The organism is Parviterribacter kavangonensis (assembly GCF_056863335.1).
Genome location: NZ_JBXPJA010000001.1, coordinates 55,980 through 111,053, shown reverse-complemented (window position 1 = coordinate 111,053; position 55,074 = coordinate 55,980). Strand labels below are relative to the sequence as shown.

Below are 55,074 nucleotides of genomic sequence, written 5' to 3'. Positions count from 1 at the left end.
GCTCCTCGTTGCCGTCGTAGGTCTCCTCCGCGGAGTCGAGCGTCTCCGCGTACGTCCGCTGGACCTTCTTCGGCGAGCGCTGCAGCGTGCTCGGAAGATCGTCCTTCTTCAGTGGCATGAGGGGGTCATGCCCGCTGTTCAGAGCTCCGACACGACCTCCACGCCGAGGAGCGCGAAGCCGCTCTCGAGCAGCCCGGCCGACGCCTCGCAGAGCTGGAGCCGAACGGGGTCGTAGACGTCGCCGTCGATGACGCGGTGCCCCTCGTAGAAGCGGTTGAAGGCCTGGCAGAGCCCGAAGAGGAACTCGGCGACGTAGTTGGGAGCGGAGTTCGCGATGGCGGCCGCGACCGCGTCCTGGAACCCCGCGAGATGGAGGGTCAGGGCGCGCTCCTCGGCGGAGAGAGCCCGATCGCCGGCCGGAGCGGCGGTCGCGTTGGCGGCGGCTTCGACGATGCCTGCGATGCGCGCGTACACGTACAAGAGGTACGGAGCGGTGTTCCCGTGCAGGGAGACCATCTTGTCCAGCGAGAAGACGTAGTCGGTCATGCGGTTGTGCGACAGCTCGGCGTACCGCAGCGATGAGATGCCGAGGATGTGGCCGACGCGCTCGGGTGGAGCGCTGCCGCGTGCCCCGCGCGCCGTTTCGGCGCGCTCCCTGACGAAGACCGTCGCGCGCGAGACCGCGGCGTCGACGAGGTCGCGTAGCTTCGGCGTCTCCCCCGACCGGGTCCGCAGCCGCTTGCCGTCCTCGCCCAGCACGAGGCCGAACGGCACGTGCTCGAAGTGCACGTCGTCCGGGATCCAGCCCGCCCGCCGGGCCGTCTCGAAGACCATCTGGAAGTGCTGCGACTGCCCCGCGTCGACGACGTAGAGGACGCGCTTGACGCCCGTCCGGACACGGTGGCGGACCGCGGCGAGGTCGGTCGTCGCGTAGTTGAACCCGCCGTCGGACTTCCGCACGATCAGCGGCAGGGGCTCGCCCGACTTGTTCGTGAACTCGTCGAGGAAGACGACCAGCGCTCCGTCGTCCTCCACGAGCAGGCCGGCCTCCGAGAGGTCGTCGACGACCTGCTGCAGCATCGGCTGGTAGAACGACTCGCCCCGCTCCTCGACCCGCACATCGAGGAGGTCGTACAGGTGCTGGTTGGCCTCGTGCGACTGGGCGCAGAGGATGTCCCAGGCCCGCCGCGCCTCGTCGTCGCCGCCCTGGAGCAGCACGACGGCCTCCCGCGCGCGACCGCGGAACGCCTCGTCGGTGTCGAACCGCTCCTTCGCCTCCTTGTAGAAGCGATCGAGGTCTCCTAGCTGCACGTCCTGCAGATCGCCCGGCTGCTCGCGGAGGTGCTCGATGAGCATGCCGAACTGCGTGCCCCAGTCTCCGAGGTGGCTGATCCGCTCGACCTCGTGACCGAGTGCCTCGTGCATCCGCGCGAGCGCATCGCCGATGATCGTCGTCCGGAGGTGCCCGACGTGCATCTCCTTCGCGACGTTCGGGCTCGAGAAGTCGATCAGCACGTGCTCCGGCTGGTCGGCGGCAGGGAGAGCGGTGGACCGGGCCCGGTCGAGCAGCCACGGGTCCGACAGCGTGATGTTCACGAAGCCCGGACCGGCCGCCTCGGCGTGCGCGACCGGGCCGCCGAGCTCGTTCAGCTTCTCGGCGATCCCCGCCGCGACGTCGCGCGGCGGGCGCTTGAGCTGCTTGGCGAGCTGGAACGCCGCGTTGAGCTGGTAGTCCGCCGGCACGTCCTCCCTGGACTTCGCGAGCGTGCGGGCGACATCGAGGTCCTCGACGTCGTGGAGAGCGGAGATGGCGTCGGCGCACAGCCGCGCCAGCTCGTCGAGGAGGGTCAAAGGAGCGTCGGTCTCAGTAGTGGTAGGGCTCGTTCGCCAGGATCTTGTGAGCACGATAGAGCTGCTCGAGCAGGACGACCCGCGCGAGCTGGTGGGGCAACGTCATCTTCCCCAGCGACAGGCGGGCGTCGACGCGCTCCAGCTCCGGCAGCCCGAACGCGCCGCCGATCACGAACACGACGTCGCGGCCGTCCTGGCGGCGCTCCTCCATCCACGCCGCGAACGCCTCGCTGTCGTACTGCCGGCCCGGGGCGTCGAGGACGACGACGTAGGACCGCTCGGGGATGCGCCCCGGGACCTGCTCGTCCTCGCGCACCTCGACCAGCTCGAGCTTGACCGACCGCGACAGCAGCTTCGCGTAGTGCTCCACGTCGTCGACGTAGGGCGGGCGCAGCCGTCCGACGGCGAGGACCGTGCACTTCACGCTGTGCGATGCTACGGCGCCCATGGCCGGAGACCCCGAAGGCGCCGGCGGGCGTCACATCAACATCCACTTCTCGCCGGAGATCATGGCGGGCGTCTACGCGAACTTCGCGAACGTCAGCCACTCCGAGTACGAGTTCACGATCACGTTCGCACGCGTCGACCACGAGGTCGAGGAGGACGAGGTCCCCGGCGTCGTCGTGTCGCGGGTGAACCTGAGCCCCCGCTTCATGCGCGAGCTGATCGACGCCATGGAGGACAACTTCTCCAAGTGGCAGACGCGCGAGGGCATCCGCAACCTGCCCGAGGGCGGGCCGCCCGGCCCCGGGCCGGATTCGCCGACGGTCTGACCGAAAGCGAGCGCTCCGGCGCCATCGGGCACGGACTGTCGGACCGTCCGCGCCGATGAGGGACGTTCCTGCGACCGGAAGGTGAACTTCTGGCGATTTCACTTGACTCGCATGAGCGGGGGGCGCAGAGTCGCCCCTCATGGCCGCACCGATGGGCATCCTGCGGGACCGCGTCGCCGAGGCGATCGACGAGGGTGCGACGCTGCGTGAGATCGAGGACGAGGTGATCTCGGACGCCCCGCTCCCCGACGACCTGCGCGACTCGCTGTGGCTGTACGCGTGGGGGCTGACCGAGGAGCGGGCCGACGCGCTCATCCCCGCCGGTCCTCACCTCGCGCCGCGCTGATACGCCACCGCGATCCCGATCCGGTCGAGCGTCGGCGGATGCGTGGCGAGCAGCCACGTGCGCCAGGCGGGCGGGTCGGGGTCGCTGACGTTCCGGTCCGCGATGCGGCGCTCGAAGCCGATGAACGGCTCGGGCGCGTCCGTCAGGCGCAGCGAGTAGCTGTCGGCGCGGGCCTCGACCCGGCGCGAGAGCTGGTTCGACACGGTCGTGATCACCGGCACGACGATCGCCAGCGACAGCGCGAGCGCGGGGATCGCCCGCTGCGGCGGCGTCCCCTCCCCCGCGAACCGCTCGGTCAGGCGGGCGGCGGCGAGCATCCCGAACGGCGCGGCGAGCGCCAGCCAGAGGAGCCCGCGCGGGACGTCGCGGTAGTGCACGTGCCCGAGCTCGTGCGCGACGACCAGCCGGATCTCGTCGCGGGTGAAGCCCTCGCCCGCCGCCTCCCCGGCCGCGCGCGGCCGCTCCGGCGGCCGCAGGAGCGTGTCGTACAGCACGACCCTCTTCGTGTGTCCCAGGCCGGTGACGTACGCGTTCGCGGCGGTGGTGCGGCGCGAGGCGTCGACCTCGTAGACCTCGCCGACATCCACGCCGGCCTCCTTCGCGAGCGCGAGGACGTCGTCGCGGGTCTGGCCTGCGGGCAGCGGCTTGAACGTGTTGAAGAGCGGATCGAGGACGACCGGGCCGGCGTAGACGGTCGCGGCGGCGAACAGCAGCACCACGACGCTGCCGGGCGCCCACCAGCGGCGGCCGAACCGGCGCATCAGCACGACGACGAGCGCCCCGCCGGCGCCCGCGACCAGCGCGCCGATCCCCCAGCTCTTCGCGAGGTCGCCCGCGTAGCCGAGCCAGTCCTGGGTGACGAGGCCCACGTCCTTCGCCCGCTCCCGCATGACGGCGGCGACGGGCAGCTCGGCGACGCTCGTCAGGAGGCTGAGCGCGGCCGCCGCGCCCGCGCCCGCCAGCCACGGCCGACGGCCGGCGGCGAGCCACTTCGGCGGGCGCCGGACCACCAGCACGAGGACGCCGAGGCCGACGGCCACGCGGAGCCCGTAGAGGGCGACCTGCGGGTCCCGGAACGCCTCCGCCCGGGCCAGCTGCCCCGGCGCGAAGTACTCTGAGGCGCTCACCTCGGCGGGGTCGATGACCCCCTCGCGCGGGCGCAGCAGCAGGACGGCGGCCTCCGCCACCACCACCGCCGCCGCGAGCGTCAGAGGGAGCTTCAGCCGGTGCACGTCGCCATCGTCTCGGACATCCACGGTAATCGACACGCCTTCGAGGCCGTCCTCGCCGACGCCGCAGAGGCGGGCGCCGAGGAGATCTGGTGCCTCGGCGACCTGGTCGGCTACGGCGCCGAGCCGGACGCCTGCGTCGAGCTCGCCCGCGACCGCGCCGCGATCTGCCTGGCCGGCAACCACGACCTCGCCGTGACCGGCGCGCTGTCGATCGAGGACTTCTCCCGCGGCGCCGCGATCAGCGCCCGCTGGACGCAGGAGACGATCGCCGCCGACAACCTCGACTTCCTGCGCCGGCTCGAGCCGGCCGGCGTCGAGGAGCAGTTCGGCCTCTACCACGCGAGCCCGCGCGACCCGATCTGGGAGTACGTGCTGTCCGAGGCGCTCGCCGAGCGCTGCTTCGACGAGGCCGAGCAGCGCGTCTGCTTCATCGGCCACTCGCACGTCGCGCTCGCCTTCATGCGCGAGGGCGACGGCAGCCCGACCCGTGGCGCGGTGCGCGAGCCCGGGCAGACCGCCGATCTGCGCGAGGGCGCGTGGCTGCTCAACCCCGGATCCGTCGGCCAGCCGCGCGACGGCGATCCCCGCGCGGCGTGGCTGCTGCTCGACACCGTCGCGGCCCGCGCGGAGTGGCGCCGCACCCGGTACGACATCGAGGGCGCGGCCTCGGCGATCCGCGCCGCGGGGCTGCCGGATTCGCTTGCCGACCGCCTGGGGTACGGTCAGTGAGCGTGCGACCCCGCATCACGGCACTCCTCCTGGCGGTCGTCCTCGGCGTCCTGGCCGCCTACGCGGCGGCCTGCGGCGAGGAGGACAAGAGCCTCATCGCCTCCTCGCGCGCGGAGAGCATCAAGGCCTCGCTCGACGACCTCGACGAGTTCGTCGCCGCCGGCCGCTGCGAGCGCGCCGCGGCGACCCTGCGCGACCTGCAGGAGAAGATCTCGGCGCTGCCGCAGCGCACGGACGCGAAGCTGCGCCGCCGCCTCCAGCAGGGCGCCGAGAACCTCGCGCAGGTCGCCCCCGGCGACTGCCGTGACAAGGCGCAGACCGAGACGACGCCCACGACGACGGAGACCGTCCCGACTACGACCGAGACGGTTCCGCCGACGACCACCGAGACGACACCCACGGCGACCGAGACGACGCCCACCCAGACGACGCCGACGACGACCACCTCGACGACGCCGACCACCACCACGCCGACCACGCCGACGACGCCGGACGGGACGGGCGGCGGCACCGAGGCGCCGCCCGGAGGGACCGGATGAGCCCCGCCGAGCAGCTCATCGCCAAGCGCTACGAGGTCGGCGACCGGCTCGGCTTCGGCGGCATGTCGACGGTCCAGCTCGCGTTCGACCGCCGGCTCGAGCGGCAGGTCGCCGTCAAGCTGCTCGCCGAGCACCTCGCCGACGACCAGCAGTTCGTCTCGCGCTTCCGCCGCGAGGCGCTGGCCGCCGCGCGGCTCGTGCACCCGAACATCGTGCAGGTCTTCGACTTCGGCCTCGACGAGGCCAGCGGGCGCCACTTCATCGTCATGGAGTACATCCGCGGCAAGTCGGGCGCGGAGCTGCTGCGCGAGCGCGGCCGGCTCACCCCGGACGAGGCGATCTTCATCGTCGACCAGGCCTGCCGCGGGCTCGAGCACGCCCACCGCCACGGCGTCGTGCACCGCGACGTCAAGCCCGGCAACCTCCTGCGCAGCGACGAGGGCCAGGTCAAGCTCGCCGACTTCGGCATCGCCAAGGCGGGCGACTCGGTCAGCCGGATCACGCAGGTCGGCTCCGTCCTCGGGACCGCCGCCTACCTGTCGCCGGAGCAGGCCGCCGGCGAGGAGGCCACCGCCCGGTCGGACATCTACTCGCTCGGCGTCGTCACCTACCAGTTCCTCGCGGGCCGGCTGCCCTACGAGGCGCAGTCCCTGACCGAGCTCGCCCTCAAGCAGCAGCGCGAGCACCCGCCGCGCCTCGACGAGATCGACGGCGACATCCCGGTCGGGGTGGCGCAGACGGTCGAGCGGGCGCTCGAGCTCGAGCCCGAGCTGCGCTTCGCCAGCGCCACCGAGTACCGCGAGGCGCTCGCGGCCGGCATGCGCGGCCAGCAGTTCGACGACGAGCGGACGGCCGCGACCTCGTACATGAGCGCCCCCGATCCGACCTCGCAGACCCGGATCGCGTCCGGGACGGCGGCGCAGCCCGCACGCCCGCGGCGCCTGCAGCCCCAGCCCGGTGCCGTGCCCGCGGCAGCGGCGGCGACGCGCGCGCCGGTGGCCGAGCGCCCCGAACGCCGCCGCGGCGCCCGCAACGCGCTGACGACGTTCCTGCTCCTCCTCATCCTCGCCGGCGCCGCGATCGGGCTCTACCTCGCCCTCGCGACGGGCGACGACGGCGTCCAGCTCCGCCGCGTCGACTACGACAAGACGTCGCAGTCGGTCGACGCGATGAAGGAGCTGATCGACGAGAACACCCGCTAGCGCGGGGCGCTAGGCGGGCTGCGGCTCGGGGCGGTCGGTCTCGAACCGCCAGTCCGTCGCCGCGGTGCGCAGCTGGTCCTTGCCGGCGCGCTTGCCGGCGAGCAGGGCCTGGTCGGCCTTGGCGAGCAGCTCGGCCGGCGTCTCGGGGTCGGCCCACTCCGCGAGGCCGAGCGACGCGCTGATGGGCCGGCGGCCCTCGTCGGTGACGACGTGGATGTCGCGCAGGCGCCGCAGCGCGCGGCGGGCGGCGATCTCGGCGCGGGGACCCATCGCGTGCGGGAGGACGACCACGAACTCGTCGCCGCCGTAGCGGGCGACCTGGTCGTGCGAGCGGAACTCCGTCCGCAGGAGCGTGGCGACCTGGCGCAGCACCGAGTCGCCCGTTGCGTGGCCCCAGCGGTCGTTGATCATCTTGAAGTCGTCGAGGTCGATGATCAGGCAGGCGAGGCCCATCCGGTAGCGCTGCGCGCGGTGGATCTCCTCCTCGAGGCGGGACAGCATGGCGCCGTGGTTCAGCGCGCCGGTGAGCGAGTCCACGCGGGCCGCCTGGCGGGCCTCCTGCAGGGCGAGCACGGCAGCAGCCGCCTCGATCAGCGCGGCGCCGATCTCGATCTCCTCGTCCGACAGCCGCGTCGGCGCGTGGGTCACGAAGACGAGCACGCCGCGCCGGCGGCCGTCCACGATCAGCGGCAGCGACGGCCAGGTCTCGTCGACGTGGACCTGGAAGCGCACCTCCTCCACCTCGAGCGCGTAGGCCAGCTCGTAGCGGAGGGCACGGAGCACCGTGTCCTCGTCTCGCGCGCTGTGTGCCAGCGCAGCCAGGCGGCGCACGCCGCCCATCAGCTGTGCAGTAGATACTGCCCCGTTCATCGATGTACCCGCCGCTCCTGGACGCCTTCCGTGACGCCCGCCTTCGCGGCGGGAGCACGACTCTAGTCAGATGCCCCCCGACCCACCAGTAGGAAACCTGTCGAGAGCGGTCGACCGGTAGCGTCCAACGAATGGCCAGGGAGCACTACGACGTCCGAGGGCGGACGGCGCTGATAACGGGGGCGGCTCGGGGCATCGGCCTCGAGACCGCGAAGCGGCTGCACGGGCTGGGCGCGAACGTCGCGCTCGTGGGGCTCGAGCCGGACGAGCTGGAGCGCCAGGCGAGCGCGCTGGGCGACCGCGCGGCCTGGTTCGAGGCCGACGTCACGGACCTCGAGCAGCTCGAGGCGGCGGTCGCCGGGACGGTCGAGCGCTTCGGCGGCGTCGACGTCGTCGTGGCGAACGCGGGCGTGGCGCCGCACGGTTCGGTCGCCTCGGTCGACCCGGCCGCGTTCGAGCGGACGATCGACGTGAACCTGCTCGGCGTCTTCCGCACGGTGCGCGCCGCGCACGCGGAGGTCGTCAAGCGCCGCGGCTACTTCCTCATCATCTCGTCGGCCAGCGCGCTCGTGCACACGCCGCTCATGGCCGCCTACACGGCGAGCAAGGCGGGCGTCGAGGCGTTCGGCGACTCGCTGCGTGTCGAGGTCGCCCACACGGGCGCGAAGGTCGGCGTCGCCTACTTCTCGTTCATCGACACCGACATGGTCCGCCAGAGCTTCGACCGCCCGTCGGTGAAGGCGATGCGCGAGCGCGATCGCCGGGTGCTCGGCAACCCGATCCCGCTGCCTCAGGCGATCGACGCGATCGAGGCGGGCATCACGACCCGCGCGCGGCACGTCTGGGCGCCGAAGAGCGTGCGGCCGCTGATCTGGCTGCGCAGCTTCGTCCAGCCGCTCGCCGAGCGTCAGGCCAAGCGGTCGGGCATCGAGCAGACGCTCAAGATGGCCGAGCAGGAGGAGTCGACGCTCACGACGCCGCAGCCGGTGAAGGCGCCCGCGGGTCGCTGAGCGGCGCGACCGGGTCGGTCGACGGCGGCTCTCCCGCGCGGAGGGCCGCCGCCTTCGCGTCCAGGGTCCCGGTCTCGATCGCCTCGCGCAGGTCGCGCATCAGGCGACCGAGGTAGACGAGGTTGTGCAGGGTGAGCAGCCGCTGGCCGGTCTGCTCGCGGTTCTTGGCGAGGTAGCGCAGGTACCCGCGGCTGTGGCCGGCGCTGCAGGCCGGGCAGGGGCAGCCGTCCTCCAGCGGCTCCTCGCTGCTCTTCCACTTCGCGGCCGTGACGTCCATGCGGTACCGGCGGTCCGGGTCGGCGACCAGCGCGTGGCCGTGGCGGCCCAGGCGCGTCGGCGTGACGCAGTCGAAGGTGTCGATGCCGAGCTCGACGCCGCGGATGAGGTCGTCGACCTCGCCGATGCCGAGCAGGTGCCGGGGCTTGTGCTCCGGCAGCACGGCCGTCGTCCACTCCACGACCTCGTACATCTGCGGCTTGTCGGCGCCGAGCGAGCCGCCGATCGCCACGCCGCCCGCGTCGCTCGCCGCGATCGTCTCCGCGCTCTCCACGCGCAGGTCCTCGTGCACGCCGCCCTGGACGATCCCGTAGACGAGCTGGCCGTCCGGCCCGTGCTCGGCGTGCCAGTCCAGGCAGCGCTGCAGCCAGCGGTGCGTGCGCTCCGTCGAGCGGGCGGTGTAGTCGCGGTCGACGTGGAACGGCGTGCACTCGTCGAACACGAGGGCGATGTCGGACCGCAGGGCCGCCTGCACCTCCATCGAGGTCTCCGGCCCCATGAACACCTCGTCGCCGTTGCGCGGGTTGCGGAACGTCACGCCCTCCTCGGCGATCCCGAGCACCGAGTTGCCGCCGGGCCCCGCGCCGGTCTTCTTGATCTCCGCCGACACGTTGCCGTGGCCCATCGAGAACACCTGGAAGCCGCCGGAGTCGGTGATGATCGGGCGGTCCCAGCCCATGAAGCGGTGCAGGCCGCCGAAGCCGTCGATGAGCTCGTGCCCCGGCTCGAGCCACAGGTGGAACGTGTTGCCGAGCACCATGTCGTAGCCCAGCGCCGCGACCTCGTGGACGTCGATGCCGCGGACGACGGCCTTCGTCGCGAGCGGGACGAAGGCGGGCGTGCGCACGACGCCGTGCGCAGTGCGGAGCAGGCCCGCCCGCGCCCGGCTGGCCGGGTCGCGGGCGGTGATCTCGAGCGCGGGCGTCATCGCCCGCAGAGACTAGGAGGACTCGGACCCCTCGATGGCCTTGGGCCGGTCGCCCACGGCGATCTGCAGCCGGCGCGGCTTGCGCTCCTCCGGCTTCGGGATCCGGACCTCGAGCACGCCGTGCTCGAACGACGCGGCGATCTTGTCGGCGTCGACGCCCTCCGGCAGCGTGAGGCTGCGCGAGAAGGTGCCCGTCGCGCGCTCGACGCGGTAGAAGCCGCCCTTCTTGACCTCGTGCTCGGTCTTGCGCTCACCGGACACGGTGAGGACGTGGTCCTCGATCTCGAGCTTGACGTCGTCCTCGGTGAGGCCGGGCAGGTCCGCCTTGAGGACGAAGTGGTCGTCGGTCTCGACGAGGTCCATCGCCGGCATCCACCGGCGGTTGCCGCCGTTGCCCTCGGACGCCGTGACCGGCGTGTCGAAGAACGTGTTGAAGAGGCGGTTCATCTCGTGCTGGAGGCTGTTCAGCTCCCGCACCGGCTCCCAACGAACAAGCGCCATGTCTCCCTCCTACAGAGACGTGTTGATGAACGCCTCCATTGTAGGATCTCAGTCGGCGCGTATCAAGTTTGCTGCGCGTCGCAGGCGGGGGAGCCGCCGGCGGGAGCGATCGCCTCGAAGGCGTCGCCGAGGACCTCGAGCTCGCGGTCGCCCACGTGCTCCAGGAAGTGCGCGCGGACGCCGGCCAGGTGGGTCGCCGAGGCCTGCTCGAGCTTCGCTCGGCCGGCGTCGGTCAGCCGCGCGTACGCGCCGCGGGCGTCGTCGGGGCACGAGACGCGCTCGACGAGGCCGTCACGCTCGAGCCGGTCGACGAGGCGGGTCAGGCCGCTGCGCGACAGCAGCACCGACTCGGCGACGTCGCACATCCGCATCTTCCCCTCGGCCGTGCCGTGGAGGTGCAGGAGCACCTCGTAGGAGGTCAGCGCCAGGCCGTGCTCGGCCTCGAGCTCCGCGTCCAGCCGCTTGACCATGAGCGCGTGCGCGCGGAGCAGCCCGCGCCAGGCGCGAAGCTCGCGTTCGGAGAGGTTGCGGAGTTCGGTTGCGGACGTGGCCATGAGACGGGGCGACGGTAGCAGCGTTGGCGGCGCCTTCGCCAGAGTTGATTGCGTACGCAACTTAGCACGCGGGGACTAGGCTTTCGAGCGGTGACGCTCGAGGGTCTGCACCACGTCACGGCGATCTGCGCGGACGCGCAGGCGAACGTCGACTTCTACGCCAGCGTGCTCGGGCTGCGGATGGTCAAGAAGACGGTCAACTTCGACGCGCCCGACGTCTACCACCTCTACTACGGGGACGAGGCGGGCCATCCCGGCTCGATCATGACCTTCTTCGAGTTCCCCGGCGCCGCGCGCGGCCGCGCCGGCGCGGGGATGGTCCACACGGTCTGCTGGCGGGTCGGGTCGGCCGACGCGCTCGGGTTCTGGGAGGAGCGGCTGCGGGCCAAGGGCGTCGAGGCCGAGCGGACCGGCCGCGCGCTGCGCTTCGACGACCCCGAGGGGCTGCGCAACGCGCTCGTGTTCGCCGAGCTGCCGGACCCGCCGCTCGCCGCCGCCGCGCCGGACGTGCCCGCCGAGCACGCGATCCAGGGCTTCCATGGCGTCCGCGCCTACGCGACCGAGCGCGGGATCGAGGCGACCGTCCCGGTTCTGGAGGCGCTCGGGATGACGAAGGACGAGCACGGCCGCTGGGTCGCCGAGGGCGTCGACCGCCGCGGCCAGCTGCAGTGGGACGCGCCGCCCGCCGAGCCGGGCATCCAGGGCGCCGGCACCGTCCACCACATCGCCTGGAACGCCGCCGACGACAACGAGCTCGACCTCTTCCGCAAGCGCGTCCTCGACGCCGGCGGCCACCCCACCGGGATCATCGACCGCCAGTACTTCCACTCCGTCTACTTCCGCGTCCCGACCGGCGTGCTCTTCGAGCTCGCGACCCGCGACATCGGCTTCGACCTCGACGAGCCGCGCGAGCGCCTCGGCGAAGAGCTCCGCCTCCCGCCGCAGCACGAGCACCTCCGCCCGCAGCTCGAACGCCTCCTCACGCCCCTGAAGAACCCAAGGGTGCCGGCCTGATGAGCGGTGGGGGCGACGCCGCGCGAGGGAGTCGCGGCGAGTGAGCCCGCTCCCCCATCTTCTTCGCGAGCCCGACGGCGCGCCGCAGGGCGCGCTCGTCCTGTGCCATGGCCGCGGCACCGACGAGAAGGACCTCCGCCCGCTGCTCGACCTGCTCGACCCGCAGCGGCGGCTGCTGGGGATCACGCCGGGCGGGCCGCTCCATCTCCCTCCGGGCGGCCGGCACTGGTACTCCGTGCAGCGCGTCGGCTATCCCGACCCGGCGACGTTCGCCGAGGGCTTCGCGGCGCTGACCACGTTCACCGACGACCTGCTCGACGAGCGCGGGATCCCGTGGGACCGCGTGGTCGTCGGCGGCTTCTCGCAGGGGACGGTCATGTCGTACGCGATGGGGCTTGGCGCGGGCCGGCCGCTGCCCGCGGGGATCCTCGCGCTGAGCGGGTTCATCCCGACGGTCGACGGGTGGGCGCTGCGCGACGACCTCCCGCGCGGCTTCCCGGTCGTCATCGGCCACGGCGAGGCCGATCCCGTCATCTCCGTCGAGTTCGCCCGGCAGGCGCGCGCGACGCTCGAGGCCGCCGGCGCCGACGTCACGTACCAGGAGTCGCCGATCGGGCATCACATCGATCCCCGGTTCCTCGCCGGCCTGCCCGAGTGGCTCGCCGACGTGCTCGGCTTCTGACGCGCCTCAGCCGAGCAGCGAGCGGCCCGTCATCGCGGCGGGCTGCTCGATGCCCAGCAGCTGCAGCAGCGTCGGCGCGACGTCGGCGAGCACGCCCTCGTGCGGCAGCGTCACGTCATGCGACGTGACGATCACCGGCACCGGGTTGAGCGAGTGCGCCGTGTCGGGCGACCCGTCCTCCTCGAGCATCTCGTCCGCGTTGCCGTGGTCCGCGGTGATGAGCAGCACGCCGCCGCTCTCCTGCACCACCTTCACGACGTCGCGGAGGCAGGCGTCGACCGTCTCGACCGCGGTGATCGCGGCGGGGATGGAACCGGTGTGCCCGACCATGTCGGCGTTCGCGAAGTTGATGACGCCGAAGCGCGGGCCGTCCTCGCGCCATGCGGCGACGAAGGCGTCGGCCGCCTCGCGCGCGCTCATCTGCGGCTTGTGGTCGTACGTCGGGACGTCGCGCGGCGACGGCACGAGCTCGCGCCGCTCGCCCTCGTACGGCTCCTCCTCGCCGCCGTTGAAGAAGTACGTCACGTGCGGGTACTTCTCGGTCTCGGCGACGTGCAGCTGCTTGCCGCCCTCGCGCGCGATGACGTGGGCGATCGTCTCGGCCGGCCGCGACGGCGGGAAGGCCACCGCGAAGGTCCAGTCCTCCTCGTACTCCGTCAGCGTCGTGATGCGCTCGGCGTCCTCCGCCAGCGCGGTGACGATCTGGCGCATGCGGTCGGGGCGGAAGTTGAACGTCAGCACCGAGTCGCCGGGACGGATCTTCGCCTCGTCGCCGACCGTCGTGGCGGTGATGAACTCGTCCGTCTCGTCGCGGACGTACGCGGCGCGCACGGCGGCCTCGCCGGTGTCCGCGTGGTGCTCGGCCTTCCCCTCGACGAGCAGGTCGCGCGCGGCCTGCGTGCGCTCGGCGCGCTTGTCGCGGTCCATGCCGTAGTAGCGGCCGATGACGGTGCCGACACGGCAGCCGTCCCACGAGTCGACGCGCGCGAGGAACCCGGCGCCGCTGGTCGGCGAGGTGTCGCGGCCGTCGGTGAACGCGTGGACGACGACGTCCGGGACGCCCGCCTCGCGCGCGAGCCCGACGAGCGCCTCGAGGTGCTCGAGCGACGAGTGCACGCCGCCGTCGGACACGAGACCGACGAGGTGCAGCCGCTCGGTGTCGCGCATCGCGGCGTCGAGGACGTCGTTGGACTCGTGCTTCTCGACGAGCGCCTCGTCGATCCTCGTGAGGTCCTGCATGACGACCGCGCCGGCGCCGAGGTTGAGGTGCCCGACCTCGCTGTTGCCCATCTGCCCGTCGGGCAGGCCGACCGCCTTGCCGCACGCGATCAGCGTCGTGTGCGGGTAGGTCGACCAGAGCTCGTCGAACACGGGCGTGTCGGCCAGGTCGACCGCGTTCCCGGGGCCGGGCGGGGCGAGGCCCCACCCGTCGAGCACGACGAGCACCGCGCTCGGGAACGCCGGCGTGCTCACGGCTTCGCGGCCGCCACGATCGCCGTGAACGAGTCCGCCTTCAGCGACGCGCCGCCGACGAGCGCGCCGTCGACGTCCGGCAGTGCGAGCAGCTCCTCGGCGTTCTCCGGCTTGACGCTGCCGCCGTAGAGGACGCGGACGAGCTCCCCCTGGTCGCGCGAGCGGTCGGCCACGAGCGCGCGGACGAAGGCGACCGCGTCCTGCGCCTGCTCGGGCGTGGCGACGTTGCCGGTCCCGATCGCCCAGATCGGCTCGTACGCGATGACGACCTCGTGCAGGCGCTCCGTCGGGACGTCGCGGAGCCCTTCCTGCACCTGATGGCGCAGCTTGCGCTCGGTGTCGCCGCGCTCGCGCTCCTCCTCGGTCTCGCCGACGCAGAGCATCGGGACGAGCCCGGCGTCCAGCGCGACGGGGACCTTCTTCTCGAGCGCCTTGTCGCTCTCGGCGAAGAGCTCGCGCCGCTCGGAGTGGCCGAGCAGCACGCCGTCGATGCCGAGCTCGGTGAGCATCCGCACCGACACCTCGCCGGTGTAGGCGCCGGTGTCGGCCTCGTGCATGTTCTGCGCGTAGACGGCGAGCGCCGTGCCCTGCGCGGCCTCGGTCACGGCGGCCAGCGCCGTGTACGGGACCGCGACCGCGACGTCGACGCCGGGATGCTCCGTCACCGCCGGCAGCACGCCGGCGACGAGGTCGCGCGCCTCGGCGGTCGTGCCCCACATCTTCCAGTTGCCGCAGACGAGCGACTTGCGGTCGCTCATCGGAGGGCCTCCACGCCGGGAAGGGGCTTCCCCTCCAGCAGCTCGAGCGAAGCGCCGCCGCCGGTCGAGAGGTGCGTGACCCGGTCGGCGAGCCCGAACTGCGCGAGCGCCGCCGCGCTGTCGCCGCCGCCCACCACCGTGACGCCGGACGCCCTGGCGACCGCCTCGGCGACCGCGCGCGTGCCGGCCGCGAACGGCTCCAGCTCGAACGCTCCCATGGGGCCGTTCCAGAACACGGTGCCGGCCTGCGCGATGACCTCGCTGTAACGCTCGGCCGTGCGCGGCCCGACGTCGAGGCCCATCCAGCCGTCGGGCACGTCGACGCCGTCGAGCTGCTGCGTCTCGGTGTCGGCGGAGAACTCGCGGCCGAGGACGAGGTCCTGCGGCAGCACGAGCTTGTCGCCGCCGTCGGCGACCGCGCGCTTGGCGGGCTCGATGCCCTCCTGCTCGCACAGCGACGAGCCGACCGAGTGCCCGGCGGCGGCGAAGAACGGGAAGCACATCGCGCCGCCGATGAGCACGGTCTCGGCGCGCTGGAGGAAGGCGTCGAGCACGCCGATCTTGTCCGTCACCTTCGCGCCGCCGACGACGGCGACGAGCGGGCGCTTCGGATCGGCGAGGATCCCCTCGAGCGTGTCGACCTCGCGCTGCAGCAGCAGGCCGGCGGCGCTCGGGAGCAGCCGCGCGATGCCGTGGGTCGACGCGTGCGCGCGGTGCGCGGCGCCGAAGGCGTCGTTGACGTAGGCGTCCGCGAGCTTGGCGTAGCGCTGCGCGAGCTCGGGGTCGTCCTTCGTCTCCCCCGGCTCGTAGCGGACGTTCTCGAGCATCACCACGTCGCCGTCCGGGACGTGGTCGAGGTCGGTCGCGAGCGGCACGTCCACGCCGAGCAGCTCGCTCGTGCGCTTCGCGACCGGCTCGAGGCTGAACTCCGGCTCGCGGTCCTTCGGCCGCCCGAGGTGGGCCGCCAGGATGAGCTTCGCCCCGCGCTCGCGCAGCGCTTCCAGGGTGGGAAGCGCCGCGCGGATGCGAGTGTCATCCGTGATCGCGCCTTCCTTCAGGGGGACGTTGAAGTCGACCCTGACGAAGACGCGTTTCCCGTTGAGGTCCCCGAGGTCGTCGAGGGTCCTCACGACTTGGCGGCCGCCGGGACGAGGACCTTCTGGGCGAGCTCGACGCAGCGGTTCGAGTAGCCCCACTCGTTGTCGTACCAGGAGACGGCCTTGACCATCGTGCCGTCGATGACGCTCGTCAGCTGCGCGTCGAAGATCGACGAGTGCGGGTTCGTGACGATGTCGCTCGAGACGATCGGGTCCTCGGTGTAGGCGAGGATGCCCTTCAGGCCCTCGCTCTCCGCGGCGGCCTTCATCGCCTCGTTGATCTCCTCCGCCGACGTCTCGCGGTTCGCCTCGATCGTGAGGTCGACGACCGAGCCGGTCGGGACGGGCGCACGGACGGCGAAGCCGGAGAGCTTGCCCTGCAGCTCCGGCAGCACGAGGCCGACGGCCTTCGCGGCGCCGGTGGACGCCGGGATGAGGTTGATCGCGGCGGCGCGGGCGCGGCGCAGGTCCTTGTGCGGGAGGTCCTGGAGGCGCTGGTCGGCCGTGTACGCGTGGATCGTCGTCATCAGGCCGTGCTTGATGCCGACGGTGTCGTTGAGGACCTTGGCGAACGGCGCGAGGCAGTTCGTCGTGCACGACGCGTTCGAGATGACGTCGTGCTTGTCCGGGTCGTACTGGTCGAAGTTGACGCCGAGGCAGACCGTGATGTCCTCGCCCTTGGCCGGGGCGGAGATGATGACCTTCTTCGCGCCGCCCTCGAGGTGCTTGGACGCGTTCTCGCGGTCGGTGAAGCGGCCGGTGGACTCGATGACGACGTCGACGCCGAGGTCGCCCCAGGGGAGCTTCGCCGGGTCGGTCTCGGCGAGGACCTTCAGCTCGTCGCCGTCGACGAGGAGGCCGCTGCCCGTGTCCTCGACCGTGCCGGGGTACGGACCCAGGATCGAGTCGTACTTGAGCAGGTGGGCGAGGGTCTTCGAGTCCGTGAGGTCGTTGACGGCCACGAAGTCGATGTCCGCGTTCGCCGCCTTCGCCGCCCGGAACAGGTTCCGGCCGATGCGACCGAAGCCGTTGATGCCGACGCGTACGGGCATGGGTTCAGGTTCCTCCTGAGTCTTCTGTGCTGGCGCAGTGTCCGGCGACGGACCTTATCCGTCACGTTCGTGAAGCGGTTTCAGCACGCTCGCCGCGCGCAGCACGTCGGCGGGCGGCGCCGGGGACTGGAGCGCCCGGCCGCGCAGCGCGGTCGCGAAGTCGGCGCGCCCGGAGAGCAGGTCGTCGGCCGTCTCCGCCGCCGCGTAGAGGACGAGGTCGGCCTCGGCGTCCGGCGTGTCGAACGTGATCGCCGGCTCGTCGCCCTCCAGGTCGAGGAGCAACGCTGCGTCCGGGCGGTGCAGGCGCCAGAGGATCCGCACCCGCAGCCGCTGCGCCGCCCGACGCACCTCCGGCCTGGCGAGCCGGCGGCGCACCCGCTCGCCGAGCTCCGCGTAGACCTCGGCGTCGTCGGCGAACCGGGGCCGCTCGCGCTCCCGCTTGAGCGCCATGCGGACGTCCGCCGCCGACCGGACCCCCTCGGTCGCGCGCCACCACCGCGTCCGCAGCTGGGCGAACGGGTCGCCGTGACGCCCGAGGTCGCCGAGCGCCGCGGCGTACGCCCGCCGGCCACTGCTGCCCCACTCGACCTCCGCCCCCTCCTCCTCCCACTTCGAGGGCAGCACGAAGACCGCGTCCTGGTCAGCCTCGACGACGTGGCCGGTCAGCGGCGTCCTCAGCACCAACCCGTCGTCGCCGCCCCCCGACCGCAAGATCACGTCGCCCCGCCTCACCGGCGACCCGATCTCCACCGCCGGCCGCATCCGAGTCTCCCCAGCCGCGATCTCCTCCGCCACCGCCCCTCCGCGCCCCGGCGGCTGGAGGGCGCGGACCTCCGGGGTGGGCGCGAGCCGCACCCCTTCCGCCGTGAGGGTGACCTCGATGTGGTCGTCGACGACGGTGCCCGAGAGGCCGACGCGGGCGAGGGACGGGACGTCGGGCCGGTGAGTCCGCGGGCGGGGCGGGATCGCCTCGAACGGGATCGGGCGGCCGTGCTCGCAGGCGGTCTCGACGAGGTGGTCGACCGGGACGAGCGGCACGCGGTAGCGGCGGGCGGCCATCCGGAGGTCCTCCTCGTGGCGCGCGGAGCAGCGGTCGGGCAGCGTAAGCGCGACGATCGTCGCCAGCTCGGCGCGGAACCCCGTCCGGTGGACCTCGACGTCACCCCACGCGACGATCGCCCCGACGGCCTCCTGGTCGGGCCGCAGCCGCTCGTCCGCCGCGTCGGCGAGCGCGTAGAGCCCGCACGAGCAGGCCGCGACCGGCGCCCGGTGCGCCGGGTGGAAGAGGCACTTGGCCGTGTTCACCCCCGGCTCCCACGCCCCGGCCGCGCCCGCCGACCACGGGACGAGCACCCCCCGGTCGACCCTCCACGCGCGGAAGCCGACGAGGGGCTCGATGAAGTCCGGAGCCGTCACGCGGGCGCGGGCTCGCGCGCAGGCGCGGGCTCCACCGGCGCCGGCTCCTGCGGAGCAGGAGGCTCCTCGCGCGGCACCGGAACGACCAGAGGCTCGATCCGGATCCGCCGCGACGGCCCCGGGAGATCGAGGAGCCTCATCGCGACCCCGTCACGATCTCGAGGCGCAGCCCATCCGGGTCTCGGAGGTACGCCGAGTAGTACCTGGGGCCGTATTGGGTTCTTGGGCCGGGGGCGCCGTCGTCGCTCCCTCCCGCTTCGAGGCCGGCGCGGTGCGCCGCGTCGACAGCCGGCCGGGAGACGGCGCGCAGGGCGACGTGCCCGTAGCCCGGCGCGGGCGCAAGGCCGCGCTGGACGACCCAGAACGACGGCGCGTTGTCGCCCCACGCGACGGCGCCGGGCGATTGGAACTGCCGCCGGATCCCGAGCGCGAAGAAGACCGCGTCGTAGAAGGCCGCCGACCGGTTCAGGTCGGCGACCTCGAAGCCGAGGTGGTCGATCACACCGCCCTCACCGGGCGGTAGGCCTCGTTCGCCGCGAGGTGGACGTCGCGGTGGACGACCTCGACGTGCAGGCCGTCGCGGTCGCGGTACCGCTTGGCGAGGTGCTCGGCGATCGCGACGGACCGGTGCCGGCCGCCGGTGCAGCCGATCGCGACCGTCAGGTGCGCCTTGCCCTCGTGGACGTACTCGGGCAGGAGGAAGTCGAGCAGCGAGTGCAGCCGCGCGTAGAACTCCGACAGCTTCCCGTTGCGGCCGACGTACTGCACGACGCGGTCGTCGCGCCCGGTCAGCGGCCGCAGCTCGTCGACGTAGTGCGGGTTCGGGAGGAACCGGACGTCGAACGCCAGATCGGCATCGCGCACCGGCCCGTGCTTGAAGCCGAACGAGGTGAACGTCACCGACAGCCGCTGCGTCGCGTCGACCGGCAGCAGCTCGTTCGCGATCCGCCGCCGCAGCGACGCCGCGCTGAGCCCGGTCGTGTCGATCACCGCGTGCGCCCGGTCGCGCAGCGGCGCCAGCATCGTCCGCTCGGCCGCGATGCCGAGCTCGACGCTGCCCTCCGGTGCCAGCGGATGCCGCCGCCGGGTCTCCTTGTACCGCGTGATCAGCGCCGTGTCGTCGGCGTCGAGGAACACGAGCCGGTGCGGCAGCTGCAGCCCGTCGAGCGTCGCCAGCAGCGCGTCGAAGTACTCGCCCCCGCGCACGTCGCAGACGAGCGCCGCCCGCTCGACCTTCGACCCGTCGTGGCGGAACAGCCCGATGAGCGACCCGATCATCTCCGGCGGGAGGTTGTCGACGCAGAAGTACCCGGCGTCCTCGAAGACGTTCATCACGGTCGACTTGCCTGCGCCGGAGAAGCCGGTGATGACGACGAGGTCCTCGAACGGGGACGGCATGGGCACCTCCCACTATGCCGCGGACGGCGGACGCCGTCAGCGGTTCATGCGCAGGTGGGCGTGCAGGTCCCGGGCGACCTTCGGCGGGACGCCGGGCACCGCCTCGAGCTCCTCCCGCGACGCGCCGACGACCGCCTCGGGCGACCCGAAGTGCTTGAGCAGGGCGCTCTTGCGCGTCGGCCCGATCCCGGGCAGGCCGTCGAGCATCGACTCGGTCATCGCCCGGTCGCGCCGCGTGCGGTGGTGGGTGATCGCGAAGCGGTGCGCCTCGTCGCGCACCCGCTGCAGCAGCTGCAGCGCCGGCGTGTCGTGCGCCAGCAGCAGCGGATCGCGCCGGTCGGGAAGGAACACCTCCTCGATGCGCTTCGCCAGCGAGACGACGGCGACGCCGCGATCGCGGAAGCCCTGCAGCACGGACAGCCCGCTCGACAGCTGGCCGGGGCCGCCGTCGATGACGATCAGCGACGGGAGCGTCGCGAACGACTCGTTGCGCTTCGGGTCGTGCGGCGAGAGGTCCTGCTGGCGCTCCCAGTTCTCGAGCCGCCGCCGCAGCACCTCGGCCATCGAGGCGAAGTCGTCGGGCACGCCCTCCTCGCCCCCGCGCACCACGAACCGCCGGTAGTCGGACTTCTTGGGCGCCCCGCCCTCGAACACCACCATCGACGCGGTCGTGTGCGTGCCCATGAGGTTCGAGATGTCGAAGCACTCGATCCGGATCGGCAGCGCGTCCAGGCCCAGCGCCTCCTGCAGCCCGCTCAGCGCCTCGACGCGCTGCTCGCGCCGCCGCTCCTCCTTGAGCTTCTCGGTGTCGAGGGCGAGCTTCGCGTTGCGCACCGCCAGCTCGAGGATCCGCCGCTTGTCGCCGCGCTCGGCCCGGCGGATCTCGACGCGCGCGCCGCGCCGCTCGGTCAGCAGCTCCGCCAGCACGGGATCGGTGTCGTGCTCGACGACGATCTGCCCCGGCACCGAGGGCGCCTCGGTGTAGTACTGGAGCAGGAACTCCTGGAGCACCTCGGGCGCCGACAGCTCGCCCTGGTTCGTCAGGTAGAACGACTGGCGGTCCGACAGCACGCCGTCGCGCACCTGCAGCACCTGCGCGTTGGCGTCGACGCCGCTCAGGGCCACGGCCACCGCGTCGACCGACCCGACGCCCGCGTTCGCGATCCGCTGCTTCTCGAGCAGCGACCGCACGGCCTGGAGCCGGTTGCGCTCGATCGCCGCCTGCTCGAACTCGTGGACGCCGGCGGCGAGCTTCATCCGCTCCTCCAGCTCCTGCTCGACCTCGCGGTAGCGCCCCTGGAGGAACGCGACGACGCCGTCGATCGCCTGGCGGTACTCCTCCTGGTTGACGTAGCCGACGCACGGCGCCCCGCAGCGCTTGATGTAGTAGTCGAGGCAAGGCGAGCCGGACCGCCGCCCGGGCACCGTCCCCTGGCACGAGCGGTACATGAAGATCTTGCCGAGCGTGTCGAGCGTCGACCGCGTCCGCTTCGCGCTCGAGTACGGGCCGAAGTAGAGGCGGTCGCGCCGGTGGCGCTCGCGCGTGAAGTAGACGCGCGGGAACTCCTCGTCCATCGAGATCGCGATGAACGGATACGACTTGTCGTCGCGCAGCCGGATGTTGAACCGGGGCTGGTACTGCTTGATGAAGTTCTGCTCGGCCAGCAGCGCCTCGGCCTCGGTCCCGACCTCGAGGAAGTCGATCGACTCGGCCATCTCGACCATCTCGACCTCGCCGCGCGTGACGCGGTTCGAGAAGTGCCCGCCGACCCGCTTGCGGATCGACTTCGCCTTCCCGACGTAGATGACGGTGCCCCGCCCGTCGCGGAAGAGATAGACACCGGGCGCGTCCGGAAGGTTCTTGCGCTGCTCGGACAGGGAAGGACTTGGCACCGTTGCCCGAGGATAAGAACAGCCCTGCCCGGATCCGGGCCGTGGCGAAGGAGCGGCTCGGCTACGACGAGCTGAGACCCGGCCAGCTCGAGGCCGTCCAGTCGGTCGTCGGCGGCCGCGACACGCTCTGCGTCATGTCGACCGGCAGCGGCAAGTCGGCCATCTACCAGCTCGCCGGCTTCCTGATCGACGGCCCGACCGTCGTCGTCTCGCCGCTCATCGCGCTGCAGCAGGACCAGATGGAGGCGGTCGAGGAGGAGGCCGCCGTCGTCAACTCGACGCTGACCGACCGGCAGCGCGAGGAGGTCCTCGAGGACGTCGCCGAGGACGAGGTCGAGTTCGTCCTCCTCGCGCCCGAGCAGCTCGCCAACGAGGAGGTGCTCGCCGAGCTGCGCGAGGCCGGCGTCTCGCTCTTCGTCGTCGACGAGGCGCACTGCGTCAGCCAGTGGGGCCACGACTTCCGCCCGGACTACCTGCGCGTCGGCCCGGCGATCGCAGCGCTCGGGCACCCGCCCGTGCTCGCGCTGACCGCGACCGCGGCGCCGCCGGTGCGCGACGAGATCCTCCAGGTGCTGGGGATGGACGACGCCGAGGTGATCGTCAAGGGCTTCGACCGCCCGAACATCCGGCTCGAGGTCGACCGCCACGAGGAGCCCCAGCGCAAGCGCCGTGCGCTGCTCGACCGCGTCGAGGAGCACAAGGAGGGCCCCGGCATCGTCTACTGCGCGACGAAGAAGGGCGCCGAGGAGGTCGCGGAGGAGCTGCGCGAGCGCGGCGTCCGCGCGCAGCACTACCACGGCGGCCTGGGCGCGAAGCAGCGCCAGGAGCGCCAGGAGGGGTTCATGACCGGCGACGGCATCGACGTGATGGTCGCGACGATCGCCTTCGGCATGGGCATCGACAAGTCCGACGTCCGCTGGGTCTACCACCACGACATCAGCGAGTCCGTCGACTCCTACTACCAGGAGATCGGACGGGCGGGCCGCGACGGCGAGCCGGCCGAGGCGGTGCTCTTCTACCGTCCGCAGGACCTCGGCCTTCGCCGCTTCTTCGCCAGCGGCCGCGTGAAGACCGACGAGGTCGAGCAGGTCGCGCAGGCGCTGCTCGTCCACCGCGACCCGGTGCGGCCGAAGGAGCTCGTCGAGGAGCTCCCGCTCAGCGACACGAAGCTGGCCACCGCGATCCAGCACCTCGAGGAGGCGGGCTTCGCGCACGTCAACGACGACGGGACGATCGCGGCGAACCGGGAGAGCGATCTGATCGAAGCGGTCGAGCGCGCGGGCGAGGCCGAGGAGCACCGCGAGGCCTTCGACCGCTCGCGCGTCGAGATGATGCGCGCGTACGCCGAGACCGACGGCTGCCGCCGCGCGCTCGTGCTCGGCTACTTCGGCGAGGACTTCGACCCGCCGTGCGGCAACTGCGACGTCTGCGAGCGCCGCGGCGACGAGGTCGCGCGCGAGGAGGAGGCCACCCCGTTCACGGTCGGCGAGCGCGTCGAGCACGCCGAGTGGGGCGTCGGCACGGTCGGCCAGATCCAGGACGACCAGGTCACCGTCGTGTTCGACACGGTTGGATACAAGACGCTCGGCCTCGACCTCGTCCTCGAGCGCGACCTCCTCGCCCCCGCCGACCCGGCCACATGAACCCAGCCGACCCGACCGCCGTCCTCGACCACATCACCCCCGGCGCCGACGTCATCGTCCCGATGGCGTGCGGCGAGCCGGCGACGCTGCTCGACACGCTAGAGCAGCACAACGAGGAGCTGCGCGACGTCCGCGTGCACCAGATGCACGCGCTCTACGACCGGCCGTACATCCACGGCGCGTACCCCGGCCGCCTGCGCCACGTCAGCTACTTCCTCTCGCACGTGACGCGGCAGGCGTACTGGGAGGGTCAGTGCGACCTGGTCCCGAACAACTTCTCCGAGATGCCGGCGCTGCTGCAGTCGTGCACCGGCTGCTCGATCGTCCTGGCCGCCGCCTCGCCGCCCGACCGCCACGGCCACTTCAGCCTCGGGACGAACGCCGAGTACGTCGCGCGGCTGATCGGGCGCGTGCCCTTCTTCCTCGAGGTCACGCCGCACATGCCGCGGACCTTCGGGCTCAACCAGATCCACATGACGCAGATCGCCGGTTGGACGCAGACGGAGTGCGATCTCGTCGAGGTGCCGCCCGTCGTGCCGGGCCCCGACGACCACGCCATCGCCGCGCACATCGTCGAGCGCATCCCGGACCGCGCGACGCTGCAGATCGGGATCGGCGGGATCCCGAACGCGGTCCTCGGCTCACTGCACGGCCACCGGGAGCTCGGCATCCACACCGAGCTGCTCGCCGACGGGATCATGGACCTCGTCGAGCGCGGCGTCGTCACCGGCACGTACAAGGAGACGCGGCCGAACAAGGTGGTGACGACGTTCGCGCTGGGGTCGCGCGCGCTCTACGACTGGATGGACGGCAACTCCGCCGTCGAGATGCTGCCGGTCGACATCGTCAACGACCCGCGGCGGATCGCGCGCGAGAAGCGGTTCATCTCGATCAACGCGACGACGGAGGTCGACCTCTACGGCCAGTGCGCGTCGGAGACGATCGCCGGGCGTTACTGGTCATCCAGCGGCGGCCAGGCCGACTTCGCCCGCGGCGCGATGTACAGCGAGGGCGGCCACGCGTTCGTCGTGCTGCACTCGACGACGAGCAAGGGCCGGTCACGCATCCGCGCGCGGCTGACCTCCGGCTCCGTCGTCACGACGCTGAAGAACACCGTCGACCACGTCGTCACGGAGCACGGCATCGCGGAGCTGCGCGGCGTCCCGATCGCCGAGCGCGCCCGCCGCCTCATCAGCATCGCCGCGCCGGAGCACCGCGAGGACCTCGAGCGCGAGGCCCACGAGGCGGGCATCCTCGTGACTTGAGGGTCCCGACCAGGGGGTCTCCCCGATGCCACCGTCCGCGCGCGGTGGTGGTATGGGGGTCATGGAAGGACCGATCATCTACATCGACTGCGACATCCCCTCCGGGATGACGCTGCACGAGTACCGCCGGTCGCTGTGCTCCGACCGCGCCGCGCGCCGCCCGGTCTGGCGCCGCCTCCTCCGCCGCCGCTAGAACGCGCGGAGCCCGTGGCCGCCCCTCCCCACACCGGCGGGTGCAACTGCGGCGCGGTTCGCTACGAGGTGAGCGCCGAGCTGCTCGGCGCGAGCTACTGCCACTGCCGCCGGTGCCAGCGCCGGTCCGGCGCGGCGGCATCGCCGAGCGCCCATGCCGCCCCGGAGTCGTTCCGCATCCTCTCCGGCGAGGACGTGCTGAGGTTCTGGAAGCCGGACGACGGCGGCGAGAAGTGGTTCTGCTCGGTCTGCGGGTCGTCGGTCTTCGCGCGCAACGACAGACACCCCGACTGGATCGCCGTCCGCATGGGGACGTTCGACGAGGACCCCGGCGTCCGGCCGTCCGTGCGGTCGTGGGTCGGATCCGCCGCGGCGTGGGAGCCGATCCCCGAAGACGGCCTGCCGCGGCACGAGGGCAGCCGCTACTCCGCATCGCGCTGAGCCGTCGAAGAGCGCCAGCGTCACGCGCGCTCGCCGCCCGGCTCCCACCACGGCTTGCCGCGCTCGCCGAGCGCGACCTTCGCGGCGTGGACGCGGTCGCGAGCGGCGCGCTCGGCCTCGGGGTCGTTCGCGCGCTTCGCAGCGCCGACGGCGCGCCGGGCGGCCATGAGCTCGTCGACCAGCTCCTGGCGGCGCTCCTCGGGGAGGCGGGGGTCGCTCGCGCGCCAGCGGCGGCCGTCGATGACGACGTAGCGGCCGTCCGGTGTGCGTTCCCCGGCCACCCCGTCAGGGGTTCGGGAGCGCGGCCGCGAACGCCGTGAACGCGTCGGGGTCGCGCCATGGCGGACCGTGGCCGGCGCAGATGAGGCTGGGGCGCAGCGCGGCGAGCCGGCGGATCGAGGCGCGGTTGCGGACCGGGTCGGGCGTGAAGCCGGCCGGCGGCTCCTGCAGTCCCTTGCGGGTCGTGACGAGGCTCATCGTGTTGATGACGTCGCCGAGGATGAGGACGCGGTCGCGCGCGCGCCAGAACGCGACGTGGCCGGCGGAGTGCCCCGGGACCTCGAGCACCGTGAACTCGCCGACCGCGTCGCCCTCGGCGAGGGCGCGGTCGACGGGATGGCCGGGACCGGTCCAGAACCGCTTCTGGAACCGGTTGCGCAGACCCGGCTCCTGCCGCCGGGAGACGGCCTCGGGGCCGCCCTCGGCCGGCTCGACGTCGTCGCGCCCGACCCAGAACGGGACGCCGAACTCCGTGCACACCGCGCGGCTCGCGCCCTGGTGGTCGGGATGCGCGTGGGTGAGCGCGTGGGCCGAGAGCTTCCGCCCGCGCAGCTGACGCATGATCCGCTTCGTGCCCTGGCGCGTCGCGGCGTCGACGAGCACGTCGCCCGCGAGGTAGACGTTGATCGCGTTCGGCGGGAGGCCGCGAAGCCGGAAGACGCCGTCGGCGAGCTGCTCCATGCTTGAGACGCTAGCGGTGATCTGGACGCATGTCCGAATGCAACCGCGATTGACGCCCAGTACAAGGTGCTTGTGCCGTCCGGCACACCGCCGGAACGGACTCTTCGGCGGGGACACGTCCAGAGGAAGGTCACACATGACCGCACGTACGAAGGGCCTCGCCGGTCTCGCCGCGACGATGCTGGTGGGCGTCGCCGTCAACCCGCTCGGTTCAGGCGCCGCTCCGCTTCCGTCGAACTGCGTGAAGGTCCAGGGCCAGATCACGTGCACCACGTTCGACGGCCCGGGCAACAACCAGGCCGGCGTCGGCACGACGACCGTCGACGAGACGCAGGGCAACACGACCAACACGTCGCCCGCGCCGCAGGACCTCGACTCGACGTCGAGCTGCAAGCCGGGCAAGTCGCAGGGCAATCCCTGCAACTAGTGCCATGCGCCTCCGCCCGCGGCCGTCAGGCCGCGGGTGCGGGGGCCGCCGCGGCGACCGGCGCCAGCGTGACCGGGATGCCGTTCAGCACCGCCGTGCCCGACAGCGGGTCGAGCACGTCCTCGTCGGTGAGCTGGTTGGAGTTGCGCTCTCCCCATCCGTGAGGGATCGAGACGACGCCGGGCATGACGTCGTCTGTCACCTCCGCCGGGATCTCGAGCTCGCCGACGCGCGAGGCGACGAGCACCATCGCGCCGTCCTCGATCCCGTGGCGCGCCGCGTCGTCCGGGTGGACGAAGGCCGTGCACCGCTCCGGCCCGCCGGCCAGGACCGGCAGCCCGTTCATCCACGAGTTGTTCGAGCGCAGGTGGCGCCGGCCGATCAGCACGAGCTCCGCGTCCGTGCCCGCGTCGAGCGCGGCGTGCAGCCGGTCGACGTCGGCGACGAGCGGCTCGGGCGCCAGCTCCACCAGCCCCGACGGCGTCTTCAGCGCCTCCGGCAGCCGCGGCTCCAGCGGCCCGAGGTCGATCCCGTGCGGCGCCGCTTCGAGGTCGGCGAGCGACAGCCCGTACGCCCCCGCGCGCAGCATCAGGTCCACCAGCCGCTCCGGCCCGCGTCGATCGGCGGCCGGCTCCAGCTCCTCCCGCCGCGCGAGGTCCGCGGCGACCATGTCGTCGAGCGCCGCGACGTCCGCGGCCGGCCCGAGTCCCGCGACGATCCCGGTCAGCCGCAGCAGCGTCTCCCACTCGTCGGGCATCGACCGCTCGAGCACCGGCGGCGACCAGTTCGCGACGTTGCGCACGGCGAACCCGTAGAGCGCGAGGTCGTAGTGCGCCTTCTCGAGCGGCGACGGCACCGGCAGGATCACGTCGGCGTGGCGAGTGGTCTCGTTGACGTAGATGTCGACGCTGACCATGAAGTCGAGCGACGCCAGCGCCGCGTCCAGCCGGCCGGCGTTCGGCGTCGACACGACCGGGTTGCCCGCGACGGTGATGAGCGCGCGGACCTGGCCCTCGCCGGGCGTCTCGATCTCCTCGGCCAGGCAGGCGACCGGCAGCTCGCCGAACAGCTCGGGCGCCTGGCGCACGCGCGACGTCCAGCGGCCGAAGCGCGCGCCGCGGCCGGAGCCGGTGCCCCGCTTGGCGTGGGCGGGCAGCGGGAACATCGCGCCGCCCGGCCGGTCGAGGTTGCCGGTCAGCGCGTTGACCACGTCGACGAGCCACGACGTCGTCGTGCCGAAGACCTGCGTGGTCGTGCCGATGCGGCCGTAGACGGCGCTCGCCGGCGCGGCGGCCAGCTCGCGCGCGAGCCGCCTCGTCACGTCGGCGCCGATCCCCGTCGCGGCCTCGACCGCCTCCGGCGAGAAGTCGGCGGCCAGCCCGCGCACGACGTCGAGACCGTTCACGCCATCGACCGGCGTCGCCAGGTCCTCCTCGAAGAGCACGTGGACGAGCGCCATGAGCAGCAGCGCGTCCGTCCCGGGCCGGATCCAGACGTGCTCGTCGGCCACCTTCGCGGTGCGCGTCCGGCGCGGGTCCACGACCACGACGCGCCCGCCACGCGCCTGGATCCCGCGCAGCCGGCCGCGCACGTCGGGCGCGGTCATGAGCGACCCGTTCGACGCGAGCGGGTTCGCGCCGAGCATGAGCAGGTAGTCGGTGCGATCCAGGTCGGGGACCGGCACCGTCGCGCCGCTGCCGAACATGTACGCCGCCGCCATCTGCTTCGGGTACTGGTCGACGGTCGACGCGCTGAAGAGCGACTTCGACTGCAGCGCCTTCAGCAGCGCCCGCAGGTAGAGCAGGCCGCCGATGTTGTGAGCGTTCGGGTTGCCGACGTAGGCGGCGACGGCGTCGCGGCCGTCGCGCTCGAGGATCGGCGCGAGGCCGTCGTTGACCACCTGGAACGCCTCGTCCCACGAGGCCTCGCGGAACGTCCCGTCGGCCTGCTTGACGAGCGGCGTGCGCAGGCGCGCGGGGTCCTCGTGCAGCGACTTCAGCGACACGCCCTTCGGGCACAGGAACCCCTGTGAGAACACGTCGTCCGCATCACCCCGGACCTTCTCGACCGAGCCGTCGTCGGCGATCGTCACCGCGAGGCCGCAGGTGGCCTCGCAGAAGGGACACGTCCGGAAGGCAGTGCGCATGGGCGGACTCTACTCTTCGGCCCCCGATGCGCCCCGTGTACGTCACCGGCCACCGCAACCCCGACACCGACTCGATCGCGGCGGCGATCGGCTACGCGGAGTTCCGGACCCGGATGGACCGCGGGACGGAGTACATCCCGGTCCGGCTCGGCGACGTCAACGCGCAGACGAAGTGGGTGCTCGAGCGCGCGGGCGTGCCCGAGCCGCGCTACCTGCCGCACATCCTGCTGCGCGTCCGCGACGTGATGCAGGAGGACTTCGATCAGGCGGACGCCGACGAGTCCGTCCGCACCGTCGGCATCACGATGGCGCAGAAGGGGCTCGACCTCCTGCCGGTCGTCGACGACGACGGCTGCCTGGCCGGCGTCATGACCGAGCGCGTGCTCGCCCGCCGCTACATCCGCGAGTCCCGCGAGGCGTCCTCGCTGCAGGACGCGCCCGCGACGATCGCCGCGATCGTCGACGCGCTCGAGGGCGAGCTGTGCGTCGGCGAGGAGGGCGAGGTCGCCGGCCGCGTGTGGGTCTACGCGATGGAGGAGGGCTGGGACGACACCGGCATCGAGGCGGGCGACGTCGTCGTGATCGGCAACCGCGAGGAGGCGCAGAAGCGGATCATCGAGCTCGGCGTCGCGCTGCTCGTCATCTCGAACGGCCAGCGGCCGTCGAAGGACGTCGTCGAGCTCGCGAGCGAGAAGGGGACGCGGATCGTCCTGTCGCCGCTCGACAGCTACGTCACCGGCCGCATGATCACCCTGGCCGCGCCGTGCCGCTCGCTCATGGACGACGAGCCGCTCACCGTCCACCCCGACGACCTGCTGAGCGACGTCGCCGAGCAGGTCAAGGACGTCAGCTACGGCGCCGCCGTCGCGGTCGACCACGACCGCCCCGTCGGCCTGGTGACCCGCAGCTCGATCGTCAACCCCGAGCCGCGCCGCGTCATCCTCGTCGACCACGCCGAGCAGGGCCAGAGCGTCCACGGCATCGACCGCGCCGAGATCGTCGAGATCCTCGACCACCACCACATCGGCTCGATCGAGACGCGCATCCCGGTGCGCGCGACGTTCGACCCGGTCGGCTCGACGGCGACGCTCGTCGTCGAGCGCTTCCGCCAGAACGGGATGGAGCCGAGCGAGGAGTCCGCGACGGTACTGCTGGGCGCGGTGCTCAGCGACACCGTGATCCTCAACTCGCCGACGACCACCGACCGCGACCGCGCCGTCGTCGAGTACCTCGAGGGCCGCATCGATGCCGACGCCGAGGAGTTCGGCCGCGAGATGTTCGAGGCCGGCTCCGACGTCTCCGAGGCGACGGCCGAGGAGATCATCAGCCGTGACGCCAAGGAGTACGAGGTCTCCGGCGGGACGATCGCGATCGCGCAGATCGAGACCGTCGGCCCGGCGCTCGACGAGCGCCGCGACGAGCTGCTGGCCGCGCTCGAGAACGAGCGCACCCGCCACGAGCGCGCGATGAGCGCGCTGATGGTCACCGACATCCTCGCCGGCGGCACCACGCTGCTCATCTCGGGCGAGCGCGGCCCGGTCCACCGCGCCTTCGGCAACGACGGCGACGACGGCGTCGTCGACCTCCCCGGCGTGATGAGCCGCAAGAAGCAAGTCGCGCCGGTGATCCTCGGCGCGTTCTGAGCACGGTCGCCGTCTCTCCTCACGCCTTGGCTAGCCGTTGCTAGCGAATTGGCTAGCACCCGCTAGCCCGTGAGGCGGTGGAGGGTGCGACTAAGAGATCACGCCGTCGTTCACGAGCGCTTCCAGCACCGACGCCTGAGTTGGGAGGTGGATCCAACCCTCACGCGCCGCGACTGATGTGTCGTCCGGCCCGATGGTCTCCCCCTTCGCGCTTGCCCTGGCGACCAGCGCGCACAACAGCGCGTCGACGCAGACCCGTGACGATCCCCTCGCGCACCGCCGGATCCTGAGCCTTGTAGGAGGCGACGGAAGGAAGACCTTGTGGCCGGAGGTCGAACTGGCGAAGCGCTGCATCCGGATACCGGACGCGAGTGTCAGACAACCGGCGAGCCAGACGACCGGCCGTGGTTCGGGTGGCCGGGCGGGCCGTCGCCGCGCGGTCGACGGACGGCCGAGAGGCGTCGGCGAAGGCCCGGACGGCTACCCGAGGGGCGACGAGAGGAGGAGCTCGTCTTCGCGGACCGACCACTCCGGGCGGCGGTCGTGGCGGAGGGAGCCGATGCGGGGGAGCGCTTCCCGGAAGGCCTGCTCGGACTCCCAGCGGGAGACGGCGATGAGGCGGCCCTCGATCTCCGTGTCCCGCCAGCAGTCGAACATGAGGAGGCCCGGTGCTCCCTCGGTCGCCGCGACGACGTTGCGCATGTGCTGCGCGAAGGCGTCGACGTGCCCGGGCGCGGCGTGGTGGATGGCGATCGCCTGGAACACCGTCAGGCGACGGCGAGCGCCTCGTCGAGGATGGAGAGGCCGCGCTCGAGGTCCTCGTCCTCGATGACGTTGGGGACCAGGATCCGGATGACGTTGCCGTCGTAGCCGCACGACAGGAGGACGAGGCCGCGCTCGCGGGCCGCCTGCGTCGTGTTGAACGCCCGCTCGCGCGAGTCGACCTCCATCGCGAGCATCGGGCCGAGCCCACGGACGTCGCCGATGAAGTCGTGGCGCGACGCGAGGCCGTCGAGCGCGGACCGCAGCCGCTCGCCCAGGCGCTCGCTGCGTTCCCGGAACGCCGGCGACGCCACGAGATCGAGGGCCGCGTTCGCCGCCGCGCACGACAGCGGGTTGCCGCCGAACGTGCCGCCGAGGCCGCCCTTCTCCGGCGCGTCCATGATCTCCGCGCGGGCCGTGATCGCCGCCAGCGGCATCCCGCCGCCGAGCGACTTGCCGCTCACGAGGATGTCCGGCTCGACGCCTTCGTAGTGCTCGATCGCCCAGACGGGCCCCGTGCGGCCCATGCCGGCCTGGACCTCGTCGTCGACGTAGAGGATCCCGTGCTCGTCGCAGATCTCCTGCAGGCGCCGCGGGAAGTCGGGCGGCATCGGGATGAACCCGCCCTCGCCCTGGACCGGCTCCAGCACGACGCACGCGACGTCGGCCGGATCGATGTCCTCCTTGAAGATCGCGTGCAGCCCGGCGAGCGCGTCGTCGGACGTCACGCCGCGGTACGGGTACGCCGCCGGCGCGCGGTAGACGGCGCCGGCCAGCGGGCCGAACCCGTGCTTGTAGGGATGGACCTTCGTGGTCATCGCCATCGTCAGGTTCGTCCGCCCGTGGAAGCCGCGGTCGAAGACGATGACGCCGGGCCGGCCGGTGAACGCCCTCGCGACCTTCACGGCGTTCTCGTTCGCCTCCGCCCCGCTGTTCACGAGCAGCGACTTCTGGTCGCCGTCGCCGCGGCACGGGGAGAGCTCGGACAGGCGGCGGCAGACCTCGACGTACGGCTCGTACATCGCGACCATGAAGCACTGGTGCAGGTACCGGTCGGCCTGCTCGTGGATGGCGGCGACGATCTCCGGCGCGTCGTGGCCGAAGTTGAGGCAGCCGAGGCCGCCGGCGAAGTCGATGAAGGTCGTGCCGTCCGCGTCGGTGATCCGGGCGCCGGACGCGCTGGCGGTGACGATCGGCGGCGTCGCGACCGCGCTGGTGACGAAGCGCTGGCGCAGATCGGAGACGCGGTCGGCGGAGCTGGTCTCGGGGGTGGCCATGACCCGGACCCTACCGGTCGAGATCTACGCAGAATTCCGGATCTAGTCGCCGGCCGCCGCGCCGCCGCCGGCCCCGCTCGGCGACGGCATCCGCTGCTCGTCGCCGGCGTCGACGTGGCGGCCGCTCTCGTCGCCGGCGATCGGCCCGATGTCCGTGTGCGGGCCGGGTTCCTGCGGCGCCGGCGGCCCAACGAGCGCCTCGATCTCCGCGCGCCGCTCCTCGCTCCACGCCCCCCACTCCGGCGCATAGCCGAACACCTCGCCCAGCGACGCCGTCGAGTAGCGCTCGCTGACGATCTCCAAGTGCTCGGGCCTGACGAGCGCGGGATGGCGGACCCCGCAGCTGCGCGCCAGCGACAGCAGCTCGCCGCGCAGCGCGCGGACGTAGTTCGTCGCTCGCGGCGCCTTCTCGTCCGGGTCGAGCCCGCGCATGAGCCAGCGGTTGTGCGTCGCAACCCCGGTCGGGCAGCCGCCGGTGTGGCAGCGCTGCGCCTGGATGCATCCGACCGCCAGCATCGCCTCGCGACCGACGTTGACCATGTCGCACCCGAGGGCGAACGCGAAGAGCGCCGCGTCGGGCAGCCCGAGCCGGCCGCTGCCGACGAAGATCACGTCGTCGGCGAGCCCCGCCTCGCTGAACGTGCCGAACACCCGCGAGAAGCCGAGCTTGAACGGCAGCGACACGTGGTCGCTGTACGCCAGCGGCGCGGCGCCGGTCCCGCCCTCCGCACCGTCGATCGTGATGAAGTCCGGTCCCCCGCCCGTTGCCGCCATCCGGCGGGCGAGCTGCTCCCAGAAGCCCTGCTCCCCCACCGCCGACTTGATGCCGACGGGCAGGCCGGTCGCGTCGGCGAGCCGCTCGACGAACGCGATGAGCGAGTCGACGTCGTGGAAGGCCGTGTGCCGGGAGGGGCTGACGCAGTCCTTGCCCTCCGGGACCCCGCGGACCGCGGCGATCTCCGGCGTCACCTTCGCAGCGGGGAGCATGCCGCCGAGACCGGGCTTCGCGCCCTGCGACAGCTTGATCTCGAGGGCCCGTATCGGCGCCTCCGCGATCCGCTGCTGCAGCCGCTCGAGGCTGAAGTGCCCGTCCTCGTCGCGGCAGCCGAAGTAGCCGGTGCCGATCTGGAAGATCAGCTCGGCCCCGTGCTTGTGCGCCGGCGCGAGGCCGCCCTCGCCCGTGTTGTGCAGGCACGGCGCCTGCGCGGCGCCCCGGTTCAGCGCCTCGACCGCGGGCCGCGACAGCGAGCCGTAGCTCATCGCGCTGATGTTCACGACCGACGACGGCCGGAACGCGTGGCGGCGGCGGTGCGCCCCGCCGAGCACCTTCGCCGCGGGCAGGACGTACTCGGGCGCCGAGCCCGTCGTGCCGTGCCGCGGCGGCGCCGCCGGGAACGGCGTCTGCTTGATGACGAGGAGGTTGTCGACCTCCTCGAGGTCGTTGTCCGTGCCGAAGCCGAACGTGTTGATCTCGGCCTTCGACGACGCGTAGACCCAGCGGCGCTGGTCGCGGGAGAACGGCCGCTCCTCGTCGTTGGACGTGACGATGTACTGGCGCAGCTCGGGACCGACGCTCTCGAGCCAGTACCGGAAGTGCCCGACGACGGGGAAGTTGCGGATGATCGCGTGGCGCTTCTGCAGCACGTCGTGCGCCACCGTGCCCGCGACGGCGGCGCCGATGGCTGCGAATCCGGTTCGGCGCGTTCGACCCACATGCTGCGCTTACCCGCTGGGTAACGCCCACTCACTGAGCGCAAAGCGACGTTCGAGGGGTGGGGTCGTGCGGAAGGTCGGGGTCGTGGTCGCCGCGGTCGCGGTGCTGGTGGTCGGCGCGGTCGTGCTGCTCGGCGGGTCGTCGTCGGACACGTCGCCGGTGGGCGAGGCGGACGCGGCCGGGCTCCCGCCCGTCGGCGAGGTGATGGACCGCGTCGAGGACATCCGCGGCCTCGAGTTCAAGGAGCGGCCGAAGATCCGCATCGTCGCGGCGAAGGCCCTCGAGGGCCGGCTGAAGCGCGTCGACGCGCTGGCCGAGCGCAAGGCGGCCGGCGGCGCCAAGCAGCGCGCGCGGGCGCTGGAGGCGGCGTCGGTGCTGGTGACGACGATGACCGGGATCGTCGATCCGAAGAGGGACCCCGAGCTGCTGGGCGACGGCGAGAAGGGCGGCAAGGGCGAGCGCGGCAACGCCGTCGGCGTCGCGGGCCTCTACGTCCCCGAGGACGGGACCGTCTACATCGTCCGCGAGCTCGCGGAGAAGAACCCGGAGGAGGCCGAGGCCGTCCTCGCGCACGAGCTGACGCACGCGCTCGAGGACCAGTCGTTCGGCGGGTTCGAGCGCAACCCGAAGCCGTACTCGGACGGGGCGACCGCGCGCCACGCGCTGCACGAGGGCTCGGCGACGCTCGCCGAGGTGCAGTACCGGATGGAGCACCTGGGCGTCCGCGGGCCGGCCGACCGCGTGATCGAGCAGGTCATCGAACGCCAGACGACGGACCCGAACGCGCCTCCCGGCGTGAACGTGCTGCAGAGCTTCCCGTACGTCGACGGCGCGAAGTTCAGCGCCGACCTGCACCGCGAGGGCGGCTGGCGCCGGGTCGACCGTGCGCAGCACGACCCGCCCGCGTCCACCGCCGCGATCCTCCACCCCGAGGCGTGGCCGAACCGCGACGGCCAGCAGCGCCCGCGGTTCTCCGTCGGCGACGTGCTCGGCGGCGACTGGGCCCGGCTGGGCCGCGCCGACCTCGGCGAGGTCGACACGCTGGCGATCCTGCGCGCCGGGCTGTCCGAGGACGACGCGCGCAAGGCCGCCGACGGCTGGCGCGCCGGGCGCTTCGAGGCCTGGGCGGACGCGACGATCACCGACGACTGCAGGCCGCCGTGCCGTCCGCACACCGCGGCGGTCCTCGTGTGGCGGACCGCGACCGACGACGACGCGAGCGAGCTGGCCGGCGCGCTGCGCGAGGCGGTCGCGCGGGCGACCGACGGCGAGGAGGGCGACGACGACACGCTCGCCCTCGACGGCGGCGCGGGCGCGACGGTGCAGCGCGGACGGATCGTCGTCCTGGCGTTCGCTCCGACCGACGAGCTGGCGAAGCGGCTGGCGGAGGCGACGCCGCGGGAGCGTTAGACGGGCGGGCCGGCGCGTCCGGCCAGCCATCGCGTCCACGCCGGATCGTGGCCCGGGACCGCGAGGCCGTCCGGGGTCTCGCGCGCCCACGCGTGGATCGTGGCCAGCGAGGACAGGAACGCCCGGCGGTCGAGCATCGCGGTCGTCGGGCGCAGCTCGCGCAGCTGGACGCCCGAGCCGCACGCGTCGGCGCACAGCAGCACAGGCCGCTCCGCCGTCTGCACGAGCACCGACAGATGGCCCGCGCTGTGCCCGCGGGTCGAGACGAGCCGCACGGACCCGTCGCCGAAGAGGTCGTGGGTCGTTGCGAAGGGGCCGTGCCGCTCGCCCGCGTCGAGGTCGAGCAGCCGGCGCCGCAGGTGCCCGGCGAAGGCGGGCGGGTGGTAGCCGGTCAGGCCGTTGCCCTCCGTCGTCGCGAACGCCCACTCGCGCTCGTCGCACACGAGGTCGGCGTCGCCGAGCTCCTCCAGGCCGCTCGCGTGGTCGGTGTGGAGGTGGGTCATCACGACCGTGCCCGGCTCGGCGCCGAGGGCGGCGAGCTGCGGGCGCAGCGGGCGCGGCCGGTGCACGAAGAGAACCGCCGACAGCCGTCCCATCGTCCGCGCCGGATCGACGTCGGCGTCGGTCGCGTACGCCGCGTCGACGAGCACGTCGCCCTCGGTGGGATGGCGCAGCAGGTAGGCGGGCACCGGCGCCCAGTGGGTCCGGACGCGCGCCAGCTGCGCCACGATGCTGCGCGCCGGGCCGAGCGCGCCGTCCGGCGCGACCTCGAACCGCGCCGTCAGCTCGATCTCCCCGCCCAGCAGCGGGACCAGCTCGACCGTCACGCCTGCGCCCGCTCGACGGCCGCCGACACCGCCATGAACCGGTCGATGAGCGCGGCGCGGTCGCCGAAGTCGAAGATCTCGACGTGCTCGGCGATGAGGTCCTCGTTGACGCGGACGACCTGGAGCGCGTCGTTCGCCCACGCCCCGCCGTGCTCGCCGCGGCCGCGCATCTGCAGCGTCGTCGCCGCCACGAACGGGGCCGCCTCCAGCACCTCGACCGTGACCTCGATCTCGATCGCGTCGGCCATCCGCCAGAACGTGAGCAGCCGGTCGCGCCCGCTGAACTCGTCGCGCATGCCGGACCGGTGGTCGATGACGCGGCAGTCCGGCGTGTACCAGGCCGCCGACGCGTCGAGTGCCGCGAGCGCGTCGGTCCAGCGGCCCATCCCCTCCTCCCAGCTGCGGAGGAGCTCGAGCCGCTCGATGGCGGACTCGAGGGCGGGATGGACCTCGATGCGGCGGACGAGGCCGGCGGTGTCCGCGTGGAAGAGGAACGCCGCCTGCGTCCCGGAGAGCTCGACGGTGGAGACCAGCAGCCGCGGACCCGCGGTCCGCACCGGGTGCTCGCGCCAGCGAACGCCGGGTGCCTCGTCGACGATCGATCGCAGCAGGTCGAGGATCGCCGCGCGCCCCTCGCGGCGGCTCACGTGCTCCGGGCGGTGGTCGACGAGCACGGCGTCGTCGGCGTACAGCGCACCGACCGCGATCCAGTCGCGCGCGGCGAACGCCACGCCGAACGCCCGCCGGACGCGGACCAGCGGCGTCTCGGACGGGTCACGCGGGCCGCGGACCGCCGCGGCGGCGCCCTGCGGCCTCAGCGGCTCCGGAACGGGAGCGAGCCGGCGGCGCACCGTGTAGTGGTCGCGCAGCAGCTCGACGTCGTCGGGCAGCATCTCGATGCGGACGAACCGCCCGTCGCGCGCGACGACCACCTGGGCGTGGCTGGCCTCGACCGGCCCGCCGGCGCCGTGCGGGGTGCCCCGGAAGCGGTGGCGCGACGCGATGACGAGCGTGTCGCCCTCCCACGCGGCCGCGACGAGCTCCTCGTCGATCGCCACTTCGGCCGCCGCGTCGAGCGCCGCGAACGTCTCGGCGAACAGCGTCGCCTTGCCGCGCGCGTCCGGCAGCCCGAGCGGACGCCGGTCGACGCGCTCGACGTCCTCGTGCCACAGATCGCTGACCGGGGTCGGATCGCCGGCTACCAGGGCGAGCTGCGCGCGGCCGCGCAGCGCCACGGCCTCGGGCGCGATGGGCTCGCTCGCGTGCGGAGACAGCGTGAGGCCGAGCACCCGGCGGCAGACGCTGTCGAAGTGCGCGAGGACCACGTCGGCGTCGGCATCGACGATGTCGACGGTCGCCAGCCGACCGTCGTGGAGCACCTCGACGAAGCCCCACCCCAGATCCCACGGACCGCTGCCCGTGTCGCCGGTGAGCCGCTGGAACCCGGCGAGCACCGTGACGTCGCCGTTGCCGAGACCGCCGAGCAGCTCGGACGGCTCGAGGTGCGCGCCCGGCATCTCCTCCCGCATCGCGTGCGTCGTGGCGAGGAACTCGTGGCGCCCGATCGGCGCCCAGACGGTCCGCTCGCGCAGATCGCGCAGCGCGAAGTCGTCGGCGACCATCGCCGCGAACCCCTCGAAGTCGCGGCGGTTGAGCAGCTCCTGCGTCTCCTCGTGCCTTCGCTCCGCCTCCGGCGGGACCGGACGGCGTCGCGCATCCAGCTCCACGCGAGCCGCGAGCTCGCGGAAGCGCGCGTCGAACGCGGCGCTGTCGGGCTCGAAGATCTCCGCGCGGCGGATCCGGCTGTCGCGCACGATGGCGACCACGGAGTAGCGGACCTCCCAGTCCCCCACGCCCTCGCGCCCGCCCGCGGTGACGGTGAACGTCGAGGCCTCGATGTGCGGGTCGGTCCCGGCGTGGCGGAACGCGGTGATCGTGAACCGCACGTCGCCCTCGGCCATGCGGTGGATGTCGCGGACGAGCTCCACCCCCGCTTCGCGACCGACGATCGGCGCCTGGTTGAACCGATGGTCGACCAGCACGTAGTCGTCGCCGTAGAGCGCGGCGAGCGCATCGAAGTTGCCCGTCTCCGCCGCCACCTTCCATGCCGTCTGGGTGGGCAGCGCGTCGGCGATCTCGGTGGGGTCGTAGCCGCCATCCGGCAGCGCGAAGCCGTGTGCGTCCGTGTCCGAGCGCAGCAGCGCGTCGACCCGCGCGACGCCGACCTGGTGGTCCTTGGCCGCGTAGACGTCGCGGGCCTGCCGCGCCGCCTCGAGCGCCTCCGCGTGGCGGTCGGCCGCCTCCAGCACCTCGGCCAGCGCCAGCAGGGCGTCGGCGCGGTCGGGCAAGGCGTCGGTCGTCTCCGCGCGCTCGACCGCCTCGCGCGCGAGCGCGAGCGCCTCGTCGACCTCGCCGCGCCGGGCGAGCGCCTGCGCGCGGACGCCGCGCCAGCCCGTGCCGGACTTGAGGTCGTCGCCGGCGCGCATCTCGGTGAAGCGGGTCTCCTCCTCGGCCTCGGCGTCGCGGCCCTGCTCGAGCAGCGCGCGGGCGAGCAGCGCCGACGCGCGCGCCGCGTCGCCCTCCACGCCGAGCGCGACGAAGCCGTCGCGGGCGGCGCGCAGCTCGCGCTCGGCCGTCGCGGGGTCGCCGGCGAGCAGCTCGACGATGCCCGCGTACGTCGCCACCTCGTGCAGCTCGAGCGTCAGGCCCAGCTCCTCGAGCGTCGCGCGGCAGCCCGCGAGGATGTCGCGCGCGGCGTCGAACCGGCCGCGCATCGCCTCGAGCACCGCCTGCGAGCGCAGCGCCACCGCCTCGACGTGCCGGTTGCCGGGCGTCATCCGCAGGATGCGGACGACGTCGAGGCAGCGCCCGCTCGCGCGCACGACGGGCGACGGCCCCCACAGCGCCGCGCGCGGCGCGCCGGCGAGCACGGCGGTGACGCGGCGGCGGTCCTCGGCGCTGCGGGCCGCGACGAGCGCGTGGTCCAGCGACGCCTCCGCGGCGGCGACCTGCCCGAGCAGCGCGTGGCCGGTCGCCGCCACGTGGTGAGCCTTCGCGGCGCCGCGCGCGTCGCCCGCGTCGGCGAGGGTGGCGGCGGCCGCGGTCGCCCGGTCGATCGCCTCGCTCACGCCCGCCGCTCCGGCCAGCAGCGCGAGCTGGCAGGCGTACGCGGTCGCCCACGCCTGGAGCACGGGGTCGCGCTCGCTGCGCAGCGCCAGCTCCTCGATGACGTTCTCCGCCTCGACGGCGTCGCCCGCGGACACGAGCGCCTCGGCGAGGTCGATGAGCACGCGCGCGCGGCGCGGGTCGGCGGGGTCGAGCGGCCCGAGCGCGCGGCCCAGCAGGTTGCGCGCCGCCGGGAGGTCCTCGCGCTCGAGCGCGCGGCAGCCGGCGGCGTGCAGGCGGTCGGCGGCGCGCTCGCCCAGCGCGCGGCCCGAGGCATCGAGCGGGCCGAGCTCCTGCCGGTACGCGTACGCGCGCTCGAGGTGGAAGCCCGTCTGCTCGTCGACGTCGTCGCCCTTGCCCTCCAGCCACGCGGCGAAGCGCTCGTGCAGATCGGCGCGCGCTTCCTTGAGCAGCGACCGGTAGGCCGCGTCGCGGACGAGCACGTGATGGAAGCGGAACACGGGCTCGTCGAGCCAGATCGTCGCCTCGGGCGCGACCAGCTCCTTGCGGCGCAGCGCGTCGAGGTGCTCGTCGACCGTGGCACGCACCTCGGGCGGGCTCAGCTCCGCCACCGCGCCGCGGTAGAAGTGCTGGCCGATCACGGCGGCGCGCTCGACGACGCAACGCTCGGCATCGGACAGGCGCGCGATGCGGGCGGCGAGCAGCGCGTGGATCGTCGGCGGCACCGCGACGACGGACGTGTCGGCGGCGACCCACGAGTCGCCCTCGCGGCGCAGGACGCCGTCGTCGACGAGCATGCGCAGCATCTCGCCGAGGAAGAGCGGGTTGCCCTCGGTCGTCTCGAGCACGCGGGCGGCCAGCGGCGCTGGCAGGTCTGCCTCGCCGAGCAGCCGTCCGACCAGCACGCGGCTGTCCTCGCCGCGCAGCGGCCCCAGCTCGAGCACGTCGCTCGCCAGGGGGCCGGACGCCGTGAACGCGGGACGCACGTCGCGCAGCTCGGGCCGCGCGACCGCGACGACGAGCAGCGGCGCCTCGTGGCCCCAGCGGACGAGGTGCTCGAGGAGGTCGAGCAGCGTCGGCTGCGCCCAGTGGACGTCGTCGAGGACGAGCACGACGGGCTGCCGCGCGGCGAGCGACTCGAGCAGCCGGCGGACCGCCCAGAACGTCTCCTCGACGCCGACCGCCGGGCCGCCGAGCAGGCCGAACGCGCGGTCGACGATGCGGTCGCGCTCGTCGTCGCCCTCCACGAGCACCGCGAGCTTGCGGCGCGCCGTCTCCATCGTGTCGCCGTCGGCGATCCCCGCGGCGGCGCGGAGCACGTCGATGATCGGGAGGAACGTCAGGCCCTCGCCCTGCGCCTCGCAGCGGCCGCGCAGGACGAGCGCCTCGTCGCCGGCCTTCTTCGCGAACTCGCTCGTCAGCCTCGTCTTGCCGACGCCGGGCGAGCCGATGACGGTGACCATCCGCGTCGCGCGGGCGCCCGTGGCCGCGTAGAAGGCGGCGCGCAGCCGGGCGATCTCCGCGCCGCGGCCGACGAGCGGGGCCTGCATGCGCGGGCCGGGGTGGTGCTCGGGCCGCAGGCCGTCGACCAGCCGCCAGGCGGGCAGCGGTCGCGCCTTGCCCTTCAGGTCGAGCGGCGCAACGGGCTCGAGCTGGGCGGCGTCGCGGACGAGGCGGTACGTCTCGCCGCCGACGAGCACCTCGCCGTCGGCCGCCGCCTGCTCGAGCCGCGCGGCGACGTTCAGCGTGTCGCCGACGAGCAGGTCGGCGCTCTTCGTCGGGTCGACGACGACCTCTCCGGTGTTCACGCCGGTCCGCAGCCCGATGCGCACGCCCCAGCGGCGGTCGAGGTCGTCGTTGAGCGCCCGCAGCGCGGATCGCATGTCCTCGGCGGCCTGCACGGCGCGCAGCGCGTCGTCCTCGTGGACGAGCGGCGTGCCCCACACCGCCATCACCGCGTCGCCGATGAACTTCGCGACCGTGCCGCCGCGCGCCTCGATCGCGTCGCGCATCTCCGCGTAGAAGCGGTCCATGACGCGGCGCAGCGACTCCTGGTCCAGGCGCTCGCCGAGCGACGTGAACCCGACCATGTCGGCGAAGAGGACGGTCAGCGTGCGCCGCACCTCGCGGGCGCCCGCGGGCTCCTGCGCGGCGATGGGCGTGCCGCACGCGAGGCAGAACCGCGCTCGCGCCGGATTGGGCTCCCCACAAGCGGCGCACCGCACATCCATCGTGGATCGATCCTCTCATGCACCGTCAAGTGGTCGGAAGGGGTGCGAGCGCGCCACTGGGGGGGCGGCTCGGTTAGGCTCGCCGCGGCGACGACCGAGGAGAGGCATGAACCAGAAGCGCTTGGCGGAGCTGGCCCTGTTCGAGGGGCTCGACGAGGACGCGCTCCGCACCATCGCGAAGACGGCCCACGAGCTCAGCGTGTCCGACGGCGCGGAGCTCGTCCGTGAGGGCGACTACTCCTACGACCTGACGATCATCGACGAGGGCCAGGCCGAGGTCACGCACGACGGCCAGGTCGTGGCGACGCTCGGGCCCGGCGACGTCTTCGGCGAGTCCGGCGTCCTGCGCAAGGACCTGCGCAACGCGACGGTGCGCGCCTCCACGCCGATGCGGCTCATCACCCTCACCGGCTGGGACCTGCGCCGCCTGCGCGGCCGGATCCCCGTGCTCGAGGAGCGGCTGAAGACGCTCGCCGCGGAGCGCCGCGGCAGCTAAGGGAGCGGGGTCGCGGCCGCCGGCCGCAGCCCGTCCATGACGATCGCGAGCGGCCGCCGCCAGTCCGGCAGGCGGCCGAGTCGGGCGAGCAGCGGGACGACGTCGGCGACGGTGACGTCGCCGCGGACCTCCCCGTCCGCCTGCGCGCGCTCGAGCAGCGGCGCGAACGCGGCCCGCAGGCGCTGCTTCGGCGCCTCGAGCTCGGGCGCCGAGCCGAGCTGGCGGTGGATCGCGTCGTAGAAGCCGCGGTCCTCGGCGACGCGCGCGACGAGCGTCTCCGCGGCCTTGCGTAGGTCGTCGAGCTCGGCGATCTCCACGACGAGCAGCTCGACGCGATCCTCGAAGATCGCGGCGATGAGCGTCTCCTTCGTCGGGAACCGCCGGTAGAGCGTCCCGACGCCGACGCCGGCCTCGCGCGCGACGTCGTCGACGCACACGTCGATGCCCCGCTCGCCGAAGAGCCTGCGGGCGGCATCGAGGATGCGGCGGCGGTTGAGCGCGGCATCGGAACGCAGCTGGGTGCTCGCTTCCACGGCCGCTAGGGTAACCGGAGTGTCGCCTCCGGATCCCCACCAGCCCGTCCGGACCGGCCCGGTCCTCGTCGCGCTGGTGCTCGCGGCGCTCTCGTTCTCGCTGATGCAGACGATGGTCGTGCCGGCGCTGCCGGCCATCCAGCACGAGTACGGCGCGTCGAGCTCGTCGGCGACGTGGCTGCTCACCGGCTTCCTGCTGTCGGCGTCGATCGCGACGCCGCTGGTCGGCAAGCTCGGCGACGTCTACGGCAAGGGCCGGATGATGACGCTGGTCCTCGTCGTCTTCGCGACGGGCTGCGTCATCGCCGCGCTCTCGACGTCGATCGAGATGCTCATCGCCGCGCGGATCTTCTCCGGCGCGGCGGGCGGCGTCTTCCCGCTCGCCTTCGGCGTCATCCGCGACACGTTCCCGCGGGAGCGCGTCGCGCTCGGCATCGGCCTCATCAGCGCGGTGTTCGGCATCGGCGGCGGCATCGGCATGCCGCTCTCGGGGATCATCGTCGACCACACGCACGTCAGCGTCATCTTCTGGACCGGCCTCGTCGCGCTGCCCGCCGCCGCGGCTGCGTGGCGCTTCGTTCCCCCGTCCCCGACGCGCGAGCGCACGAAGATCGACTGGGCGGGCGCCGGCGTCCTGTCGCTCGGCCTCGCGGCGCTGCTGCTCGGGGTCAGCAAGGCGAACGACTGGGGCTGGGGCTCCACCGAGGTGCTCGCGCTCATGGGCGTGGGCGTCGTCGTCATCGTCGGCTGGCTGCGCTTCGAGGCACGCACGCCCGAGCCCCTGATCGAGCTCGCCGTCCTGCGCCGCCGCGCCGTCCTCCTGACGAACGTCGCCGCGTTCGTCGTCGGCGTCGCGATGTTCAGCTCGTTCCTGCTCATCCCCCAGCTCGTGCAGATCCCCGAGGAGGCCGGCTACGGCTTCAGCGCGACGGTCACGCAGGCGGGCCTGTTCCTGCTCCCGAGCGCGATCGTGATGCTCTTCGCGGGCCCGACGGCCGGGCGGCTCGGCAGCGCCGTCGGCTCGCGCGTCGTGCTCGTCGCCGGCGGCCTGTTCTGCACGTTCTCCTTCGGCTGGCTGGCCTTCGAGCACAGCGAGGCGTGGATGGTGCTCATCTCGAGCGCGTTCATGGGCGCGGGGATCGCGTTCGCGTTCGCGTCGATGGCGAACCTCATCGTCGAGGCGGTGCCCGCGGGCGAGGTCGGCATCGCGACCGGCATCAACACGATCTCGCGCACGATCGGCGGCGCGTTCGGCTCGCAGGTCGCGGTCACGATCCTCACCGCCGAGACGATCGCCGGCGGCCTGCCCGCCGAGTCGGGCTTCCAGAACGCGTTCCTGATGGCGGCGATCGGGTCGTTCATCGCCGCCGCGATCGCCTTCGCGCTGCCGCGCGCCCGCGCGGCCTCCGGCGCGCTCGAGCCCGCGCGCGCCGCCGCCTAGCCGCGCCGCTGCGCGCCCGCCGTCGCCAGCGCGGCGTCGGCGCACGTCCGCACGACGTCCTCGGGCTCGATGCGGAACAGCTCGGGGATGCCGGGCGCCGCCTGCTTGATGCCGACGCGGATGCGTGCCAGGTGCATCGATCCGAGCACCTGGGTCCAGAGGACGTTCGCCGTGTACGCGACGTCGTCGATGGCGAAGACGCCGCTGCCGCGGCCCGCCTCGAGGATGTCGGTGACGTGCACGATGCAGGCCGCGATCCCCTGGCCGAGGCGGAACCAGACCGACTCCGAGAGCGCGTCGCGCAGCTCGGGCGCCGGCTTGTGCATGAGCGACAGCGCGCAGTCCAGGAACGCCGGGTAGCGCAGGCAGAAGCCGGCGTAGACCTCGGCCCAGCGCTCGAGCTGCGCGACCGGATCCAGCGCGTCGTCGCGGTTGGCGGTCAGCAGCGCGTCGAGCTCGGCGAGGTAGTCCGTGACCGTGAGGACGTAGAGCTCCTCCTTCGACGAGAACACGCGGTAGATGAGCCCGCGCGCGATGCCCACAGCGCGGGCGATCTCCTCGACCGGCGCGTCCTGCATGCCCCGCTCGTCGAACAGCGCGCGCGTCGCGCGGACGAGGTCGCGCTCGCGGGCGCGGCGCGGCGGCGCGGTGTTCGGGGCCATCGGAGCACGGAGTCTACGGTGCGCGGCGGGCGGACGAGAACATGCGTGAGACAGACGTTCTCACCTTCCGCTACGGTTCGCCGCCGTGGCGGAGAGAGGTGCTGTCCCGAAGGTCTCGGCCGTGCGTCGCAAGACGCTCGGCGCGATGCGCTCGCTCTTCACGCCGCTGCTGCCGGACGACTACCTCGAGCTGATCAACCCGCTCTGGTCGACGCAGGAGCTGCGGGGCCGCATCGAGCGGATCGGCAAGGAGACCGAGAACACGGTCACGATCGTCATCAAGCCGGGCCACGAGTGGCCGGGCCACCAGCCCGGCCAGTACGTCCGCGTCGGCGTCGTCGTCGACGGCATCTTCCACTGGCGCGCGTACTCGCTGACCTCGGACCCGGACCGCGGCGACGGCTGCATCGCCATCACGCCGAAGCTCGTCGAGGGCGGGAAGGTCACGCCGCATCTCGTCCGCCAGGCGCAGCCGGGGACGATCATCCGGCTCGGCGGCGTCGAGGGCGACTTCGTCCTCCCCGACCCGCCGCCCGGCAAGGTCCTCTTCATCAGCGCGGGCAGCGGCATCACGCCGATCATGTCGATGCTCCGCCACCTCGCCGCGTCCGGCGCGGAGACCGACGCGGTGCACCTGCACAGCGCGCGCACGGAGGACGACGTCATCTTCGGGCGCGAGCTGCAGGCGCTCGCCGACGGGCGGCCGAACACGCGCGTGCACCTCCAGCTCACCGGCGAGATGGGCCGCATGGGCCCGGAGGACCTCGACGAGCTGTGCCCGGACTGGCGCGAGCGCGAGGCGTTCGTCTCGGGGCCCGGCGAGCTGCTCGACGCGATGACCGAGCACTGGGAGCGCGAGGGCGACTGCGACCGGCTGCACATGGAGCGCTTCCAGCCCGTGCTCGGGCTCGCCGAGGAGGGCGAGGGCGGCACGGTCTGCTTCGCGAAGTCGGGCTGCGAGACCGAGTGCGACGGCGCGACGCCGATCCTCGTCGCCGGCGAGGAGGCGGGGCTGACGCTGCCCTACGGCTGCCGCGAGGGGATCTGCCACACCTGCGTCGGCAAGCTCAAGTCCGGCCAGGTCCGCGACCTGCGCAACGGCAAGGTGACCGGCACGGAGGGCGAGACGGTCCGCACGTGCATCAACGCACCCGAAGGGCGAGTGGAGATCGAGCTGTGACCACCACCACTGAGAACCCGATCAAGCGCCTGAGCGCCGAGCAGCTCGAGGAGCTGGGCAAGCGCTTCGACGCGATCCACGACGAGGTCTACGGAGACCTCGGCGAGCGCGATCGCAAGTACATCGTCTCGATGATCCAGATGCACCGGCGCCTGCTCGTCTTCGCGCGCGTCGAGCTGCTCGGGTCGCAGTTCCGCCCGCTCTGGTGGCTCGGGACGAGCTCCCTGGGCGCGGCGAAGATCCTCGAGAACATGGAGATCGGCCACAACGTCCTGCACGGCCAGTGGGACTGGATGAACGATCCCGCGATCCACTCGACGACGTGGGACTGGGACACCGCGTCGACGTCGGAGGCCTGGAAGCACTCCCACAACTACGTCCACCACACATACACGAACATCCGCGGCAAGGACAAGGACCTCGGCTACGAGATCATGCGGATCGATCCGCATCAGAAGTGGCACCCGGTCTACCTGCTGCAGCCGTTCTACAACGTGCTGCTCATGCTGTTCTTCGAGTGGGGCGTGGCGTTCCACGACCTCGACCTCGAGGCGGTGCGCAGGGGCGAGAAGGACCGCGAGCAGCTCGTCGAGGAGCTCAAGGGGATCGCCGGCAAGGCGCGCACGCAGATCGTCAAGGACTACGTGGCGTGGCCGCTTGTCAGCGCGCTCGCCGCCGGCGCGGTCGCCGCCGCCACCACGCGGAAGGGTCGCCGCGAGCGGTTCCTCGAGCACGCCCGGCGCACGTTCCGCAAGACCGTCACGGCGGACGCCACGGCGAACCTGGTGCGCAACATCTGGTCGAACGCGATCATCTTCTGCGGCCACTTCCCCGACCAGACGTGGACCTTCAGCCAGAAGGACGTCGAGGACGAGACGAAGGGCGCGTGGTACGTCCGCCAGCTGCTCGGGGCGGCGAACATCGAGGGCTCGCCGTTCTTCCACGTCGCGTCCGGGAACCTCGGCTACCAGGTGGAGCACCACCTCTTCCCCGACATGCCGTCCACGCGCTACGCCGAGATCGCGCCGCGGGTGAAGGCGATCTGCGAGGAGTTCGAGCTGCCGTACAACAGCGGCCCGTTCCTCGAGCAGTGGTTGATGGTGCAGCGCACGATCCTCCGGCTCGCGTTCCCCGGCGGGAAGATCCGGCCCAAGCCGGGTCCCTTCCGGGCCGACCCCGGTGAGATCGAGGCGGCGCTTGCGCACGTGCCGCCGCGCGATGACCGGCAGGACGGGGGTCCGGCGAACGAGAGCGGTCCGGGTCCCGAGCAGCCCGACGACGGCGTGCGCATGTCCGTCCCGGAGTGACGCCCCGCACACCCCCGGGGGTCGTTGCGCGAGCAATCGGGGGTCGGGTGTAGGGGTCCCCCCGATGCGGCAGGGGCGGCGTGGGCGGGAGCCTTGCGCCATGACCAAGACACAACGCTGGACGCTCGTCGTGGTGTGCGCCGCCACGGCGATGCTCATGCTCGACATCGCGGTGGTGAACACAGCGCTGCCGCGCATCGCCGAGGACCTCAACACGGGGCTCAGCGGGCTCCAGTGGGTCGTCGACGCGTACACCCTCGCGCTTGCCGCGACGGTCCTGACCGCCGGCTCGCTCGCCGACCGGCTCGGCCGCCGCAGGCTCTTCTTCGTCGGCCTCTCCCTCTTCACCGTCACGTCGGCCGCGTGCGCCGCGGCGACGGACATCACGATGCTGAACACCGCCCGCGCGGTGCAGGGCCTCGGCGCCGCGATCCTCTTCGCCGTCTCGCTGTCGCTGCTGGCCAACGCGTTCCCGCGTGCGAAGGAGCGGGCGACCGCGCTCGCGATCTACGGCGCCACGATCGGCGGCGCGTTCGCCGTCGGCCCGGTCGTCGGCGGCGCGCTGACGAGCGGCATCGACTGGCAGTGGATCTTCCTCATCAACATCCCGATCGGCCTCGCCGGCATCGCCATCACGCGGGCGTTCGTCGAGGAGTCGCGCGACCCGAAGCCGCGCCGGATCGACTGGGGCGGCCAGGCGCTGCTGACCGGCTCGCTGTTCCTGCTCGTGCTCGCGCTGCTGCGCGGCAACGAGGACGGCTGGACGAGCGCGGCGATCATCGCCGAGCTCGCCGGCGCCGCCGTGCTGCTGGCCGCGTTCGTCTGGGTGGAGCGCGTCGTGCGCGACCCGATGATCCCCGCCGGCCTGTTCCGCAACCGCACGTTCACCGGCGCGCAGGTCGCCGTGTTCGGGATCTCGGCGTCGTTCTTCGCCGTGTTCCTCTACACGACGCTCTACCTGCAGCAGATCCTCGGCCTGTCGCCGATCGAGGCCGGGCTCGTCTACCTGCCGGGCACCGCGCTCAACTTCATCATGGCCGGGATGAGCGCGACGCTCATCGAGAAGGGCCTCTCGGCGAAGACGATGGCGGTCGTCGGCCTCGTGATGGTCGGCATCGGGCAGATCACGATGGTCATCGCCGCGGTCGACTCGTCGTGGACGATCTTCCTGCCGGGCGAGCTCATCGCCCTGGCCGGCACCGGCATGTTCAACCCGTCGGTCAGCGGCCTGACGCTGAACTCGGCGCCCGCCGAGCAGAGCGCCCTGGCGGCCGGCGTGCACGACACGTTCCGCCAGGCCGGCCTCGCCGTCGGCGTCGCGGCGCTCGGCGCGCTGATCCCCGCGGGCGCGGCGTTCGGCGACGGGACGCCGCAGGCGTACGTCGACGGCATGCGCGAGGCGCTGGTGGTCGGCGGCGTGTTCGCGATGGCCTGCGCGGCGGTCGCCGGCGTGCTCTTCCGCAAGCGTGCCGCCGGGGGGCCGGCCTTCGAGCCGGCCGTGGAGCCCGCGGCGGCCTAGCGCCCGAACCGGCGCTTGCGTGAGCCTCGGTTTCGCGCCATGTGCGCGAAGCCGAGGCTCATCGCCACGTTCGCGGCGCCCGCGAACCACAGGCCGGCCTTCGCGCCCGGCCGGTTGACGGCGGGGGAGCGCGACCACAGCACGTCGGTCAGCCACTCCGTTCCCCGCAGCCACGCGAGCGCGTGCCAGTCGCGCGGCTCGTCGCGCCTGGCGGCGACGAGATGGGCGGCGGCGAACGTCAGCCAGATCGGGGCGCAGCGCTGGAAGAGGTGCTCGGCGTCCTCGCTCGGCGCGTCGTGGCCGAGGGCGCGCAGCGTCTTGCGCGGCGCGAGCAGCGCACCGCCGCCGAGCGCGAGGTCGAACGCGACCATGTTCCAGTTGACGGCGCGGATCGCCTCCTCGGTGGTCATGTGATCGCGACCACCTTCAGGGCGCGCTCGCCGCGCGGGGTCTGCACCTTCGCGGTCTCCCCCACGCGCTTGTCGCGCAGCGCCTGCGCGACGGGCGACTCGAACGAGAGCTTGCCCTCGGCGGGCACGGCCTCCAGCGCCGAGACGAGCGTGTACGTGGCGCGCTTGCCGCTGTCGTCCTCGACCTCGACGGTGCAGCCGAACGCGACGACGTCCCCGCCGGCGGCGGACTCCACCACCTTGGCGTTGTGGAGCTGCTCGCGCAGCTGGAGGATCTTCGTCTCCAGGTGCGCCTGCGAGCGCTTGGCCTCGTGGTACTCGGCGTTCTCCTTGAGGTCGCCCCATTCGCGCGCGGTCTTGATCTGCTGCGCGATCTCGTTGCGGGCGGTGGTCTCGAGGTGCTCGATCTCCGCCTTGAGCGCGTCGAGCCCCTCTTGAGTCATGACGACGTCGTTCTCCATCGGCCCCGAGGCTACGCGACCGTGCGCAGGTGGCGCCGCGGGGCGCCGCCGCGCAGGGCCTCGGAGACCTGCTCGACGAGGCTCTCGCCGAGCACGCGCCGGCCGTCCGTGACGGCGTCGACGACGCCGCGCTTGCCCTCCAGCAGCTCGGCGATCGTCTCGTCGATCGTGTCCGCGGCCAGCAGGTACCAGGCGGTCACGGCGTCGTGCTGGCCGATGCGGTGGCAGCGGTCCTCGGCCTGGTCGTGCTCGGCGGGCGTCCAGCCGAGCTCGAGGAACGCGACGTTCGAGGCGCGGGTGAGCGTGATGCCGTGGCCCGCGACCCTGGTGGAGCAGACCAGCAGGCCCGGTCCGTCGCCGTTCTGGAACCGGTCGACGGTCTCGGCACGCTGGGCGGTGGAGTCGTCGGCGACGAGGTGGCCGGCATCGGGAAAGCGCTCGAGCACCGCGCGCTGGACCTCGCGGTGGTGGGCGAACACGATCAGCGGCTCGCCGGACTCGAGGAAGTCGTGGATCCACGCGACGGCGGCGGCGAGCTTGCCGCGGGCCGCGAGCTGCTTGAGCGCGTTGAGCTGGGCGAGCCGCTCGGCCCTCAGCGTGCGGGCGATCTTCGCGTCGAGCTCGGAGAGGCGCTCGAACGGCTGGGTACGCAGCCAGGCGACGACGTCGCGCTCGGCGAGCCGGTACTCGTCCTCGTTGGTCAGCGCGACCGGGACGACGACGCGGCGCTTGGCCGGCAGCTGCGGCAGGACGTCCTTCTTCAGGCGGCGCACGAAGCAGCGGCGGCGCAGGTGCCAGTGCAGCCTCTCCTCCCCGCCGTTGCCCTTGAAGCGGCGCTCCAGCCGCGCGCCCGTGCCGAACTCCTCGAGCCGGCCGAGGATGCGCAGCTGCGGCACGATCTCGCCCGGGCCGTTCGTGACGGGCGTGCCGCTGAGCGCCAGCCGCAGGCCGTTCTCGGGCAGTCCGTCGGCGAGCTGGCGGACGGCCTTCGTGCGCTTGGCCCGCGGGTTCTTGCAGTAGTGCGACTCGTCGAGCACGAGCGCGCGCGGCCTTGCGCGGAGGAGCGAGCTGCGGTGGTCGGCGACGATGTCGTAGTTGACGATCGTCAGGTCGGCCCTCGGCGGGACCGACTGGCGGCCGCTGACGACCGCTCGCGTGCGGTGCGGCAGCCAGCGCTCGGCCTCGCGCTCCCACGTCAGCTTGAGGCTCGCCGGGCAGACGACGACCGCCGGGAACGCGTGGTCGGCCTCGAGCGCGGCGAGTGCTTGGACGGTCTTGCCGAGGCCCTGCTCGTCGGCGATGAACGTGCGGCGGACGTCGAGCGCGTAGCGGACGCCGGCCCACTGGAACGGCGCGAGCGTTCCGCCGAGCGCCGGCTTGGGGTCGGGCGGCTCGGCGGTGCGCGACCGGGAGCGGCGGATCGCCTCGGCGGCCGCCTCGTGCTCCTCGCGGAGCCGCTTCAACGTCGGGCGCGCGCTCGGCGCCACCTCGATGCCGTGGGTGCGCAGGAAGTGCTCGATGCCCTCGAGCGCCCACGCGTCGACCGGCACGCGGCTCGCCCGGGCGTCGGCGCCGGGGATGAGCCCGAACGCCGCGACCGCGTCGTCGTCCCACAGCTTGTCGAGCGCGAACATCGGCTCCTCGACGGTGTGCTCGATGACGAGCACCGCCGGCGGCGGGTCGATGCCGACGCGCAGCCGCGTCGCGCAGCCCGCCGACCCCGGATCGAGCTTCGCCCCCGCGTGCTCGAGCAGGAAGTCCGCGACCTCCTCGGCGAACGGGAGCGTGTGCGTCCGCGGGACGAGCTCGGTCGCGTGCGCCTCCAGTTCCTCCGGGAGCGGCCCGGCGAGCGTCCGCGCCACGAACTCGCCGCGTCCCTCGTGCTTGCGGGTGGTGATCCGCGCCAGCCAGCCGCGCGGCATTCCCGCGAGCCACTGCTGGACGCCGTCGGAGACGAGCAGCTGCGGCCACCGGTCGATGACGTCCGCGACGTAGATCGCCGTGACCTCGTGCTGCGGAACGAGCCACTCCTTCGCGTCCCAGTCGAACCGCCGGCCGGGGATCGCCCGCATCGCGTCCACGAGCGCGGCGTCGTAGGGGAACGCGAAGACGACCACCGGCTCCCCGCTCCGGGCGGCACCGAGCTCGACGTTGGGGCGCGGCGCAGCCAGCTCCACCCCACCCAGGCTATGACGGGCGTCAGCCGAGGAGCGGCTTCGCGAGCGCGAGGAGGAGCGCGTCGTTGGCTCCCTCCCCGATCTGCGTCTGCGGCGCGTCGCGGCGCAGCCGCGCGAGCTCGTCGCCCGCGGCGTAGGAGCGGCTGGCGGCGAGCCGCGCGGCCTGCTCGACGGCCTTGACCGCCTCGTCGGACGCGACCAGCTTCGCCGAGGTGGAGAGCTCGCGGGCGTCGTCGCGGCCGGCGTCGACGGCGGCGGCGGCTCGCTCGACGAGGGACTCGACGGCGCGGACCCGGGCGGCGATCTCGCCGACGCGCAGCTGGGCGTGGGTGTGCTCGCCGAGCATCCCGCCGCCGACCTCGCGCTCGGTGCACTCGGTGATCGCGCACGCGAGCGCGCGGTCCATGATCCCGAGCGCGCGGCAGGCGACGTTCACGCGGCCGACGTCCAGGGCGTCGAGCATGTGGCGCGCGCCGAGGCCGGGCTCGCCGCCGAGGACCTCTGCGTCGGGGGCGCGGTGGTGCTCGAAGCGGTAGGCGGCGGACTCGACGCCGCGGTAGCCGACCTTGTCGAGCTCCTCGACCTGCCACGTCGCGCCGCCGCGACCGCCGGTGGGCAGCACTACGCACGACGGCTTCTCGGCGCCCTCGACCTCGGCCATCATGAAGATCACGTCCGAGCTCACCCCGCCGGCGACCCAGCGCTTCTCGCCGTCCAGCACCAGCCCGCCGTCGTCGAGGCGCTGCGCGCTCGTCTCGATCTGCTTGAGGTCGCTGCCGGCCTGCGGCTCGGTGATCGAGAACGACGCGAGCACCTGGCCCTTCGCGATGCCGGGCAGCCAGCGCCGGCGCTGCTCGTCGGTGCCGTGGCGGACGAGCAGCGCGGTTGCGAGGCCGGTCGGGTTCACCGCGCCGGTCAGCGAGATCCAGCCCTGCGACAGCGTCCGCCAGACCGGGACGAGATCTAACGCGCCGAGCCCGCGGCCGCCGAACTCCTGCGGGACCATCGCGCCGGTGATCCCCAGCCCGACGACGCGGTCGAGCGCCCACTGCGGCAGGTCGTCGTCGCGATCCCAGTCCGCGACGTTCGGCAGGACGGTGTCGGCGACGAAGCGCTCGACGGCGGCGTTCAGCTCGCTCGGCGTCATGGCGCACCGGTTCCTGCCCGTTGCCGGCACGCCGCGAACGTGAGACCAAGCACGTAAGAGATCCGAACCGGGGTAGGGAGCGAGGATGCAGACGACCTCCGCGACCTCCTCCCTGTGGCTGACGAGCGCGCCGAGCGACGAGGCCCACCCCCGTCTCGAGGGCGACCTCACCGCCGAGGTCGCCGTCATCGGCGGTGGGATCGCGGGCGTCACGACTGCGCTGCACCTCCAGCGCGCGGGCGCCGACGTCGTGCTCCTCGAGTCCGAGCGGATCGGCAGCGGCGTCAGCGGCAACAACACCGCGAAGGTCACGGCGCTCCAGTCGACGGTGCTGAGCACGATCGTCTCGCGGCACGGCGACGAGACGGCCGCGACGTACGCCGCGGCATGCCGCACGGCGGTCGAGGACGTCGCCGCCCTCGTGGCCGAGCACGACATCGCGTGCGGGCTGGAGCGCCGGCCGGCCGTCACGTTCGCCCTCGACGCCGACGAGCTGGAGGCGGTCGCCGACGAGCACGACGCGGCGACCGCGGCCGGGCTCGCGGTCGAGTGGCGCGACGACGACGCCGGTCTCCCGGGCTCGGTCGGCGTCGCGGGCGCGGTGTGGCTGCACGACCAGCTCGTCATCCAGCCGGTCGCCTACGTGCGCGGCCTCGCGCGGGCGTTCGCCGCCGCCGGCGGGCGGATCTTCGAGGGCTCGCGCGTTCTGTCGGTCGCCGACGGCTCGCCGTCGGAGGTCCGCACGGAGGCCGGCACGCTGTCGGCCGAGCAGGTGGTCGTCGCCACGCACTACCCGATGCTCGACCGCGGCGGCTTCTTCGCGCGCCTGAAGGCCCAGCGCTCGTACTGCATCGCCGCGGACGTCGAGCCGTCGCAGCTGCCGCGCGCGATGGCGATCTCGGCCGGCTCCACCACGCGGTCGGTGCAGTGGTTCGACGGCAAGCTGATCGTCGGCGGCGAGGGCCACTCGACCGGAGCGTCGAACGTGACGCCCGAGCGGTTCGCGCACCTCGAGTCGTGGGCCGCCGAGCACTGGCCCGGGGCGCAGCCGACGCACCGCTGGTCCGCGCAGGACCCGATCCCCTACGACCACCTGCCGATGGTCGGCCCGCTCGTCCCGCGGTCCTCGCGCCTGTGGGTCGCGACCGGCTGGATGAAGTGGGGGCTGAGCGGCGCGACGTTCGCCGCGCGGATCCTCGCCGACGCCGTGCAGGGCGGCGAGCACGAGTGGGCGTCGACGTTCACCCCGACGCGGCTGTCGCTGCGCTCGGCGCACGAGGTCGCGCAGCTCGGGACGAAGTTCAGCGCGCTGATGGCGCTCGACCGCGTGACGCCGGCCGAGGTGTCGTCGGCCGATGACGTGCCGCCCGGCGAGGCGCGCGTCGTGCGCGACGGGCTCGGCAAGACGGGCGTCTACCGCTCCGAGGACGGCGTCGCCCACGCGGTGTCGCTGCGGTGCACCCACATGGGCTGCCTGCTGCGGTTCAACGGCGCGGAGCGCAGCTGGGACTGCCCCTGCCACGGATCGCGGTTCGACGTCGACGGCGCGGTCCTCGAGGGACCCGCGGTCAACCCGCTCGAGCGGCGGGACGTCGGCTGAGCGGCGCCGCTAGCGCTTGAAGCGCGGTGCCTGCGTGCGCCGCATGGCGGTCATCGCGGCGCGCGTGCGGTCGACGAGGCGGGTGAGGTCTGCGCGCTGAACCCGCGCGGAAGGCGGTGCGGTCGTCAGGGGAGCCGCGCTGGCGGCAGGGGCGGAGGCGTCGGCGCTGGGTGGCACGCCTCCCCTGTACCCCCTCCCCGGACTTCTTCACAGCTCGGACTCAGTCCTGGCACGAACGGGTTCGAAAGGGACCCACTCGTCGCAAGGACGCTCACTGGGAAGGATGCTCAAGCCGGTCGAGGTGGTCGCGGACCGCGCCGCCGGCGACGTAGTCGAGCATGACCTCGCTGCCGCGCGTGACGCGGTGGCACGGGAAGAGGATCGGCGCCGGGTTGGTGCCGAGGGCGAACCCGCACGCGTAGGGGTCGAGCGCGCCGTCGCAGACGTGGTGGTACGAGCGGCGGGCGCCCCACGCGACGCTCT

General features: G+C 73.1%; 52 protein-coding genes (2 of these 52 running past the window's edge). 21 read left to right on the top strand and 31 right to left on the bottom strand.

Annotated features, from left to right (window positions below; translation table 11 throughout):
* The 3 genes in view from AC1UE4_RS00520 to AC1UE4_RS00510 are tightly spaced (at most 20 nt apart) and all read right to left on the bottom strand, a layout consistent with a single transcriptional unit that may run on beyond the window.
* Positions 1-118, bottom strand: the 5' end (the start) of a protein-coding gene (locus AC1UE4_RS00520; RefSeq protein WP_482915263.1) for a ChaB family protein. The gene continues 296 nt to the left of window position 1, outside the view; the window shows 118 of its 414 coding nt (coding positions 1-118); the start codon lies at positions 116-118; the stop codon falls past the left edge of the window.
* A 20-nt stretch (positions 119-138) separates the two neighbouring features.
* Positions 139-1,851 carry an arginine--tRNA ligase gene (gene argS / locus AC1UE4_RS00515; RefSeq protein WP_482915262.1) on the bottom strand — a complete coding sequence of 571 codons (1,713 nt, stop codon included), beginning with the start codon at positions 1,849-1,851 and terminating at the stop codon, positions 139-141.
* Positions 1,852-1,864: 13 nt separating this feature from the next.
* On the bottom strand, positions 1,865-2,275 hold the full coding sequence (locus tag AC1UE4_RS00510; protein ID WP_482915261.1) for a 23S rRNA (pseudouridine(1915)-N(3))-methyltransferase RlmH: 411 nt from the start codon (positions 2,273-2,275) through the stop codon (positions 1,865-1,867).
* 22 nt (positions 2,276-2,297) lie between these two features.
* Between AC1UE4_RS00510 and AC1UE4_RS00505 the strand changes: the two genes are divergently transcribed.
* Both AC1UE4_RS00505 and AC1UE4_RS00500 read left to right on the top strand, forming a co-directional pair.
* Entirely contained in the window at positions 2,298-2,624 is a 327-nt protein-coding gene (locus AC1UE4_RS00505) for a DUF3467 domain-containing protein (protein ID WP_482915260.1), read from the top strand.
* A gap of 139 nt (positions 2,625-2,763) precedes the next feature.
* A complete protein-coding gene (locus AC1UE4_RS00500) occupies positions 2,764-2,970 on the top strand; it encodes a hypothetical protein (protein ID WP_482915259.1) in 207 nt (68 codons plus the stop codon).
* On the opposite strand, the gene AC1UE4_RS00495 is transcribed toward AC1UE4_RS00500, so the two are convergent.
* Positions 2,952-4,202, bottom strand: coding sequence for a M48 family metalloprotease (locus AC1UE4_RS00495; RefSeq protein ID WP_482915258.1), 1,251 nt, complete (start codon positions 4,200-4,202; stop codon positions 2,952-2,954). The genes AC1UE4_RS00500 and AC1UE4_RS00495 overlap by 19 nt on opposite strands.
* On the opposite strand from AC1UE4_RS00495, the gene AC1UE4_RS00490 reads away from it, so the two are divergent.
* Genes AC1UE4_RS00490 through AC1UE4_RS00480 form a run of 3 tightly spaced genes read left to right on the top strand, consistent with a single transcriptional unit; the run spans position 4,197 to position 6,672 of the window.
* Entirely contained in the window at positions 4,197-4,931 is a 735-nt protein-coding gene (locus tag AC1UE4_RS00490) for a metallophosphoesterase family protein (RefSeq protein ID WP_482915257.1), read from the top strand. The two genes, AC1UE4_RS00495 and AC1UE4_RS00490, sit on opposite strands and share 6 nt — an antisense overlap.
* Positions 4,932-4,933: 2 nt before the next feature.
* Entirely contained in the window at positions 4,934-5,470 is a 537-nt protein-coding gene (locus tag AC1UE4_RS00485; RefSeq protein ID WP_482915256.1) for a hypothetical protein, read from the top strand.
* Positions 5,467-6,672 carry a protein kinase domain-containing protein gene (locus tag AC1UE4_RS00480; protein ID WP_482915255.1) on the top strand — a complete coding sequence of 402 codons (1,206 nt, stop codon included), beginning with the start codon at positions 5,467-5,469 and terminating at the stop codon, positions 6,670-6,672. The genes AC1UE4_RS00485 and AC1UE4_RS00480 overlap by 4 nt, the downstream gene beginning before the upstream one ends.
* Positions 6,673-6,681: 9 nt before the next feature.
* Here AC1UE4_RS00480 and AC1UE4_RS00475 read toward each other — a convergent pair whose 3' ends face one another.
* Positions 6,682-7,512 carry a GGDEF domain-containing protein gene (locus AC1UE4_RS00475; protein ID WP_482915254.1) on the bottom strand — a complete coding sequence of 277 codons (831 nt, stop codon included), beginning with the start codon at positions 7,510-7,512 and terminating at the stop codon, positions 6,682-6,684.
* A 161-nt stretch (positions 7,513-7,673) separates the two neighbouring features.
* Here AC1UE4_RS00475 and AC1UE4_RS00470 point away from each other — a divergent pair, with 161 nt between their 5' ends.
* Entirely contained in the window at positions 7,674-8,552 is an 879-nt protein-coding gene (locus tag AC1UE4_RS00470) for an SDR family oxidoreductase (protein ID WP_482915253.1), read from the top strand.
* Here the strand turns inward: AC1UE4_RS00470 and tgt are convergent.
* The 3 genes from tgt to AC1UE4_RS00455 form a co-directional block, all read right to left on the bottom strand.
* Positions 8,512-9,756 carry a tRNA guanosine(34) transglycosylase Tgt gene (tgt, locus tag AC1UE4_RS00465; protein ID WP_482915252.1) on the bottom strand — a complete coding sequence of 415 codons (1,245 nt, stop codon included), beginning with the start codon at positions 9,754-9,756 and terminating at the stop codon, positions 8,512-8,514. The genes AC1UE4_RS00470 and tgt overlap by 41 nt on opposite strands.
* Before the next feature lie 12 nt (positions 9,757-9,768).
* The gene (locus tag AC1UE4_RS00460) at positions 9,769-10,257 is read right to left on the bottom strand and encodes an Hsp20/alpha crystallin family protein (protein ID WP_482915251.1); all 489 of its coding nucleotides are present in this window, start codon (positions 10,255-10,257) and stop codon (positions 9,769-9,771) included.
* A gap of 62 nt (positions 10,258-10,319) precedes the next feature.
* A complete protein-coding gene (locus tag AC1UE4_RS00455; RefSeq protein ID WP_482915250.1) occupies positions 10,320-10,811 on the bottom strand; it encodes a MarR family winged helix-turn-helix transcriptional regulator in 492 nt (163 codons plus the stop codon).
* Positions 10,812-10,901: 90 nt separating this feature from the next.
* On the opposite strand from AC1UE4_RS00455, the gene AC1UE4_RS00450 reads away from it, so the two are divergent.
* Both AC1UE4_RS00450 and AC1UE4_RS00445 read left to right on the top strand, forming a co-directional pair.
* Positions 10,902-11,825, top strand: a complete 924-nt coding sequence (locus AC1UE4_RS00450; RefSeq protein ID WP_482915249.1) for a VOC family protein — start codon at positions 10,902-10,904, stop codon at positions 11,823-11,825.
* Between the two features lie 40 nt (positions 11,826-11,865).
* Complete coding sequence (locus tag AC1UE4_RS00445) at positions 11,866-12,507, top strand: alpha/beta hydrolase (protein WP_482915248.1); 642 nt, start codon at positions 11,866-11,868, stop codon at positions 12,505-12,507.
* 6 nt (positions 12,508-12,513) lie between these two features.
* Here AC1UE4_RS00445 and gpmI read toward each other — a convergent pair whose 3' ends face one another.
* The 8 genes from gpmI to uvrC form a co-directional block, all read right to left on the bottom strand.
* On the bottom strand, positions 12,514-13,980 hold the full coding sequence (gene gpmI, locus AC1UE4_RS00440) for a 2,3-bisphosphoglycerate-independent phosphoglycerate mutase (protein WP_482915247.1): 1,467 nt from the start codon (positions 13,978-13,980) through the stop codon (positions 12,514-12,516).
* On the bottom strand, positions 13,977-14,738 hold the full coding sequence (tpiA, locus tag AC1UE4_RS00435) for a triose-phosphate isomerase (protein WP_482915246.1): 762 nt from the start codon (positions 14,736-14,738) through the stop codon (positions 13,977-13,979). Before tpiA ends, gpmI begins: the two co-directional genes overlap by 4 nt.
* Positions 14,735-15,868 (bottom strand): phosphoglycerate kinase, encoded by a 1,134-nt coding sequence (locus AC1UE4_RS00430; protein ID WP_482915245.1) that lies wholly within the window; start codon positions 15,866-15,868, stop codon positions 14,735-14,737. The genes tpiA and AC1UE4_RS00430 overlap by 4 nt, the downstream gene beginning before the upstream one ends.
* On the bottom strand, positions 15,865-16,887 hold the full coding sequence (gap, locus tag AC1UE4_RS00425) for a type I glyceraldehyde-3-phosphate dehydrogenase (RefSeq protein ID WP_482915244.1): 1,023 nt from the start codon (positions 16,885-16,887) through the stop codon (positions 15,865-15,867). Before gap ends, AC1UE4_RS00430 begins: the two co-directional genes overlap by 4 nt.
* Before the next feature lie 54 nt (positions 16,888-16,941).
* A complete protein-coding gene (locus AC1UE4_RS00420) occupies positions 16,942-18,303 on the bottom strand; it encodes a hypothetical protein (protein WP_482915243.1) in 1,362 nt (453 codons plus the stop codon).
* Between the two features lie 136 nt (positions 18,304-18,439).
* Positions 18,440-18,805 (bottom strand): VOC family protein, encoded by a 366-nt coding sequence (locus AC1UE4_RS00415; protein WP_482915242.1) that lies wholly within the window; start codon positions 18,803-18,805, stop codon positions 18,440-18,442.
* A complete protein-coding gene (gene rapZ / locus AC1UE4_RS00410; protein ID WP_482915241.1) occupies positions 18,802-19,701 on the bottom strand; it encodes an RNase adapter RapZ in 900 nt (299 codons plus the stop codon). Before rapZ ends, AC1UE4_RS00415 begins: the two co-directional genes overlap by 4 nt.
* Positions 19,702-19,737: 36 nt before the next feature.
* Complete coding sequence (uvrC, locus tag AC1UE4_RS00405; RefSeq protein WP_482915240.1) at positions 19,738-21,594, bottom strand: excinuclease ABC subunit UvrC; 1,857 nt, start codon at positions 21,592-21,594, stop codon at positions 19,738-19,740.
* A gap of 41 nt (positions 21,595-21,635) precedes the next feature.
* On the opposite strand from uvrC, the gene AC1UE4_RS00400 reads away from it, so the two are divergent.
* The 4 genes from AC1UE4_RS00400 to AC1UE4_RS00385 all read left to right on the top strand — a co-directional run bounded on the left by AC1UE4_RS00400 (position 21,636) and on the right by AC1UE4_RS00385 (position 25,135).
* The gene (locus AC1UE4_RS00400) at positions 21,636-23,237 is read left to right on the top strand and encodes a RecQ family ATP-dependent DNA helicase (protein WP_482915239.1); all 1,602 of its coding nucleotides are present in this window, start codon (positions 21,636-21,638) and stop codon (positions 23,235-23,237) included.
* Complete coding sequence (locus tag AC1UE4_RS00395; RefSeq protein ID WP_482915238.1) at positions 23,234-24,502, top strand: acetyl-CoA hydrolase/transferase family protein; 1,269 nt, start codon at positions 23,234-23,236, stop codon at positions 24,500-24,502. The genes AC1UE4_RS00400 and AC1UE4_RS00395 overlap by 4 nt, the downstream gene beginning before the upstream one ends.
* A 61-nt stretch (positions 24,503-24,563) precedes the next feature.
* Entirely contained in the window at positions 24,564-24,695 is a 132-nt protein-coding gene (locus tag AC1UE4_RS00390) for a hypothetical protein (protein ID WP_482915237.1), read from the top strand.
* A gap of 14 nt (positions 24,696-24,709) precedes the next feature.
* Positions 24,710-25,135, top strand: a complete 426-nt coding sequence (locus tag AC1UE4_RS00385; RefSeq protein ID WP_482915236.1) for a GFA family protein — start codon at positions 24,710-24,712, stop codon at positions 25,133-25,135.
* A 20-nt stretch (positions 25,136-25,155) separates the two neighbouring features.
* On the opposite strand, the gene AC1UE4_RS00380 is transcribed toward AC1UE4_RS00385, so the two are convergent.
* Entirely contained in the window at positions 25,156-25,416 is a 261-nt protein-coding gene (locus tag AC1UE4_RS00380; RefSeq protein WP_482915235.1) for a hypothetical protein, read from the bottom strand.
* Between the two features lie 4 nt (positions 25,417-25,420).
* The gene (locus AC1UE4_RS00375; protein WP_482915234.1) at positions 25,421-26,095 is read right to left on the bottom strand and encodes an MBL fold metallo-hydrolase; all 675 of its coding nucleotides are present in this window, start codon (positions 26,093-26,095) and stop codon (positions 25,421-25,423) included.
* 136 nt (positions 26,096-26,231) lie between these two features.
* On the opposite strand from AC1UE4_RS00375, the gene AC1UE4_RS00370 reads away from it, so the two are divergent.
* Entirely contained in the window at positions 26,232-26,522 is a 291-nt protein-coding gene (locus AC1UE4_RS00370) for a hypothetical protein (RefSeq protein WP_482915233.1), read from the top strand.
* Positions 26,523-26,547: 25 nt separating this feature from the next.
* Here the strand turns inward: AC1UE4_RS00370 and AC1UE4_RS00365 are convergent, their stop codons facing one another.
* Positions 26,548-28,668, bottom strand: coding sequence for a molybdopterin-dependent oxidoreductase (locus tag AC1UE4_RS00365; RefSeq protein WP_482915232.1), 2,121 nt, complete (start codon positions 28,666-28,668; stop codon positions 26,548-26,550).
* Between the two features lie 26 nt (positions 28,669-28,694).
* On the opposite strand from AC1UE4_RS00365, the gene AC1UE4_RS00360 reads away from it, so the two are divergent.
* Positions 28,695-30,311: a putative manganese-dependent inorganic diphosphatase gene (locus AC1UE4_RS00360; protein ID WP_482915231.1), complete on the top strand. Its 1,617-nt coding sequence runs from the start codon at positions 28,695-28,697 to the stop codon at positions 30,309-30,311.
* 480 nt (positions 30,312-30,791) lie between these two features.
* On the opposite strand, the gene AC1UE4_RS00355 is transcribed toward AC1UE4_RS00360, so the two are convergent.
* The 3 genes from AC1UE4_RS00355 to AC1UE4_RS00345 are packed head-to-tail and all read right to left on the bottom strand — an operon-like array spanning position 30,792 to position 34,063.
* The gene (locus tag AC1UE4_RS00355; RefSeq protein WP_482915230.1) at positions 30,792-31,076 is read right to left on the bottom strand and encodes a putative quinol monooxygenase; all 285 of its coding nucleotides are present in this window, start codon (positions 31,074-31,076) and stop codon (positions 30,792-30,794) included.
* 2 nt (positions 31,077-31,078) lie between these two features.
* Positions 31,079-32,350 carry an aspartate aminotransferase family protein gene (locus AC1UE4_RS00350; protein WP_482915229.1) on the bottom strand — a complete coding sequence of 424 codons (1,272 nt, stop codon included), beginning with the start codon at positions 32,348-32,350 and terminating at the stop codon, positions 31,079-31,081.
* A gap of 42 nt (positions 32,351-32,392) precedes the next feature.
* Positions 32,393-34,063 carry an FMN-binding glutamate synthase family protein gene (locus AC1UE4_RS00345; RefSeq protein WP_482915228.1) on the bottom strand — a complete coding sequence of 557 codons (1,671 nt, stop codon included), beginning with the start codon at positions 34,061-34,063 and terminating at the stop codon, positions 32,393-32,395.
* A gap of 67 nt (positions 34,064-34,130) precedes the next feature.
* Between AC1UE4_RS00345 and AC1UE4_RS00340 the strand changes: the two genes are divergently transcribed.
* Positions 34,131-35,474: a hypothetical protein gene (locus AC1UE4_RS00340; RefSeq protein ID WP_482915227.1), complete on the top strand. Its 1,344-nt coding sequence runs from the start codon at positions 34,131-34,133 to the stop codon at positions 35,472-35,474.
* On the opposite strand, the gene AC1UE4_RS00335 is transcribed toward AC1UE4_RS00340, so the two are convergent.
* Together AC1UE4_RS00335 and AC1UE4_RS00330 are read right to left on the bottom strand one after the other, a co-directional pair.
* A complete protein-coding gene (locus AC1UE4_RS00335) occupies positions 35,471-36,301 on the bottom strand; it encodes an MBL fold metallo-hydrolase (RefSeq protein ID WP_482915226.1) in 831 nt (276 codons plus the stop codon). The genes AC1UE4_RS00340 and AC1UE4_RS00335 overlap by 4 nt on opposite strands.
* On the bottom strand, positions 36,298-41,658 hold the full coding sequence (locus AC1UE4_RS00330; RefSeq protein WP_482915225.1) for a nuclear transport factor 2 family protein: 5,361 nt from the start codon (positions 41,656-41,658) through the stop codon (positions 36,298-36,300). The genes AC1UE4_RS00335 and AC1UE4_RS00330 overlap by 4 nt, the downstream gene beginning before the upstream one ends.
* A 106-nt stretch (positions 41,659-41,764) precedes the next feature.
* On the opposite strand from AC1UE4_RS00330, the gene AC1UE4_RS00325 reads away from it, so the two are divergent.
* Positions 41,765-42,154 (top strand): cyclic nucleotide-binding domain-containing protein, encoded by a 390-nt coding sequence (locus AC1UE4_RS00325; protein WP_482915224.1) that lies wholly within the window; start codon positions 41,765-41,767, stop codon positions 42,152-42,154.
* Here the strand turns inward: AC1UE4_RS00325 and AC1UE4_RS00320 are convergent.
* Positions 42,151-42,687, bottom strand: coding sequence for a TetR/AcrR family transcriptional regulator (locus AC1UE4_RS00320; RefSeq protein WP_482915223.1), 537 nt, complete (start codon positions 42,685-42,687; stop codon positions 42,151-42,153). The genes AC1UE4_RS00325 and AC1UE4_RS00320 overlap by 4 nt on opposite strands.
* Positions 42,688-42,706: 19 nt before the next feature.
* Here AC1UE4_RS00320 and AC1UE4_RS00315 point away from each other — a divergent pair, with 19 nt between their 5' ends.
* Entirely contained in the window at positions 42,707-44,128 is a 1,422-nt protein-coding gene (locus AC1UE4_RS00315; protein WP_482915222.1) for an MFS transporter, read from the top strand.
* Here the strand turns inward: AC1UE4_RS00315 and AC1UE4_RS00310 are convergent.
* Complete coding sequence (locus AC1UE4_RS00310; RefSeq protein WP_482915221.1) at positions 44,125-44,790, bottom strand: TetR/AcrR family transcriptional regulator; 666 nt, start codon at positions 44,788-44,790, stop codon at positions 44,125-44,127. The genes AC1UE4_RS00315 and AC1UE4_RS00310 overlap by 4 nt on opposite strands.
* Positions 44,791-44,875: 85 nt before the next feature.
* Between AC1UE4_RS00310 and AC1UE4_RS00305 the strand changes: the two genes are divergently transcribed.
* The 3 genes from AC1UE4_RS00305 (at position 44,876) to AC1UE4_RS00295 (ending at position 48,796) form a co-directional block, all read left to right on the top strand.
* Entirely contained in the window at positions 44,876-45,970 is a 1,095-nt protein-coding gene (locus AC1UE4_RS00305; protein ID WP_482915220.1) for a ferredoxin reductase, read from the top strand.
* Positions 45,967-47,277 (top strand): fatty acid desaturase family protein, encoded by a 1,311-nt coding sequence (locus AC1UE4_RS00300; protein WP_482915219.1) that lies wholly within the window; start codon positions 45,967-45,969, stop codon positions 47,275-47,277. The genes AC1UE4_RS00305 and AC1UE4_RS00300 overlap by 4 nt, the downstream gene beginning before the upstream one ends.
* Positions 47,278-47,377: 100 nt before the next feature.
* Positions 47,378-48,796, top strand: coding sequence for an MFS transporter (locus tag AC1UE4_RS00295; protein ID WP_482915218.1), 1,419 nt, complete (start codon positions 47,378-47,380; stop codon positions 48,794-48,796).
* Here AC1UE4_RS00295 and AC1UE4_RS00290 read toward each other — a convergent pair.
* The 4 genes from AC1UE4_RS00290 to AC1UE4_RS00275 are packed head-to-tail and all read right to left on the bottom strand — an operon-like array spanning position 48,793 to position 52,991.
* Entirely contained in the window at positions 48,793-49,206 is a 414-nt protein-coding gene (locus tag AC1UE4_RS00290; RefSeq protein WP_482915217.1) for a hypothetical protein, read from the bottom strand. The genes AC1UE4_RS00295 and AC1UE4_RS00290 overlap by 4 nt on opposite strands.
* Positions 49,203-49,667: a transcription elongation factor GreA gene (gene greA / locus AC1UE4_RS00285; protein ID WP_482915216.1), complete on the bottom strand. Its 465-nt coding sequence runs from the start codon at positions 49,665-49,667 to the stop codon at positions 49,203-49,205. The genes AC1UE4_RS00290 and greA overlap by 4 nt, the downstream gene beginning before the upstream one ends.
* An 11-nt stretch (positions 49,668-49,678) precedes the next feature.
* Positions 49,679-51,844, bottom strand: a complete 2,166-nt coding sequence (locus AC1UE4_RS00280) for a DEAD/DEAH box helicase (protein ID WP_482915215.1) — start codon at positions 51,842-51,844, stop codon at positions 49,679-49,681.
* 22 nt (positions 51,845-51,866) lie between these two features.
* Positions 51,867-52,991 (bottom strand): acyl-CoA dehydrogenase family protein, encoded by a 1,125-nt coding sequence (locus tag AC1UE4_RS00275; protein ID WP_482915214.1) that lies wholly within the window; start codon positions 52,989-52,991, stop codon positions 51,867-51,869.
* An 85-nt stretch (positions 52,992-53,076) separates the two neighbouring features.
* Between AC1UE4_RS00275 and AC1UE4_RS00270 the strand changes: the two genes are divergently transcribed.
* Positions 53,077-54,591, top strand: coding sequence for an FAD-dependent oxidoreductase (locus AC1UE4_RS00270; protein ID WP_482915213.1), 1,515 nt, complete (start codon positions 53,077-53,079; stop codon positions 54,589-54,591).
* 271 nt (positions 54,592-54,862) lie between these two features.
* Here AC1UE4_RS00270 and AC1UE4_RS00265 read toward each other — a convergent pair whose 3' ends face one another.
* A protein-coding gene (locus tag AC1UE4_RS00265; protein WP_482915212.1) for a transcriptional repressor crosses the window boundary here: on the bottom strand, positions 54,863-55,074 show its 3' portion. Its footprint extends 784 nt past the window's final position; only the last 212 of its 996 coding nucleotides appear in the window; its start codon lies off the right edge, out of view; it ends in the stop codon at positions 54,863-54,865.

Excerpts from the sequence above, each read along its gene's own strand:
- AC1UE4_RS00275 (WP_482915214.1), bottom strand. The coding sequence starts at position 52,991 with ATGACGCCGAGCGAGCTGAACGCCGCCGTCGAGCGCTTCGTCGCCGAC.
- AC1UE4_RS00370 (WP_482915233.1), top strand. The coding sequence starts at position 26,232 with ATGACCGCACGTACGAAGGGCCTCGCCGGTCTCGCCGCGACGATGCTG.
- AC1UE4_RS00470 (WP_482915253.1), top strand. The coding sequence starts at position 7,674 with ATGGCCAGGGAGCACTACGACGTCCGAGGGCGGACGGCGCTGATAACG.
- AC1UE4_RS00455 (WP_482915250.1), bottom strand. The coding sequence starts at position 10,811 with ATGGCCACGTCCGCAACCGAACTCCGCAACCTCTCCGAACGCGAGCTT.
- rapZ (WP_482915241.1), bottom strand. The coding sequence starts at position 19,701 with ATGCCGTCCCCGTTCGAGGACCTCGTCGTCATCACCGGCTTCTCCGGC.
- AC1UE4_RS00310 (WP_482915221.1), bottom strand. The coding sequence starts at position 44,790 with ATGGCCCCGAACACCGCGCCGCCGCGCCGCGCCCGCGAGCGCGACCTC.
- AC1UE4_RS00390 (WP_482915237.1), top strand. The coding sequence starts at position 24,564 with ATGGAAGGACCGATCATCTACATCGACTGCGACATCCCCTCCGGGATG.
- AC1UE4_RS00505 (WP_482915260.1), top strand. The coding sequence starts at position 2,298 with ATGGCCGGAGACCCCGAAGGCGCCGGCGGGCGTCACATCAACATCCAC.
- AC1UE4_RS00360 (WP_482915231.1), top strand. The coding sequence starts at position 28,695 with ATGCGCCCCGTGTACGTCACCGGCCACCGCAACCCCGACACCGACTCG.
- AC1UE4_RS00325 (WP_482915224.1), top strand. The coding sequence starts at position 41,765 with ATGAACCAGAAGCGCTTGGCGGAGCTGGCCCTGTTCGAGGGGCTCGAC.
- AC1UE4_RS00365 (WP_482915232.1), bottom strand. The coding sequence starts at position 28,668 with ATGCGCACTGCCTTCCGGACGTGTCCCTTCTGCGAGGCCACCTGCGGC.
- tpiA (WP_482915246.1), bottom strand. The coding sequence starts at position 14,738 with ATGAGCGACCGCAAGTCGCTCGTCTGCGGCAACTGGAAGATGTGGGGC.
- AC1UE4_RS00460 (WP_482915251.1), bottom strand. The coding sequence starts at position 10,257 with ATGGCGCTTGTTCGTTGGGAGCCGGTGCGGGAGCTGAACAGCCTCCAG.
- AC1UE4_RS00295 (WP_482915218.1), top strand. The coding sequence starts at position 47,378 with ATGACCAAGACACAACGCTGGACGCTCGTCGTGGTGTGCGCCGCCACG.
- AC1UE4_RS00350 (WP_482915229.1), bottom strand. The coding sequence starts at position 32,350 with ATGGCCACCCCCGAGACCAGCTCCGCCGACCGCGTCTCCGATCTGCGC.
- AC1UE4_RS00270 (WP_482915213.1), top strand. The coding sequence starts at position 53,077 with ATGCAGACGACCTCCGCGACCTCCTCCCTGTGGCTGACGAGCGCGCCG.
- tgt (WP_482915252.1), bottom strand. The coding sequence starts at position 9,756 with ATGACGCCCGCGCTCGAGATCACCGCCCGCGACCCGGCCAGCCGGGCG.
- AC1UE4_RS00330 (WP_482915225.1), bottom strand. The coding sequence starts at position 41,658 with ATGGATGTGCGGTGCGCCGCTTGTGGGGAGCCCAATCCGGCGCGAGCG.
- AC1UE4_RS00480 (WP_482915255.1), top strand. The coding sequence starts at position 5,467 with ATGAGCCCCGCCGAGCAGCTCATCGCCAAGCGCTACGAGGTCGGCGAC.
- AC1UE4_RS00475 (WP_482915254.1), bottom strand. The coding sequence starts at position 7,512 with ATGGGCGGCGTGCGCCGCCTGGCTGCGCTGGCACACAGCGCGCGAGAC.
- AC1UE4_RS00290 (WP_482915217.1), bottom strand. The coding sequence starts at position 49,206 with ATGACCACCGAGGAGGCGATCCGCGCCGTCAACTGGAACATGGTCGCG.
- greA (WP_482915216.1), bottom strand. The coding sequence starts at position 49,667 with ATGGAGAACGACGTCGTCATGACTCAAGAGGGGCTCGACGCGCTCAAG.
- AC1UE4_RS00375 (WP_482915234.1), bottom strand. The coding sequence starts at position 26,095 with ATGGAGCAGCTCGCCGACGGCGTCTTCCGGCTTCGCGGCCTCCCGCCG.
- gap (WP_482915244.1), bottom strand. The coding sequence starts at position 16,887 with ATGCCCGTACGCGTCGGCATCAACGGCTTCGGTCGCATCGGCCGGAAC.
- AC1UE4_RS00395 (WP_482915238.1), top strand. The coding sequence starts at position 23,234 with ATGAACCCAGCCGACCCGACCGCCGTCCTCGACCACATCACCCCCGGC.
- AC1UE4_RS00500 (WP_482915259.1), top strand. The coding sequence starts at position 2,764 with ATGGCCGCACCGATGGGCATCCTGCGGGACCGCGTCGCCGAGGCGATC.